Here is a 57,671-nt window from a genome sequence, read left to right as displayed (position 1 = left end):
GCCCTCGGCACCAGCGCCGGTTATGGCCTGAGTCTTTACGAATGGGCCACCGCTGCCGGGCGCATGCCGCACCTGTATTTCGAAGCGTCGGCAGTGGTTATCGCTTTGGTGCTGCTTGGCAAATACCTGGAGAGCCGCGCCAAACGCCAGACTGCCAGCGCCATCCGCGCGCTGGAAGCGTTGCGTCCGGAGCGGGCGATTCAAGTGATCGACGGCCGCGAGCAGGATGTCGCCATCAGCGCGTTGCGCCTGAACGACCTGGTTCTGGTCAAACCCGGCGAACGTTTCCCGGTCGATGGCGAAGTCATCGAAGGCCAGAGTCATGCCGATGAAGCGCTGATCAGTGGCGAAAGTCTGCCGGTGCCGAAACAGCCGGGCGACAAAGTCACCGGCGGCGCGATCAACGGTGAAGGGCGCTTGCTGGTGCGCACTCAGGCGCTCGGTGCGGAAACCGTACTCGCGCGTATCATTCGTCTGGTCGAGGACGCTCAGGCCGCCAAGGCGCCGATCCAGAAACTGGTGGATAAAGTCAGCCAGATCTTCGTGCCGACGGTGTTGCTGATTGCCTTGGTGACACTGATCGGCTGGTGGCTCTACGGCGCGCCAATCGAAACTGCGCTGATCAATGCGGTCGCTGTTCTGGTCATCGCTTGCCCGTGTGCACTGGGTCTTGCGACGCCGACGGCGATAATGGCCGGCACCGGAGTCGCTGCGCGCCACGGCATTTTGATCAAGGACGCCGAAGCACTGGAGCGCGCCCATGAAGTCAGCAGTGTGGTGTTCGACAAGACCGGCACGCTGACCTCTGGCACACCGCGTATTGCCCATTTCAGTGCGGTCGATGGTGATGAAAACCACCTGCTGAGATTGGCCGGCGCACTGCAACGCGGCAGTGAACATCCGCTGGCCAAAGCAGTGCTGGATGCAGCCGCCGAGCGCGGCCTGACGGTGCCCGATGTCAGCGACAGCCAGTCGCTGACCGGTCGTGGCATCGCCGGCAGTCTCGATGGTCGACGTCTGGCGCTGGGCAATCGGCGGATGCTCGAAGAAAGTGCTTTGAGCGCGGGTAACCTCCGCGAATCTGCCCTGGCATGGGAGGCCGAGGGCCGCACCCTGTCGTGGTTAATCGAACAAAGTCCTGAACCGAAAGTACTCGCCTTGTTCGCCTTCGGTGACACCTTGAAACCCGGTGCACTGGAAGCCGTGCAACAACTCGCCGCCCGGGATATCCACAGCCATTTGCTGACCGGCGACAATCGCGGCAGTGCCAAAGTCGTCGCCGAAGCCTTGGGCATCAGCAATGTCCACGCCGAAGTGCTGCCAGCCGACAAAGCCGCGACCGTCACCGAGCTGAAAAAAACCGGTGTAGTCGCCATGGTCGGCGATGGCATCAACGACGCTCCGGCCCTCGCCGCTGCCGACATCGGCATCGCCATGGGCGGCGGCACCGACGTGGCCATGCACGCGGCGGGCATCACCTTGATGCGCGGCGATCCACGGCTGGTGCCAGCGGCGCTGGAAATCAGCCGCAAGACTTATGCAAAGATCCGTCAGAACCTGTTCTGGGCCTTCGTCTACAACCTGATCGGCATTCCGCTGGCAGCCTTCGGCTTCCTCAATCCGGTGCTGGCCGGTGCGGCCATGGCGCTGTCGAGCGTCAGTGTGGTGAGCAATGCGCTACTGTTGAAAACCTGGAAACCCAAAGACCTGGAGGAGCACCGATGAACATCGGTCAAGCTGCCAAACACAGTGGCCTGAGCGCGAAAATGATCCGCTATTACGAGTCGATCGGCCTGCTCAAGGCAGCGCATCGCACCGATAGCGGTTACCGGGTCTATGGCGACGATGACCTGCATACGCTGGCATTTATCAAGCGCTCGCGGGACCTGGGCTTTTCGCTGGAAGAGGTCGGCAAACTGCTGACCCTCTGGCAGGATCGCCAACGGGCCAGCGCCGATGTGAAGGCCTTGGCGCGCCAGCACATCGACGAGTTGAATCAGAAGATCCGCGAGCTCGGCGAGTTGCGCGACACCCTGCAAGACCTCGTCGAGCACTGCAACGGCGACCACCGCCCCGACTGCCCGATCCTCAAGGAACTGGCCTCGGGCTGCTGCGCGCAACCCGCCCGCGCTTGAGCGCCAACAGCCTCACCGTGAGCAACGTGCCGAGGGGAATGCCGTGGAACAGCATGACCACGGCCCCCGGCGTCCACCACGCGTAGAACGGCGCGGCGATCAGCATGCCGATGCCGAACCCGGTCATTTGCAGCAAGGTCAGCACGCTGAAAATCGGCAGACGCAACTGCTCGGGTTCGCGTTGCAGTCGCGACATCAGCCCGACTTCGGAAAAACCGTCTCCCAACCCCGCCGGCAAGGAAAACAGCAGCAGACCGTAGAGGCTGTGTTGCTGGAACATCAGGATAAAGCCGCAGGACATCAGCGCCACGCCGAAGAAAAACCGTCGCTCCAGATGAATGTTGTCCGAGCCCTTGAGACGGCTGGCGATTCGCGCACCCAGCAGTTTGCCGCTGGCCCACACCGCGAGCATCAGACCCAACGTGGTGCTTGCTGACTCCGGCGTGAGCAGTTTCGAGACGATCGGAAAGCCAACGTTGTGTGCGGCACTGCCCAAGGTGTCGGCCATCGTCACCGCAAGCATCGCGGCAATCACAGGCGTAGCACGCAAACCTTGCTGGAGCGCTGACCATTCGCCGCGTTCGGTTTCCTCGTTGGCTGTTGCAGGTTCAAAACGCAGCGGCACTATCAACAATGCTGCCAGCAGGTAGGTCAGCGCATTCAGGGCGAACACCGTTTCAAAACCAAACCCCGCGACCAGCAAACCTGAAACCAGACTGCCACCGACCATTGCGGCGGATGACGCCGAGGTGATCCAGGCGTTGGCCTTGAGCAATTGATCAGCGGGGATCAGACGCGGCAACTGGCTGTTGAGGCCGATGGCAAACATCGAGTTGCCCAGGCCCAGACCGAAGGCAATCACCGGCAACAGCATGGCTTGCTGGCTGACGGGCACGATCAACAGCAAACCGAGCACGCTAGCGCGCAGCAGATCAAACGCGATCAGCGGTGCGCGTCCGCTGCATCGACGGTAAAACGCGGTGCCAATCAGACTGGCAAAGATCCCCCCGCCCACACGACTGGCGAGGAAAATCCCGACGCTCATGGCGCTGTTGCTCAGCAGGTAGACGTAGGTGGCCAGCGCGACCATGTTGAGGAAGGCGCCGAAATCGGAGATCAATCGGGCCGTGACGATCAGGTGGGTGTTGCGCGGGGTGGTCACATTCAGTCCTTGAGTGTGGTTGGAGCGGTGGACAGTAGACGCGAAATTGCGTTGATCCGAAAGTGCCCCTCACCCTAACCCTCTCCCAGAGGGAGAGGGGACTGATTGGGGGATGCTGCGGAGGTGCGCCGACCTGATAGTGCTTTACCGAATCCTTAATCGACGGTGTTTCACTCAGATGTTTTGCCCATTCCATAATCGACGAGGTATTTCAGGTCGATGTATAACGCCAGACACCTCGGTCGGCTCCCTCTCCCTGAGGGAGAGGGCTGGGGTGAGGGGCTTCTAGGGATTCTGATTCAAACAAAAAACCCGGCCGAAGCCGGGTTTCTCGTCAAGCAATCACTGCATCCACGGTGGCGGCGGTGGTTCGTCGGACTTGCCTTTCGGCTCGTCGTCCGCCGCACGGATCGCCTGCTTGCGTTCCTCGTCGAGGCGCGCTGCTTCGATCTCGCGCAACACCCCGCCAACATCGGCCAGGTCTTCCGGATCATCGAACTCACCGGTCAGCACACTGTTCGGGTGCAAGGTGCCGGCTTCGTACAACGCCCACATTTCCTTGGCGTACTTGGTCAGTTTCAATTCCGGTGCAAAGCGACCGAAGTACGAAGCCATGTTGCCGACATCGCGCTCCAGCATGCTGAACGCGTGGTTGTTGCCGGCAGCATCGACGGCCTGCGGCAGGTCGATGATGACCGGGCCGGTCGGCGTCAGCAGCACGTTGAACTCCGAGAGGTCACCGTGCACCAGACCGGTACACAACATCAGCACGATCTGCGAAATCAGGAACGCGTGATACTCGCGCGCCTGATCCGGCTCCAGCACCACGTCGTTCAGACGAGGCGCGGCATCGCCGAATTCGTCGGCGACCAGTTCCATCAACAGCACGCCGTCGAGGAAATCGTACGGCTTGGGCACCCGCACGCCAGCACCGGCCAGACGGAACAGCGCCGCCACTTCGGCGTTCTGCCAGGCATCTTCGGTCTCTTTGCGACCGAACTTGGAGCCCTTCGCCATCGCCCGTGCCTGTCGGCTATTACGAACCTTGCGGCCTTCCTGATACTCGGCCGCCTGGCGGAAACTGCGTTTGTTCGCCTCCTTGTAGACCTTTGCGCAACGTAACTGATTGCCGCAGCGCACCACATAAACAGCTGCTTCTTTACCACTCATCAGTGGGCGCAGCACTTCGTCGACCAGACCGTCCTCGATCAGGGGTTCAATGCGTTTTGGAGTCTTCATCAGCTTTTATTGTGGGTCCTTTATTACCAAACACGCGAATGTCACTCGTTATACGGCAATCCTCGCATCACGGGGAGGGGTTGCCGACCTGTGAACGTTGAGAATGCACACACTGTGCCGGATTAAACAGGGCCAACTCTGCGCTCGCGCATCGACCGTGGGGAATCATAGCCGAGGCCGTTGTACTTGTTGGTACATGTCTTCAAGGGCATTTGCGACAGAATCTGACATCCGGCTGTTAACCCTTCGGAAGATTTTTGCAAAGTCGCCTCAATTTCCCTGTTTTGCAGCCGAAGCCCTCAATGACAGAGGGATTTGTCCGACAATCGTTCAAAAACAATCAGCGATGCCGCACTCAGGGAAGCGGGTGATTCACAACGTTTTCGGCTGCCAATAAACCACAAGTCATCTGCACTGCGTGGGCCTACAAGAAAATCTGGAGCGCGGATGAACATCAAACAGAAATTGACGTGGGCGTTTGCAATCATCGCCTGCTTGCCGGTGGTTCTGGTCGCGACCCTGGTGGTGATGAACTTGCGCAGTGATGCCCGGGACAGCTTTGTCGACAGCAGCGGTCGCGAGATCCGTCAGGTCAGCAATGCCATGCAGCTGTTTTTTGACGGCATCAGCCAGAACGTCGACTACCTGGCGTCGCAACCGCTGATCAAAAACACCGACGACAGCCTCAAGACTTACATGAGCGGCAACGCCGAATCCATCCCGCAGGGCGAGATGGACAAAAAGGTCTTCGCGTTCCTCCAGGATCTGGGCAACGCCCACCCGGCTTACGCCTACGCCATCGTCGGCACCGCTGCCGGCGGATATGTGTCGTGGCCGGACGACCCCAAACTCAACAACTACGACCCGCGTCAGCGACCGTGGTACAAGGCCGCACAGGCCAAACCGGGCAAGCCGTTCCGTACCGCCGCTTATTACTGGGCGCAGGACGATGCAACCTACGTCAGCACCGTGCGCACCATCGACAACAAACTCGGCAGCAATGGCGGCGTGGTCAGCATTGACGTGACGCTCAAGCAGCTCACCGAGATCGTCAAGCAGATCAAACTGGGCGAAACCGGCTACCTGATGCTTCTGGAAAACAGCGGCACGGTGCTGGTCGATCCGAAGCAGCCGGAACACAACTTCAAGCCGCTGGACAGCCTCGGCGAAGGCTATGCACAACTGGCCAAGGCCGGCAAAGGTCTGGTGGAGGTCGAGCTTAACGGTGAGCGCTATATGGCCAACGTCTGGCCGTCGGAGCAATTGGGCTGGACCTTCGTCGGCCTGATCAAGCAGAGCGATGTAATGAGCGCCGCCACGCAACTGACCTGGCTGATCGCGATCATCGCCGCCGTGCTGGCCGTGCTGTTCGCCGTAGTCGGCGCCAGTTTTGCCAGCTTGATCGTACGCCCGATCCGCAGCGTTGCCAGTGGTCTGGAAGGCATCGCTCAGGGTGAAGGCGACCTGACCAAAAACCTCGACATCCGTGGCAACGATGAAACCGCGCAACTGGCCAACTGGTTCAATCAGTTCCTCACCGCGATCCGTAGCCTGATCCAGCACATCGGCGGCGCCGCCGGGAAAATCCTCGCGACCTCGCAGAGCTCGACCCGAGTCTCGAGCGACATGGCCGAAGCGGCCGGGCGTCAGCGCGAAGCCGTCGACATGGTCTCGACCGCCTTCCACGAAATGGTCGCCACTGCCAATGAAGTCGCACGCTCGTGCAGCCAGGCGGCAGACTCCGCCGACAGCGGTCAGCGTCAGGCCCGCCAAGGTCAGCAGCAGATTGATGCGGCGGTAAACAGCGTCGACCAATTGAGCCAGGAGCTGGAGCAATCGGCGCAGTCGATGCAGCAACTGGAGCGCGACAGCAACGATATCCAGTCGATCCTCGGCACCATTCGTTCCATCGCCGAGCAGACCAACCTGCTGGCGCTCAACGCCGCCATCGAAGCAGCGCGCGCCGGTGAGCAGGGCCGCGGTTTTGCTGTGGTCGCCGATGAGGTGCGCGCACTGGCCAAACGCACGGCGGATTCGACGGCAGAGATCGATGGTCTGCTCGGCAATCTGGCCAAGCGCACCAGCCAGGTCACGCAACAGATGCATGCCAGCCTGCAGGTGTCGCAGCAGTCGGTAACGCGCATCGGCGAGGCGCGCGAGAGTTTCGGGCAGATCCGCGAGTCGGTGGATGTGATCCGTGACATGAACACGCAGATCGCCACCGCCGCTGAAGAACAGCATCAAGTGGCTGAGGACATCAATCGCCACATCAGCCAGATTCACGGGGATGCGCAGTTGGTGGCGGAACTGGCCAACTCGGCGCGTCTGGATTCGCAGAGTCTGGCGGGATTGTCGAATGAGCTGGATGGGTTGGTCAGACGGTTTCGTACCTGAACCTCAACAGCCACCCTCATCGGAACGCCGCCCGCCCAGCCCTCTCCCACAGGGAGAGGGGGTTGACCGAGGTGTCTGGCGTTATGCATCGACCTGAAATACCGCGTCGATTATGGATTGGGGCTCAACATCTGACTGAAACCCCGTCGATTTTGGATTCTGTAAAGCAAGATCAGGTCGGTGTAACTCTGAAGCATCCCCCAATCAGTCCCCTCTCCCTTTGGGCGGTCCGACGTTTCGGGAGGGTTAGGGTGAGGGGCTCTTTTAGCGTTCAATGATGGCGGTGACGCCTTGGCCCCCAGCGGCGCAAATCGAGATCAGCCCCCTGCCCTTCCCCGCCGCGTCCAGCAACTTCGCCAGGTTCGCGACGATGCGCCCACCGGTCGCCGCAAACGGATGCCCGGCCGCGAGCGAACTGCCCTTCACATTGAGTCGACTGCGATCGATAGAGCCCAACGGCGCGTCAAGGCCCAAACGGGTTTTGCAGTATTCGGGATCCTCCCAGGCCTTCAATGTGCATAGCACCTGCGCCGCAAACGCTTCATGAATTTCGTAGTAGTCAAAATCCTGCAGGGTCAGGCCATTACGCGCCAGCAGCCGTGGCACGGCATACACCGGCGCCATCAACAGGCCTTCCGCACCGTTGACGAAATCTACCGCCGCCGCCTCACCATCGCGCAGATAAGCCAGGATCGGCAAGCCGCGCTCTTTCGCCCACTCTTCACTGCCGAGCAGCACCACAGACGCACCATCGGTGAGCGGTGTGGAGTTGCCCGCCGTCAGCGTGCCTTTGGCGCTTTTTTCAAACGCCGGTTTCAGCGTCGCGAGTTTTTCCAGGGTCAGGTCCGGGCGCAGGTTGTTGTCACGGGTCAGGCCAAGGAACGGCGTCATCAAATCGTTGTGCCAGCCTTCGCTGTAGGACGCAGCCAGCTTGTGGTGACTTTCGAGAGCCAGCTGATCCTGCTCTTCACGCGGGATGTGCCAAGTCTGCGCCATCAGCTCACAGTGCTGGCCCATCGACAGGCCCGTGCGCGGTTCGCCATTGCGCGGAAATTCCGGGATCAGGTGTTGCGGCCGCAGTTGCAGAAAGGTTTTCAGCTTGTCGCCGGTGGTCTTGGCGCGGTTGGCTTGCAGGAGAATTTTACGCAGGCCCTCGCTGACACTGATCGGCGCATCCGAGGTGGTGTCGACGCCGCCAGCAATGCCGCTCTCGATCTGACCGAGGGCGATCTTGTTCGCCACCAGGATCGCCGCTTCCAGGCCGGTGCCGCAGGCTTGCTGAATATCGTAGGCGGGCGTCGCCGGTGACAGGCGCGAGCCGAGCACGCATTCACGGGTCAGGTTCATATCTCGTGACAATTTCAGCACCGCGCCCGCCACCACTTCGCCAATGCGCTGGCCGTGCAGGTTGTAGCGTTCGATCAGGCCTTCAAGGGCGGCCGTGAGCATCGCCTGATTACTGGCCGTGGCGTACGGCCCGTTGGAACGGGCGAAGGGAATGCGGTTACCGCCAATGATCGCGACGCGGCGCAGCTGACTCATGAATGACTCCTTAGAAAATTTCGGATTGAAACAATCCCTGTGGGAGCGAGCTTGCTCGCGAAGAGCGCGGCACATTCACCAATTTTTCTGACTGATACGACGCCTTCGCGAGCAAGCTCGCTCCCACAGGGTCCGCGCATATCTGCAAGACCTGCTAAACCTCAGTGTCTAGCGTAGGCCTTATTGCGTGGATCGAACGATTGATTGCCATCGACAGTCCACACTTTGAACCCCAATTTCTGGAGAGCGTTCCATGTCTGACCGCTATATCGACTTCGCTAACTCGTCCATCGGCCATCGTCTGGTCGGGGCGCTGGGTCTGCCGTCGCCGGTGCGACTGGAGCGTTGGCAGGCCGGGCGCCTGCGACCGGTCGAAGGTGCACTCCTGATCGGCGGCGGGCCGCTGGCCGAACGCGTCAACGCTTTCGCCAACCGTTTGACCGAGAGTATCTACCGCTACGGCGAGCAACCGGCGAGCGCCACCGAATGGATTCCCGGCCACGGCCCGAAACTCAAAGCTGTGGTATTCGACGCCAGTGAATTACTGCACACCGACCAGCTCAAACAGCTGCGCGAATTCTTCCAGCCGTTGATGAAGAATCTTGAGCACAGCGCCCATCTGGTAATTCTTGGTCGTGCGCCGGAAACCCTGACTGACCCGTTTGCCGCGAGTGCGCAACGAGCGCTGGAAGGGTTTTCCCGTTCGCTGGCCAAAGAGCTGCGCAGCGGCGGCACGCTGCAACTGATCTACGTCGGCGAAGGTGCTGAAGATCAACTGGAAGGTCCGCTGCGGTTTTTCCTCTCGCCGAAAAGCGCGTTCGTGTCCGGACAAGTCATTCGCCTCACAGCTTGTGCGACGCCAGTGACTGACTGGACGCGGCCACTGGCCGGGCGCAAGGCGCTGGTCACCGGTGCTGCACGCGGCATCGGTGCGTCCATTGCCGAAACGCTGGCCCGTGATGGCGCCGACGTGATCCTGCTCGATGTTCCCCCAGCGAAAACCGATCTGGAAGCCCTCGCCGCGCGCCTCGGCGGTCGTGCGATTACCCTCGATATCTGCGCCGAAGACGCCGCCGCGCAACTGGTTGAACAGTTGCCTGACGGCCTCGATATTCTGGTGCACAACGCCGGCATCACCCGCGACAAAACCCTGGCCAATATGACCCCGGAATTCTGGGACGCTGTGCTGGCGGTCAACCTCAATGCCCCGCAAGTGCTGACCAAAGCCCTGCTCGACAGCGGCACGCTGCACGATGACGCGCGGGTGATTCTTTTGGCCTCGATCAGCGGCATCGCCGGCAACCGTGGGCAGACCAACTACGCCGCGAGCAAGGCCGGGCTGATCGGTCTGGCGCAGGCCTGGGCACCCACACTGCTGGCACGCGGCATCAGCATCAACGCCGTCGCCCCCGGTTTTATCGAAACGCAGATGACAGCACACATTCCGTTCGGCCTGCGCGAGGCCGGGCGGCGCATGAGTTCGCTCGGTCAGGGCGGCTTGCCGCAAGACGTCGCCGAAGCGGTCGCGTGGCTGGCGCAACCGGGCACCGGCGCATTTACCGGGCAAGCGCTGCGGGTCTGTGGACAAAGTGTTCTGGGGGCTTAGGCATGAGCATCGAATGGCACACGCTGGATCGTGAACCGAGTCTGCCCGGGCTGTACGCACGGGCGGCGACTCGTCGCAAAATCACCGGCACACACTTGCCTGACGGCGGCTTGCGCTGCTGGGTCGATGTCGATGGCAAGCGTCTGGCGGCCTATCGCAAGGTGTGCGGATTCGTCGATGACGCTCTGCTGCCGCCGACGTATCCGCACATCCTCGCCTTCGCCTTGCAGATGCAATTGCTCACCGCCAGGGAGTTTCCGTTTCCTCTGTTGGGGTTGATCCATCTGAGCAATCGCATTCGCGTGTTGCGACCGATGGGCGGGATCGGTCGAGCGCAAGTGAGCGTGCGTGTGACAAATCTGCAAGCGCATCCCAAAGGTGCAACGTTCGATCTGCTGACCACGCTGGATGACCAGCTCGGGCCGTTGTGGGAAGCCGAAAGCCAGATGCTCTGTCGGGGTGTGAAGCTTGAGGGCGAGGCTGTCGAGCAAACCTGGGAGCCATCGCAATCATTGGTGGAGGTGGCGCGCTGGAAAGCCCCGGCCGATATCGGTCGGCAATACGCCAAAGTCTCCGGAGACTACAACCCGATCCACTTGAGCGCGGCGAGTGCAAGGCTGTTTGGCTTTCCAACAGCCATCGCCCATGGTCTGTGGAACAAGGCACGCACACTCGCGGCGCTGAGCGATCATTTGCCCAAGGCCAACCTCGAGATCGCCGTGCACTTTCGCAAACCGGTGCGCCTGCCCAGTGAAGTGACGCTGCTGGCGAGCGCGGCGGGGTCCAGTGGTGAGTTGCGCCTGGTCGGTGCACAAGAGCTGGAACACATGGTCGGGCAGTGGCAACCCATTGCCTGAGCACGCGCGACACCGTTAATTGTGTGTATATAACTTAAGTTTTTGCCGCCCTTCCCCCCTTCGCCGAAAAATCCCGGGCCTTGATTATCAAGGCCTTTTTTTGCGCGGCTATCACCTGGGTATTAGTCCTTAGGCACTGAGTTTCGCCTTGTATATAAAGGCGTTAATACCAACTTGAGAATGGTCTGGAACCTGCCCATGGACTGAGATTGAGCACAACGGGCGAAGGCATCACCGGCAATAGACCGGCGAGCCATCGAAGACAACGTACGTTGTGACAGGTGCAAGGAATCTCGATCATGAAAACTCAAGACGTGTGGTGCAAATCAGCAATCGCTCTGGCATTGATTTTCTCCCTTGGCCTCGCCGGCTGCAGCAGCGGCGGTGGCGGCCATCACAGTAGCTCCGGCAGTTCGTCGGCGGACGGCACCGCTGGCACTGGCGGTACATCGGGTACTGGCGGCACGGGTGGCACCGGTGATACCGCAGGCACTGGCGGAACCGGAGGCACGGGCGGTACTGGCGGTACGGGCGGAACCGGTGGCACCGATCCGACCAACCCGACAAATCCAACGGATCCTACCAACCCGACCAATCCAAACCCTACGCCGTTGGTGACCACCACGCTGGTGCAGGATGTCGGCACCACCGTGGCCGGTGTTGGCGATGGCGTCGGCCAGATCGGCGACTCCCTGAGCAGCGTTCCGGTGGTCGGTGGCGTGGTACAGAGTGCGGCCAGAACCGCCGGCAATGTTGTCACTACCCTGGGTGATGGCATTGGCAACGGCGTCGGCAAACTGGCCACAGATCCTAATGGCCTGACCACCACCGTGGCCTCGGTCGGCGGCGTGGTCACGGATGTCGGCAACGGCGTCTCCGACCTCAGCGGCAAACTGGCAACCGCCACGAGCAGCGTGCCGGTAGTCGGCGGAGTCGTCACCAAAGTCGCGCCGCTGCTCGATGGTGTCGGTGAGAAAGTCACCATGCTCGGTAATACCCTCGACACCACGCTGACCAGCGGCCCGACCAGTCAATTGACCAATAAACTCGGCGGTAGCCTGGTGCCCGTAATCGCCATGGTCGAAAGCACAACAGACAAAATCGGCGATGCAACCGGCCTTGGCGACCCGCTCAAAGGCGTGGTGGCGAAAGTCGGTGGCGCCGTCGATGGCCTGGGTGACAAGGTCACCGATGCCGGTAACGGCAATGCCGTGACCAATACGCTCGGTGGCGCCTTGAGCAATACCGGCACAGCGGTCGGCAAGGCTGGCGGTCTGGTGTCCAACGGCACAGGTTCAGGCACTGGCGGCGTGGGCGGCGGCCTCGGTGGAACTGGCCTGCTGCAAACGGTGGGTGGCGCAGTGGTCAACGTCGGCGCAGGCTTGAATGCCGGTAATACCAATGGCGTGGTCAGTGCCGGCGGTGTCACTGCTGTTGGCTTGGGCAACACCGTCGCTTCGCTCAACACCGTACTCGGCGGCTCGGGTTCACCGATCACCGCAACGACTTCACCCTTGGCTACCGTTGGCAGCGCCCTGGGCAACGGCCTGAATCCGGTCACCAGTGCCGTCACCAACCTGACCCAGCAAGTCGGTGGGGCCACCGGTCTCGGCTCGCCTGTCGCCGGTCTCACCGGTCAGGTCGGCGGCGCTGTCAGCAATATTGGTGGCGCGATTGCCGCCACCAACAACCCGGTCACCACAGCAGTCGGTGGTCTGGTCAGCAACGTCGGCGGCACTGTCGCCGCCGTCGGTGGACTGGTCAACGGCGGTGCCAGCGGGGGCACTACCGGAGGCGGTCTGGGCGGTGTACTCGGTGGTCTGACTGGCACCCTGGGAGGCAACAAACGCTAAATTGCACCTGGCCGATTCGACGGCCTCACCTACAGCGCCTACGCTTGGTTGAGGGCGGAAGATTCCCACGAATCTTCCGCCTTTTTTCTTAGGAGAAATCAGCCCTGCGCTGTGATCTGACCATGGAGTGTCCTATGCGCGTAATGGCATCCCTGCTGTTCCTCAGTCTCAGTTCCGCCGCCCTCGCCGACACCCTGCCGAGCTTTCTCAACAGCAATGAAACCATCCGCAACCTGCCGGTGCCGAACTTGCCGGCGGACGCCTATCGACCGAGTGCCACACCGGTGCAAGTGCCGGACGCCGGTGCAGCCGCCGCGCAGCCCCTGTTGATGGACACCAAAATCAATCTGCAAACCGTGCAGATCGAAGGCGGCACCCTCTATCCACTCAACGAACTCGCCGAAATCTACAAGCCCCTGATCGGCCGCCAAAGCAACCTCGCCGAGCTGATCGAAGCCACGCGCAGCATCACCCGGCGCTATCAGCAGGACGGTTATCTGCTGTCCTACGCGTTCTTGCCGCAGCAAAATTTCAATGACGGCGTAGCGCGCGTGGTGCTGGTGGAAGGCTACGTACGCGATGTCCAGATCCAGGGCGATGTCGGTCGGGTCAAAACCCTGCTCGACAAACTGGCGGCGAAAATCCAGGCCGAACGGCCGCTGACCCGCAAGACCTTCGAGCGCTACACCACGCTGATGACGCGTATTCCCGGCGTGACGATCCAGGCCCAGGTACCACCGCCCGGTACCACCGACGGCGCGACAACGCTGGTCGCCCAAGCCAGTCGCAAACCCTTTACCAGCACGCTAAGCACCACCGAAGACAACCGCAACGGCACCCAGGCCTTGCTCGGCGTCAGCAGCAACTCGCAAACATCGATGGGTGAGCAACTGACGCTCAGTGGCCTGTTTCCACCCGGTGACGATCACGAACATTACTACCGCCTCGACTACAACCAGTTCGTCAATGACGAGGGGGCGCAACTGGCCTTGTCGGCTTCACGCTACCGTGCCGACCCCGGCACCAATGTGCTGCTCGACAATGGCCTGCAGCTCAAACCGCACCGCGAAAACGATCGCTACTCCATCGGCATCACACTGCCGCTGATTGCCGCCTCCAACGAACTGCTGACCGCCGGCTCGAGGCTTTACGCGGTCAACGACAAGACCCGCTACAACGTGATCGGCTTCCCGCTGAGTGTCGAAGAACGCACCGACATCCGCGCCCTCGCCTTCGAAAGCGACTGGCGCAAGGCCGACGCCCGGCAACTCCGAATCCTCAGCGGCGGCGTGTACCAAGGCCTCGACAGCATGGGCGCGAAAACCAACAACGACGCCATCGACCTGGACTTTTTTCGGGTGCGGCTGTCTGGCGTACAGAGCGACAAGTTCTTCGACAACTGGCAAGGCGTGTTGTCCGCCGCGCTGTACTGGAGTGACGACACCCTGCCCGACAGCGAACGCGCGGTGTTCGGCGGGCAGAATTTCGGTCGCGGCTATCCCGACGATCAAGCGTCCGGCGACAAGGGCTGGGGTGTGGCGTACGAGGTCAACTACAGCTTCAACCGCGACGGCAACTGGGTGCGCATCCTGCAACCGTATGTCGTGCTCGATCGCTCGCGCAGTTGGTTCAACGAATTGCCGGTGCGGGCCAACAATCTGTCATCGGCGGCAATCGGGCTGCGCTTTGGCGATGCCAAGTACTACAACATTGCGCTGGAGGCGGCGAAGGCCATGTCGGATGAAGCCCTGGACACGTTCAATCGCAAGCCGCGGTACAGCATCAGTTTCAGTTATCAGTTGTAGCGCCCAGATAGCACGCCAGCTCTGAGTCAAAACAACTTTGGGAGCGAGCCTGCTCGCGAAAGCGCTGGATCAGCCAACCGTTCTGTTGACTGACACACCGTCTTCGCGAGCAGGCTCGCTCCCACAGGTTTTGCGTGATGCGGATCAGAACGCGTAACGCACCTTCGCGGTAAAACCGTTGGAATCAAAACCGCTGGCCGTTACGTAGTTGTACGAACCGCCGACACTCCACGCGCCCATCCGATAGTTGGCGCCCAGGCCCAGTTCATAGCTGTCGCGCACCGGCGTGGTGCCACGGCTGGTGAACGAATCGCCGCCCAGTACGAACGATGACGAGGTCGCCACCTTGTCGCCAATCACGTCATGCCAGGCCATGAATTTCGCTTCAGGCACGAGACTGCCGGTGCCGACGGCAAACGCGGCGGCCAAACGCGCGCCGACGCCCATCTCACCCACTTCATAACGCTGGCTGCCGACATTCAGCGAGGCCGAACTGCCCTTCTCGCGGTAGGCATCCATGCCGACGTTGGCGTAACGCGCACCGACCTGCGGCTCCAGCACCACATCCGGGGTCAAGCGCAGGGTATAACCGGCCAGGGCGCTGACGCCGAACACATCGCCGTCGTAATCGCCTTTGGCACGGGTGCCGGCGACGTAGCGTTTGGATTCGTTGTCATTCCAGCCGTACATCAGCGAGGAGTCGACGAACCAGTTTTCATGCGTCCAGTTGCTGTAGACCGTCAGCGCGTGGCCGGTGACTTTGGTTTTGCTGCCCAGGTCGGATTTCACGTCGGTGTCGAGGTAGCTGTAAGCCAGACCAATCGATGTGTCCGCGTTCAACTGACCGTCGGCACCGACGGCAATCCCGTGGCTGTCGGCGTCATAACCGGCGACGCCGCGCCGGCCGTCCTGATCGGCATCGCTGCTGAGGGCTTGCAGCCAGACGCCTTTTTCCGGAGTGCCGGTGGTCGTACGTGCGCGATTGGCGCGGTCGTTGAGCACGCCCGACACCAGCGTCTGACTGTTGGTCGCCGCGTGCAGAACACCCTGACTGACGTCCGGGCTGAGCGTTTCGGCCAGCCGCGCCAGTTGCGTGTCGGTGCTGGCATTGGCAAACGCCTGGAACACCGGATCATGCTCGTCGATACGCGACATCACCGCAGACAGGCGACCCACCGACGTCGCCGCATTGCGACTGCCGCCGACCGCCAACGTGTTGTCGGACAGCGCCTGATCGGACTTGGCCGTTACCACGCTGATGATGTCGTTGCCTTGTACGCCGAAGCTCTTCACATCCAGCAATGCAGAAGAGGAGGTTACGGTCAGGTTGCTGCCACCGAGCAGAGTGCCCGAGCTGATCAAGGTGTAGCGCGTGCCGCCGGGCGTGACGCGGAAATCACTGGAGCGCGCCAGCAACCGCAGTTGCGCGCCGGGGGCAATATCGGTGGTGCCGGTGACCTTCAACACCGGCAACGCTGGATCGGTGTCGTTGCCCAGGTACATCTCCAATACCGAGTTGGCTTCCTCCATGTCGAAGTCGCCGATGATCGTGGTGTGCGGGCGTACCAGGGTCAACGTGCCCTCCTGGATCGTGACATAACCGGACTTGATAACCGAACCGTCAAAGATCGCGTCGCCGTCGATTTTCACACCGGACAGCCCCAGCAGATCGCCCCTTACGGTGCCGCCCAGGAAGTCAAAATAACTTTCGCCATCATCTACCTGAATGGCCGCTTTGCCACCTTCGATCAGACCGTTTAACTGGTAGATGCCAAACGGATTGCCACCCACCACCTGGCCACTCACGTGCACACCGATGGACTCACCGGAAATCGTGCCGTTGTTGTACAACATGGAAAGACTCTGGCTCGGCGAACGATTGAAGGTGACCCCCTCCAGCGTGAGCGCCTCGGCATTGCTGCCGGTGGCGCGAATGGTGCCGTCGTTGCTGATCGTGCTCTGGACAGTGGCACCGTCGAGAAACACCCCCACTGCATCCGTACCGCTGGCGCTGACGGTGCCGCGGTTGCTGAATCCGTTGGTATTGGTATGGACCAGCATCACCCCGCTGGCATTGGCGCCACTGACTTCGATACTGCCATCATTCATGACGGAGCTACCGAGTGTGCTCCCAACATCGGAAATTCCCGTGGAACTACCAGTCGCCGTCAACCCGTGAACCGCAATAGAGCCGCTGTTGATCAAGCCCAACGTAATATTGGTCGCCACTGCACCGGAGGCGCCAATGTTGATCCCCACGCCATGGGTGGCGCCGTCAATACGGATGCTGTCGTTGTTGCGCAACTGCCGCGCCCTCAGCCCCATGAACTGTGCGCCGAACGTCAGCCCGGGCGCCGCCACCGGCGTGGCGTTCAAATTGCCATGCAAGTCGACCAGATTGGTCGTGTTCAGCAAGTTGCTATCAAGCGGTGCGCTGCTGATGTCGAAATTGTAATCGGCAGTGGCGGAACCGGCATGCAGGGTGGCGGCGGCAATAGACAACGCCAGTAAAGAATGGCGCAAGCGAGAGGTCATCAAAGGAAAATCCCTTCCAAAACATGAAAAACAGTTTCAGCAGGGTTCACATATTCGTTCAGGCATCCCTACCGGCCCCCCAGATGGCCTGGCTCGGGCGCGGGAAATCTACAGGAGCCATCATTTTGATACCACCAAAAAGTCAAAGAGATGGCGTCAAATTCTCAAGAACCCGACCACCAGTCGAACCCCCATCGCGAGCAAGCTCACTCCTACAGAAGAGCAAGAGCAAGAGCAAGAGCAAGAGCAAGAGCAAGAGCAAGAGCAAGAGCAAGAGCAAGAGCAAGAGCAGTGAAGCAGAGAAGCAGAGAAGCAGAGAAGCAGAGAAGCAGAGAAGCAGAGAAGCAGTGAAGCAGTGAAGCAGTGAAGCAGTGAAGCAGTGAAGCAGTGAAGCAGTGAAGCAGTGCACCAAAACCCACATCACCTCTGCTCCCCACCACTCAACAGGATGAGCGTTAGCTCGGCTGCAGCTCTTGATCCTGATCTTGATCCACGGGCGACGTCGGAAGGCTTCGTTCCGGGATTGATCCGGGCGTGGGAGCGCAGCGACCGTTTGGCGAAGCCAAACACAGCGAGAGGAGGTGCAGCGAAGCAAACCGTAGGCGCTGCGCCCGGATCGATCCCGGAGCGAAGGAACCCCGAGCTTTAGCGAGCGGGCCGCACGTAGGAGCAAGCCTTTTTGGGTACTTTTTCGGCGTCTGGAAAAAGTGCCTCGCCGTAAGGGCGAAACCGCCAGCCGCAACACCCAAAAAACGGATATTCACCAAAACCACCCAAAGCACGGTCGGCCCAAAGGCCGCCGAGTTCAACCTCAGCCAACCTGAACCTTAGGCTTGGGAAACAAATTATCCAGAGTCTCCAACAATCTGACGTGATAAATCGGCTTGCGAAACAGATCCAGCACCTGCAACCGCAACAGATCACTGACATCTTCCATATCCGCATGCCCCGACATCACAATCACAGGCAAATGCTGGCGCGAAGTATGCTCACGCAAGCGCTTGATCAACGACATCCCGGACTCCTCCGGCATACGCAAATCAGTAATCACCAAAGCAATATCCGGATACCGCGTCAGATGATGCAACGCCAGCTTCACCGACGTCGCCGTATGACAAGTAAACCCCTCACCCTCCAGCAACTCTGCCAATTCCAGCAACGCGTCCTCTTCATCGTCAACCAGAAGCAACTGTTGGCGCGGCAGCGAGGAAGCAGTCATGGGCAATCCCTGAAAACTGAAAGTGAAACCGAGTGTAGCCCGACATTCGCCGGGCATTGAGCTTCGTTCAGCTCAGGGCGACGGTGCAGGCGTAGTCGACACGGCTGTTCCGCCCAGCGCCACCAGCAGGTTGTTGAACATGACCAGCACCCGGCCACCCACTGGCGTGACGAACGCGACAACCACCACCGCCACCATCGCCACCACAATCGCATATTCAATGGCCGAGGCAGCTTCGGTATTGGCCAGGAAACTGCGGGTACGAATCATCAGGTATTCAAAGAGCATCGCAGTTCTCCTCAGTCGTCAGGGTCTGGCTATTGCCGTGCCGCCAAGCGAGGTCAGAATATTATTAAAGTAGAAAAGCACCCGATTACCGAGCGGGGACACAAATGCCACAACCACCACAGCAACCATCGCCACCACGATCGCGTACTCGATAGCCGACGCTGCCTCCTCGTTTCGGCACAACAGACGGACTCGGGCCATCAAGTAATCAATAATCATCTGGAACATACATCCACTCCTTCGCGCCTCTGGCGCCGATGTCGCACTACAGCGGCAAGGTTCCACCGTGCCATTTGAGCATTGTCAACAAAGCCCCAGCCAACAACTGTAAGAACGGATTAATCACAAAGGATTAATCACATCGCGAAGTTGCCGATTGCTGCTGTTAATTGGCCAAGACTCATACTTTAGTGGGTTATTTTCCTGTCACTAATGGCGTTTTGGCTCGGATCAGCTAGCGTGGAAATAGCGAAATAGTTGCATGTTCATAGCTGCCGGATTGGGAACTTCTCTCGTAAGCAAGTGCGGTGGGTAGTGCAGCAGGAAAGGGAGAGCCGTCATGAACAGTCGCGTCACCATGGGCCTTGCAGCCATCCTTATGCTCGGAGCGATCTTTGTCGGTTACTGGGGGCTGGTGCTCAGTCGTCAACCGGCGCCTGTCGCCGAAGCGCCCGTTGCCCCAGCCGTCACCGTTGAAAAAACTGTCGCGATCGCCGAAGACCAGACCCGCCAACCGGTGGTGGTGTTGCTGCACGACGTGCCGCCCTTCACCGCGCTGACCGCTGCCGATGTCGCGGTGGAAAAACTGCGCAGTGCACCGGCGGGCAGCTTGAGCAATGTCGATCAGGCCGTCGGCCGCACACCCTGGCGGCACCTCAGCGCCGGCACTTGGCTGAATGATGAAAGCTTCACCGCCGGCGGTTCGCTGGCACGCATGATTCACCGCGATGAGCGCGCACTGACCGTGGCCGTCGACGAAGTGATCGGTGCGGCCGGGCAATTGATTCCCGGCGATTACGTCGATGTGTTGCTCTACCTGCGCCAGGATTCCAGCAACCTCGAACAATCAGCGCAGATCGTTTTACCGGCCATGCGCGTGCTCGGGGTCGGTGAACAGTACGGCCTGACCAACGACGGCCAACCAACCTCGCCGGCCCTCAGTGCAGACGAAAAACTCAAACAGGATCAACGCCGCATCGCCGCGCGCACGGTGGTGCTGGCAGTGCCGGAGCAACTGCTCAGTCGCCTGATGCTCGCCACGCAGGCCGGCACCTTGCGCCTGGCCGTGCGCAGCAGCGAAGAACAGCGCCTGGCCAAATACTGGGCCGGTGAAGACCAGTCCACGGCCCATCTCGACACCGCCAACCGACAACTTGTCCAGTTCACCCAACTGGCCTTGAGCGGCGCTCCAAAAACGCCTGCCAACGCCGGTCCAGGAAGCACGCCACGGCCAGCGGTGGAAATCATTCGCGGCAACCAGATCACCCAACAAAACCCATGACTGCGCAAGGATCCAAGGGCATGCAGAGTCGTTTCAGGCCGACATTCAAATCCATGCTGCGCGCCCTGCTACTGATGGGCCTGTCGATGGACGCCGCATTGGCAGCAGTCGGCAATTGTTCGGCACTGGGGCGCATGCCGCCGGTGATCGAAATCGGCGAAGGCTTTCAACAAGACGTGCAGTCGCCGGTGGCGATCACCCGTCTGGCGATTGGCGATCCGAAAATTGCCGACGTGCACGCCAACGGCAGCTCGTCCTTTTTGCTCACCGGTGTGGCGCCCGGCGCCACCAGCCTGATGGTCTGGACGTCGTGTTCAAGCGAGCCGCGCCAAAGCATGGTATTTGTTCAGGGCGCCGCCACTGCCGCCATGACCGGCACCCTACCCTCGGATGAGCCGAACCTGCCGTCCCAGGTGCAGACCGATATTCGCTTCGTCGAAGTCAGCCGGACCAAACTCAAGGAAGCCACCGCCTCACTGATCGGCACGCGCGGCAACTTTCTGTTTGGTTCGCCCGGCACCCTGCCACCGATTGATGGTGTGCCGCAGCCCCGCCTGCCGGTGGACAACTCGTTGTTCAACTTTTCGTGGATCGGCGGCAAGACCATGGCGATCATCAATGCGCTGGAAACCAGCGGCTTCGCCTACACCCTCGCACGGCCGAGTCTGGTGGCTCTGAACGGGCAGAGCGCAAGCTTTCTGGCCGGCGGTGAAATTCCGATTCCGGTGCCCAGTTCCGGCAGCGACAGCGTCTCGATCGAGTACAAGGAATTCGGTATTCGCCTGACCCTGACGCCGACCATCATCGGCCGCGATCGCATCGCCTTGAAGGTCGCCCCGGAAGTCAGTGAGCTGGACTTCAGCAACGCGGTGCAGATCGCCGGCACCACCGTGCCCGCCTTGACCATCCGCCGCACCGACACCAGCGTGTCACTCGGCGATGGCGAAAGCTTCGTCATCAGCGGCTTGATCAGCACCACCAACAGTTCGCAAGTGAACAAGTTTCCCGGCCTCGGCGACATCCCGGTGCTCGGCGCCTTTTTCAAAGGCTCGCAGATCAAGCGCGAAGAACGCGAACTACTGATGATCGTCACCCCGCATCTGGTCCAGCCACTGGCCGCCGATGCGCAATTGCCGTCGTTACCGGGCGAAAAACTGCGTAATTACGATCCGAATTTCTACCGCATGTTCTTCCTTGAAAACGGCAACTTCGACAAGCGCAGCGGGTTATCGCAATGAGCCAGAGCCTGAGCCAGACCTTTCTCGCCATCACCCGCAACAGCACCGATCTGGAGTGGCTGCAAGGCGCGCTCGCACCGTTGGGCCAAGTGGTCAGCGCCGGTGGCGGCAGCCTCGACGAACTGCTCGCGCTGGTGGACGTGACCTTTGCCAATCTGGTGTTCGTCGGTCTTGATCGCGAGCACGTGGTCGCCCAGAGCGCGTTGATCGAAGGCGCGCTGGAGGCCAAACCGATGCTCGCGATCGTGGCCCTCGGCGACGGCATGGACAATCAGTTGGTGCTCAACGCGATGCGCGCCGGCGCCCGGGATTTTGTCGCCTACGGTTCGCGCTCCAGTGAAGTCGCCGGGCTGGTGCGACGCTTGAGCAAACGCCTGCCGCCCGTGGCACCGAATACGCAACTGGGCGGGCTCACGGTCATGTATGGCGTGCAGAGCAGTTCCGACGGCGCACTGCTGGCCAATCACATGGCGTTGGTGGTGCAAAAAAGCGGTCAGCAAACCTTGTTGCTTGATCTCGGTTTGCCGCGCGGTGACAGCCTCGCCCTGCTCGGGCTGGAAAGTTCGTTCCACTTCGGCGATGCCTTGCGCCACTTGCGAAGGCTCGACGCCACGCTGATCGACAGCGCCTTCACCAGCGCCGAAGCCGGCCTGCGGATTCTCGCCTACGCCAGCAATGACGAGCCGCTGGAAAGCACCAGCGCCGCCGAGCTGTACATGTTGCTCAGTGCCTTGCGCCAGCACTTTCAGCACATCGTTGTGAACCTCACCGGACAGACCGACAGCGAAGCGTTGCGCACCTTTGTCAGCCACTGCGACAAGTTGCTCTGGTACACCGATCAGAATGTGCTCAACTGCCGACGCAACCTTGCCGTGCTCAATCTGTGGCGCGAAAAAGGCATGAAGCTCGACCACGGACGCCTGCTGATCGACCGCTACCTGAGCAACGTCGCGCCCAATTCGGAAACCCTCGGCAAGACCTTCAACCTGGAAGTGATCGCCACGCTGGCCCTCACGCCAGAAGTGCGCCTCAACGCCAAAAATCAGGGCATCAGCCTGTTCGAACTGGCCCCGCGAGAAAAACTCACGCAGAGCCTGCGCGCCCTCGGCGAACGTCTGGCCAAACGCTCCGAAGGCCTGGCCAAGCCAAAAGTGACCTGGTTCGACCGTTTGCGAGGCACCTCATGAGCGCAGAAAAACTCTTCGGCGCAACACCCCGCAGTGGCGTCGGCAACAGCGATCACGAAGGCCTGAAACTGGTCCTGCATCGCTACATCATTGATGCCCTCGAAGAGTCCGGTAAAAACCTGCTGGAAGGTTCACGTCAGCAACTCGCGCAATTTGTCACCGACAAAGTCGCCGAGTACATCGCACGTTTGCACTTGGCAATTTCTCGTTACGAAATGGAGCGGCTGGCCGAAGAGATCGTCGACGAACTCACCGGTTTCGGCCCGCTGGAAGTGTTGCTGCGCGATCAGTCGGTGACCGAAATTCTGGTCAACGGCCCGCACCGGGTGTTCATCGAACGCGACGGTGTGCTGCACCAGAGTGACCTGCGTTTTATCGATGCGCATCACGTCGAACGCGTGATGCAGCGCATCCTCGCGCCGCTCGGTCGGCGCCTCGACGAGTCTTCGCCGATGGTCGATGCACGCCTGCCGGATGGCAGCCGGGTCAATGCGATCATTCCGCCGATTGCCCTCGATGGCCCATGCCTGTCGATCCGTAAATTTCGCAAGGACATGCTCAAAAGCAGCGACCTGATGGCCATGCAAACCATCGACCTGTCGATCTTCGAGTTCTTTCAGGATGCGGTCGGCAAGCGCTGCAACATCCTGATCAGTGGCGGCACGGGCACCGGCAAAACCACTCTGCTGAATATTCTCAGCCAGTTGATCAATCCGCACGAACGTCTGGTGACCATCGAAGATGTCGCCGAATTGCAGCTCGGTCACCCGCACGTGGTGCGCTTGGAAACGCGGCCGCCGAATGCCGAAGGCCACGGTGAAGTGAAGGCCAGCGACCTGATTCGCAACGCCCTGCGGATGCGCCCCGACCGGATCATCCTCGGCGAGATTCGCGGCGTCGAAGTGGTCGATGTACTCACGGCGATGAACACCGGCCACGACGGTTCGATGAGCACCGTGCACGCCAACAATGCGCAGGATGCCCTGCTGCGCCTGGAAACACTGGTCGGCCTGACCGGCCGTTCCATCGCCGAACGCACCCTGCGCCAGATGATCTGCGCCGCCCTCGACGTGATCATCCAGTTGACGCGCATGCCCGACGGGCGCCGCTGCGTCAGTGAAGTCGTGGAGGTGGTTGGCATTCGCGAGGACGTCTACGTCACCAACACCCTGTTCCGCCTCGACCGCCGCAGCGGTTTCGGTTTCCTGCGCGAAGCCGTCAATCCGGCCGGCGACAAGCTGCGTCACGAGGCGCATTTGGGCTGACGGCAAGGAGCACCGGGCATGCTGGGACCAATCATTCTCATTGTTATCTGCCTGACGTTGCTGGGGCTGTCGATCCGTCTGTTCCTGCAAGGCCTGCGCAAGACCGCCACGGAAAAAGTCCTCAACCGACTGGCCGCCGGGCAACCACAACTGACGCCTGAAAAACCTGTGTGGGTCGGACTGGAACGGATGTTTCTACGCGCCGGGCTGGGCCGTCCGACCGAGCGTTTTGGCCTGTGGCTGAGTCTGTGGGCGCTGGCGATGGCGCTGGGGTATTTTCTTGCCGACTGGATTGGCCTGCTGCTGATGATCGTCATACCGCCACTGCTGTTGCGGCTGTACATCGCCTTTCTTTACCAGCGCCGGATCAAGCGCATGATCGAGCAACTGCCGCAGTTGCTCGATCACACCGTACGCAGCCTGAAGTCCGGGCGCACCCTGAGTGACGCGGTCATGGGCGGCATTGAAGCCAGCGAAGATCCGCTGAAAAAAGCCATGGGCCGGGTCCAGCGCAACGTGCAACTGGGGGTCAACCTGCCCGACGCGGTCAGCGATTTCGCCGAGCTGTATGAACAGGACGAACTGCGCATGTTCGCCCTCGGCCTCAAGGTCAATCATCGCTACGGCGGCAACGCCAGCGAGCTGCTGGAAAACCTGATCAAACTGATCCGCGAACGCGACCAGGGCGCCCGGCAACTGCGCGCCCTCACCGGCGAAACGCGCATGACCGCTTGGGTACTCGGTTCGTTGCCGTTGCTGCTGGTGAGCTACTTCATGCTGACCAACCCCGGCTACATGCTCGGGATGTGGAACGATGCGAGCGGGCAGCACATGCTGATCAGCGCTGCCGTGTTGCAAGTGTTCGGAAGCCTCGCGCTGTGGCGCATGTTACGGAGCGTCTGACATGGTCTACCTCGCCGCTCTCATGTTGCTGCTCGGCGCCCTGCTACTCGTGGTCAATCACTTGCTGACCGAACGGCGCCGGGTGCGTCAGGTCAATCAGCGCTTGCAAGGGCATCTGGTGCGTGAAAACCGCTTCGGCAGTTGGCTGCGCGCACTGGGCGGCAGTAAGTTCGGGCAACGCTCGGTGAGCATCGACAGCGAAACCCAGACCCTGCTCAACCGCATCGGCTGGCGCCGCTCTAGCGAACGGGCGCTGTACGCCGCCTGCCAGATCGGCACGCCGTTGCTGACGTTGGGTTTGGCGATTTTTCTGCAGGAGGTGTTTTTCCCGCAAGCTGACAACCGCTGGATCGTGCCGATGCTCGCCACCGGCGGCGGTTATCTGCTGCCCAAGCGTCTGCTGGCTTACGCAGCGACGCGGCGGCAGAAAACCATCGCCGTGGAGGTGTCGACGTTCATTCCGCTGCTGCGCATCCTTTTCGAATCCGGCATGGCCGTCGAACAAGCCCTGCGCGTCCTCAGCACTGAAGCGCAAAAATTGTTGCCGCAACTGACCAGCGAATTGCGCCTGATCCTGACCCGTGTCGACAGCGGCCTGGAACTCGGCCAAGAGTTGAACAAAGCCGCGGTGATGCTCGCCGTCGACGAGTTCAGCGACACCTGCGTGATCCTCCAGCAACTGATTCAACAGGGCGGCGGCGCGATGAAATCGCTGCTGGCGCTCAAGCAACTGCTGGACGACCGGCGTCTGACCCGCTTGCAGGAATACATCTCGAAAATGTCCGCGAAGATGTCGGTGGTGATGATGCTGTTTCTGTTTCCGGCACTGCTGATCGTCCTCGCCGGCCCGGGCTTCACCGCGATAGCCCGGGCATTCGCAAACTGACCTTGCTCATGGAGAGCGTTTGATGAAAGTACTGATAGTCATGGCAAGTCTGTTGATGCTCGGCGGTTGCGCCACCGACGGCCAGGCACCGTGGACGGCGCTGCTGTCACCGACCAGTTGCAGCAAAATGACCCAGGAGCAGGAACTGGCCCTGAACCTCGCGGACGATCTGGCCAACGACGGCAAACTGCACGCCAGCCTGGCCAACCTGCAAAGCCTGCCGGACAACATCAGCGAAGTGCGCTTGCGTAAAGCCAAGGTCTACCGCCTGCTCGGCCGCAGCGAAGCCGAACCGTTGTACCGCGGTCTGCTCGGTGGCTGCCTGACCGCCGAAGCCGAACACGGCCTCGGCCAACTCTACGCCGCCCGCGGCGACAACGGCCAGGCCCAGGCTCACCTGCAACGTGCCGCCCGCCTGGCCCCCACCGACGAAAAAATCCGCAACGACCTCGGCGTGGTCTACCTCAACCAACTGCGCCTGAACGACGCGCGGTTCGAGTTTCTCACCGCCATCGAACTCAAGCAGAACAACCAACTGGCGACCCTGAACATGGTCACCCTGCTGCTGTACCAGAACGACTGGCCACAAGCCGCCGAAATCGTCAGCCGCGCGAAACTGACTCCGGAACAATTCACCGAAGCCCAAGAGCGCGCAGAAAAACTCAAAGCCCCGGTCAAGTCCAAACCGGCCACCAGCAATCAAGTGGCCGCCGTCGCTGACCCGTTGCCGTCATCGCTCAAATAAGGAGACAGCCATGCATCCCTTCAAAGGCCTGTGCTACCTGACCCTGCTCAGCCTGCCCCTCAGCGCCGCCGCCATCGACGCCGGCCCCGCCTCGGCGCAACAACAGGAAACCGAAGGCTGGCTGGTCCTGCAAAGCCGCAACAAAGCCGCCTCGCCCAAACCACAGACGGCGACCGCGACCGAACGGGATCTGGCGATGCAGCGCTGGTTGAAGAAGTACAAATATGAGATTCCGGATTTTTATGATCCGGATGCGGGTGGGAAGATCGAGAGCAAGAATTAGTGATGGGGTGACCTTGCGAGCGCTTTCGCGAGCAGGCTCGCTCCCACCTTTTGAAATGCACTCCACCTGTGGGAGCGAGCCTGCTCGCGAAGAACGATGACACGGTGTGCCTGCCGGATCAGGTCTGCGGATCTACCCGATCCAATGCCCGGTTTACCGCCAACTCGGCCAGCATGATGATCTGCTGAATCGCCAGCGCGGTATTGCGCTCAGGCCGGGCCAACTGATCAGCAAAGTTACCCGCCAGCGTATTGGCCGAAGCCAGGGATTCGCAGGCGTGGGCGAGCAGGCTTTCGGTATCGATTTTCGGATGGATGAGAAACATCGTGCTCGCTTGGCGGGGTTTTTCAGGTTCGGGGCAGAGGTAGAAATCGAGAGCGCGTTTGATGGCTTCGCGGTTCTTGACGAGGTCGTCGGCGCGGATGGCTTCTTCGAGCGGGGTGGTGGGTTCGGTGGGTGGGTCGGGGATCAGTTTGTCCATTGAAACAACTCCAAAGTCTTTGCCACTACCCACTACCATTCTCACGGGGCAAAAGGTGGCAGCTGTATGCGGGGTGAGAATACCGGTTATGGACACCCGGCCAGACCGAAGTCTGCCCGCACACAGCCGCCATGACACATTGCAGACAGCAGACAGCAGACAAGCTGGCGGCGATTATGCGTGCACAAGGACTTGATGACCATAAATTGCCGGGTTCTCACACCCGATCGCTGAGTGTTCAGCGACAGGTCAGAGACTAGAGAGCGCACGTCTGACGGACAACCTGAAAACAGTGTGGGAAGGTTCCGGTTATCTGACACAAATTTAAACAGCAAAAGCCAACCCTCACCCTAGCCCTCTCCCAGAGGGAGAGGGGACTGACCGCGGTGTCTGGGAGAGCTACGTCGACGTGAAATATCGAGGCGAATTCAGATTCTGAAACAAATCAAAAGCCCCTCACCCTAGCCCTCTCCCGGAGGGAGAGGGGACTGACCGTGGTGTCTGGGAGAGCTACGCCGACATGAAATACCAAGTCGAATTCAGACTCTGAAAAAGATCAAAAGCCCCTCACCCTCCCCTAACCACTCAACAGGATGAGCGTTAGCTCGGCTGCAGCTTTTGATCTGCTGGCCCCTTCGGCAGGCTGAGCGCAGGGATTGATCCGGGGGTAGGCGCGCAGCGCCGTTCGACGAAGTCGAACACATCGAAAGGAGGTGCAGCGAAGCAAACCGGAAGCGATGCCCCCGGATCGATCCCGGAGCGAAGGAACCTCGAGCCCCAGCGAGGGGCCGAACGCCGGGGCCCAGCCTTTTGGTTACTTTTTGGCGTCTGAAAAAGTGACCCGCTGTAAGAGCGGAACCGCCAGCCGCAACACCCGCAACAACGGATATTCACCCAACCCCCCAAGAACCTGGTCGGCCCACAGGCCGCCAAGTCAATGCGCCGTAACCCGCTGCCGAGAAGCCGAAGCACTAGGCGACAAAGCCAAAGCCAACTGCGTCCGATTATGCATATGCGTCAACCGCAACACCTGCGAAACATAAAGCTTCACCGTGTTCTCGGTAATCCCCAACTCACAGGCAATCTGATAATTGGTCTGCCCCTTGCCCACCAACCGCGCCACATCCAGCTGCCGTGGCGACAACTGATTGAAAATCGCCGGCATCTCCTGCGCCTCAGCCTCGCCAGGCTCACCACCCGACACATCGCGAGCCACCGCCGAAGGACTGCGCCGTACCTTGTCCAGATCCTGATAAAGGTCATCAATCGACTCAGACAAATACTGCAACTTCTGATTCAAATGCCCCAAATGCAGATTCTTCTGCCGATCCTGCAACGCCACCTCCTGACGCCGCACACCTTCGAGCAACTCATCCAGATCAATCGGCTTCTGATAATAATCGGCAATCCCGGCACGCAACGCCTTGATCACATCCTGCTTGTCGGCACGGCCGGTGAGCATGATTGCCTCGAACGCCCGATGCTTGCCCGCCAGCCGCTGCAATTCCTGAATCAACTGAATGCCATCCATGTCCGGCATGTGCAGATCACTCAGCACCAGACCGATCTCTGCGTCCTCACTGAAACGCTCGATCGCCTGCAGACTGGACTCACACGGCACACAGCGATACCCGTTACTTTCAAGAAACTCGCACAGCTCCTCCACAATCAATGGCTGATCGTCGACCACGAGGACTTTTACCGCAGACGTAAGCTTGTTCACGTGCTACTCCATGTCCCAGGCCAAAGCTGACCATTCCTGTACTGCCAGCCTTTGGCTGTATAACCAGTTCCTTTGAAAGTAGACGCACTTTCCGACTATGTACATAGAACTAGTGGCGCTTGGCGACTAATGGATCCAAAGCAGAGCGAACACCGAACCGATCAGCACGAACGGTGCAAATGGCAGCTTTTTTGACAAATCTGGTGCCAGATATCGCAGACGTTCTCTAAGCCCTTGACTCATATGGAGCCAGACTCTTGGCGCCAGCAGCATCCAGAGCACGCTGGCGAACCCCGCGCCGATAAACACGCCGAGAATAAACAGACCGTCCGTCGCGAGGGCAAGAGCTGTCATTAATTTCACATCGCCGGCGCCCATTCGGCCCATGAAAAACCCCGGCAGGGTCAGCGCCAGTGCGATCAGGCAGGCCCAACCGCCCTGCCCCGCCTCAGCACCCAACCAAGTGCTGCCGGTCCACAGCAGATAAACCAGCGCCAGCGCCGCCGCACCAAGGGTCAGGCCATTGGCAATGCGCCGTTGGCGGGCGTCTTGCGCCGCGCACAGCCCCAGCCAGATCAAGAGGACAAAACTGTACATCGGGTAAAAACCGTCCATTTTTGCGGAATGATTCTATGCTGATACTACGCAGTGACAGTCAGGGTAGACGCACTCATGAAAACCGGCTTTCGGAAGTCGCAAAAAGGTGCGGTGGCGATCGAGTTCGCCTTGGTGTTCATCATCTTTTTCGCCGTGTTTTACGGCCTGGTCAGTTACAGCCTGCCATTGGTGATGATGCAATCGTTCAACCAGGCCACGTCCGAGGCGGTACGCCGCAGTGTCGCGGTCGACCCCAACACACCCAACTATTCAACCGTGGTGATTAACACCGCAAACGCCACGCTGACCCAGCAATTGTCCTGGATCCGACCGATCTTCAACCTGGTGGTCGGCGTTGACACCAGCGTCCAGTACAGCGCCTCCGGCCTGCTGACGGTGCAAGTGAATTACCCTGTCAGCAAGCTCAATCAGGTCATGCCGTTTCTGGTGCTGCCGGGCATCGGCCCGGTGCCCAGCCTGCCTCCTTATCTGACTGCCACGTCGAGTCTGCAATTTTGACGTCGGGAGACAAGCTCTTCGGGCGCTTGCTCAAACGCACGCCGTCCGCCGCCCACGAGTTGCCCGACCCGCTCGGCTCACCCGCAACAGGCTTGCATCTGCAACTGAACGATGACGGTGGCGTGCTGCAAATCGCCGGACCTTTGCGGCATCTGCTGGAGCAGTTCAAACCTCAAGATCAACCCCTGCCACTCAGCACTTATCTGCTGCCCCACAGCATGTTGACCATCGAAGGTCGTCCGAGGGAGTGGCAAGGGCTCTTGCTGGATCTCGACTTCTTCGGCCTGGGCGAGCAAACCGTGCACCTGCGTGGCTGGGTACAACCGCTGGGCGACGGCTGGCTGATGCAGTTGATCGACATCGCTGACTTGCTGCTCGAACGCCAACAATCGCGTCAGCGTGATGCCTGCCAGTTGCTGGCCGGGCAGATCAGCGAACAGCTGCGCGCGTGCAGCCAAGCGCGTTTGCCGGTGATCGTCAGCGAACAATTGCAAATGATCGCCCAGCGTTGGCACATCCCTTGTCTGGCGCTGGCCTTGCTCGATGATGAGCAACAGGGCTGGCAAATCCATCGCCAGTATCGCGCCCACGATGCACCGATCCTGTGGCATGACGGCCAGCGCCTGGGCACGCCGCTGGACAGCCTCAACGGCGCCGCGCCGCAACGCGTCGGCGCACACCATGGCCTCGATGAACATTCGCGGGTGCAGGCTTTGTTCGGCAGTGCCGAAGGTTTCGCGGTGCCGTACAGCGATGAACGCGGTGTGGTGGCCTGGCTGCTCTGCGGGTTTTATCCGGTGGACAGCGCCGCGCCGTACCTGACCGAGCGCGACTGGATGACGCTGGTCGGCGCGCTGGCCGGGCCGTTGCTCGGGCGCCTGCGCGAACAGCAACATCACCTGCAACTGGAACGTATCGAGTCGCTGCAAACCCTGCTGGGCACCGGTTGGTGGGAGATCCTTGCCGGTGACAAGCACATTCAACTGGCGCCTGCGTTGGCGGCGGCCCTGCACTTGAACGCTGACGGATTACCGCTGGAAGACTGGCTGGCACAGATCCATCCCGCTAACCGCGAAGAGTTGCGCAGCCGTCTGCAGGCTTTGCAACAACACGGTGAAGCCCTGACGCTTTCAGTGCGCCTGCGCGACGGCGATCCCGCGCAGGCGCCCACGTGGTATCGCGTGCAGGGCCAAGTGATTGGCAACGCTGAGCAGCGGCGGCTGGTCGGTTTCATGCTCGATATCAGCGACATTCAGAATCAGCAACAACGGGCCGCCGCCGCACATGCGCGGCTCGACAACCTGATCGCCAGTTCGCCCGCAGTGATTTACGTCCAGCAGTACCACGAAGGTGCGCTGATCCCGGCATTCTTCAGTGCCAGCCTGCAACCCTTGCTGGGCTGGAGCCTCGAGGACTGTGGCGACGGCGCACTGGTGGAGATGATCCATCCCGAGGATCGTGACCTGTATTTCGCCCGCAGCCGTCAGCTGTTACGCGAAGGTTCGGTGCGCGCGCGTTATCGCCTGCGCGACCGTCACGGTGAATATCACTGGCTGCTTGATGAAGCCAAACTGCTGCGCAATGACCTCGGTCTGCCGGTGGAAGCCGTCGGTTTGTGGCTGGACGTCACCGAAGCGACCCTGGCGGCCGAGCAGGTGAAAAAGAGTGAAGAGCGCTACCGGATTCTGGTGGAGGACTCACCGGCGATGATCTGTCGTTATCGTCCAGACCTGATTCTGACCTTCGGCAACCGGCCGCTGGCGACGTATCTGGAATGCACGCCGGAGGAACTGCCGGGGGTCGATCTGGGCAGTTGGATGTCTGAGGAACAACGCGCCGCATTCGTCCAGCGCCTTGGATCAATGACGGCGGAGCACCCGGTAAGTACCGCAGAAATCAGCCTGCAACTGCCCGGCCGCGAACACGCCTGGTGGGTGTGGTCCGATCGCGGCGTGTTTGATGAACACGGCCAATTGATCGAAGTGCAAGCGGTGGGCCGCGACAACACCGAAGTGCGCCGCTCGCAGCAACAACTCACGCAAAGCGCGAAAATGGCCACCCTTGGCGAAATGGCCACCGGCCTCGCCCATGAAATCAATCAGCCGCTGAACGTGATGCGCATGGCCATCGTCAACGTGCTCAAGCGTCTGGGCAACGGCGATGTGCAGGTCGACTACCTGACCGACAAGCTCAACCGCATCGATGCGCAGGTGCAGCGGGCGGCGAAAGTGGTCGATCACATGCGCGTGTTTGGCCGGCGTTCGGAGATCGAGCAGCAATTGTTCAACCCGGCCTCCGCCATCGAAGGCACCCTGTCGCTGCTGGCCGAAGGCATGCGCGGCAAAGGCGTGGACTTGCGCATCAGCGAGACCGGGTTTGAGGTTCAGGTGCGTGGCTACGTTGATCAGCTTGAGCAGGTGTTGATCAACCTGATGGTCAATGCGCGCGATGCGTTGCTGAGCAAACGCGAGAAGGATTCATCCTTCAAACCGTGGATTTCGATCTATGCCGAACGTGATGAACAGTACGTGCGGCTGTGGGTCGAGGACAACGGTGGCGGTATCGACCCACGTTTGCTGGAGCGGATCTTCGAGCCGTTCTTCACCACCAAACCGATCGGCGTCGGCACCGGGCTGGGGTTGTCGGTGAGCTACGGCATCATCGACAACATGGGCGGCCGGTTGAGCGTGCGCAACTCGGTGGAGGGTGCGCGGTTCTGCATCGAATTGCCGATTGCCGCTGGTGCCTAGATCACCAGATAGGCTTTACCGGTCTGGCCGCAGGTCATGTTGGCGCCGACGTCGACATCCATCAGGTTGATACCCAGTCCTTTGAGCAGGTTGTTCAGCAGCGGGTCGAGCAACGGGCTGATCAGGTTGGTCACCACCGGCAGCAATTTGCTGGTGACATCGCTGATCAAAGAGGCAACGCCAGTGACGACGGCACCCAATGGATTGCTGCCCTGCGGTTTGTAGACGATCAGATTAATGCCAGCCAATGTGCCGGCGAGACTGCCGACGATGTTGTTGGTCGGCACTGCCGATTGCACGCTTGGCAGAAGTTTGAGGTTGGCCGGTGTATTGAACGGTGGAACGCTGGCGTTAACGCTGGAAAACACTAGGTCCTGGGTGTTTTTCGCGACGCTGGTGTCGAGCATGATGCCAATGCCTCCCGCACCATATTGAACATGACTGCTCGCATCGCAGCCGAACAATCCGTAGCAAGTCTCGATACCCAAATCAATCAACGGCAACGGCGTGACCGTTGGTTCGGCAGACGAGGAAAAGGCTTTGGTGGGGTCGATCTTGCCGAGTTTGAGATCAGCAATGGAGGTGATGGTGCGTGCGGTCAGACTTTTGGTCCCGATTGTGCCCGTCGGACAACTGTAATCCGTGACATAGCTTTGAGCACCGCCCGCATCCAGGCTGATATCGATTTCCGGCGAGGGTAACAGTCGCGGGGCCAGTTGCTCGCAGCTTGCCCCCAACAGACAGAGGACCGAATTCAATGTGGCTGCCAGATCCAGGTGCAGCAACGCATTGAGTGTCGGGGTCAAGGCACCGACCAGTCCGAACACGGCATTGGTCAGCCCGGCGATCCCGTTCAATATTGGCAGATTCACCGACAGCATCGTGCGAACCTGCGCCGTACGCACATAAATCCGGTCCGGTGATTGAGGGTCGGGGTTGGCCTTGGCCCGCGCCGGATCGCCAATCGCGGAAAACTGCGGTGGCTCGATCACTTTCACCCGCACCGTGACATTCGCCAGCCCCAGCACGCTGATCGGCAACGTCGCCGCCACCGCACTCTTGCTGTTGGCCAGTTGCACCACGCCCTGAATCAGCTGCAGCAGTTGCAGATTGGCGTCTAATCCTGCCGATGTAGTGCCGGTCTGCAATTGCAGGATGTCACCCAGTTTGACCGGCGCCGCGTTGATCGCGGCCACCTGCAATTGGCCCAGCGCAGTGATCACCTGGGCGGTCGCGCCGTTGAGTTGCACCACCGTCGCCGCCGCCTGAATCAGTTGCGTCACCGTGGCCTGAGTGTTGAGTAATTGCGTGTAGTTGCCCGCCGCGACGTTGAGATTGATTGCCAGTTGATCAAGGTATTTGAGCAAGTTGATGTCGGTGTTCAGCAGGCCATCCCAACCCAGTGCCGTGAGGTTGACGTTGCCGCCGAGCAGCCCGGAAAACAGCGGGTTGAGGATGTTCGACTGGGCCGTATCGATGTTGGCCAGGGTGCTGCGAATATTCAGTTGGGCCACCGTCGGCTGCGGTTTAGCGGCCACCGCCGAGGCATTGAGCGTGGTATTGAGACTGACCGGAGTGCCGCTGAACAAGGCCTGCACGCCGCCGGCAATACTGGTGGTCACTGTGCGACTGGCGACGACTTTGACCGCCGCCGCTTGCGTGGCATCCACCGCGAATGTGCGCAGGCCGGTGGCGGCCGTCACCAAGGTGCCGCAGGTGGTGGCGAGGGTGTTGCTGGCATCGACGATGTAGCCATTGCGCACGGCGCTTTGCCCGGCATAACTGGCGGCGCTCAGCCCCGGCAGGCAATTACCGCCACGGCTGACGGCTTCGAGGGCGGCGTTGTCGACCACGCGCTGCAATTTGCGCTGTTCCATGTACAGGCGGCCGGTGTCGACCACCAACAGCAGCATCACCACCGCCAGACTGAGGGTGGCCGCCGCTATCAAGCCAATCGCCCCGCGCTGGCGGGCCGGGCCGTTGAATCGCGAACGAGGCGACATGGCGCACTCCTTTGCCGCTAGCTCCATTGGTGCAACTGAGTGTAGACGCGCAATCCCCGGTAGGAGCTGCCGCAGGCTGCGATCTTTTGATCTTGGCCTCTAAAAAGCAAAATCATAAGATCGCAGCCTTCGGCAGCTCCTACCGGTGGTCGTCGCAGGGCAAAAAAACGGGAGCTCAGGGGCTCCCGTTTTTCCTGAACAGACTCAACGCGGTGGATAGTTGGCCAGAATCCGACCGACCGTCTCACGAATGGCATTGCTGCGATCCTCCGGATTCGGCCTGCTGGCGAGCATCTGCTCATCGCTGCCGCGCCACACCAGTTTGCCGTCCTTGCCGTCGAGCAGGTCGATCTGGATGGTCGCGACCTTGTAGGTGATGTTGCGCGTTTCGTTGTACATCGGCGCGCCCCAATAACCATTCCACGGGCCACCCCAACCGCCGCCGTAGTTGGTCGTCACTTGCTGCTGACGATCCTCGACGATCAGGTAAGTCTGCACACTCAAGTCACCCTTGGCGCCCGCCGCAGCTGGACGCAAACCGCGCTGGTCGAGTTGATCGGCGACGGCCTGGCGGATGCGTTGCTCGGTCAGGTCGCTTTTGATCCGCGGATCATCGGGGCGATATTGCAGGGCGGGGTCTTTCCAGCTCCAGCTACGATAGGCGGCAAAGTCGCGGCTGGCATCGAAGTCATGATTGACCTGGTTGGCGGCGCAAGCGCTGAGCAACGCGGCCATGGCCAGTAGAGCGAGACGGCGGAACATGATTTTTCTCCGGTTGAAGACATGAACCTGCGGCAGCTTCTGATTGGCAGCAAGCTAACTGGGAGGATACGCCGACATGGCCTTTTCCACAGCCTCGCGGATCGAATCGGTGCGATCGATTTCGCTGCCCTTGTTCGCGGTTTCGGCACTGGCGCTCCACACAGGTTGCCCAGTGCCGGCATCAAACAGGTTGACCTGCACCACCACGACCTGCTCGGAATACGTGCGCACGATCGGCACCGTGTTGTACATGCCGTAACCGCGGCCATAACGATCATAGCCGCCGTATCCGCCGCCGTAATAACCGTAGTCGTCCTGGACCTGACGCAAGCGGGTTTCCAGACGCAGACTGGCGCTGACCAGCAGGTCGGCCGGGCGTTGGTCATGTAACGGGCGCAGGCCGCGCTGATCCAGCGCATTGCTCACCGCTTCGGCCACCTGCGCCGAGTCTGCCCACGCCGTGCCTGGCGGCAGTTGCCCGTTGAGCCAGGCCCAACTGCGATAGCGTCCATAATCACGCGGCGGCGCCGGGTATGCGCTGCGGTCGAAGGTGGTGGCGGCCTGTGGCGGTGCCGGCGGCAAGGGCCGCGATTGCGCCACGTAGGGGTTGCTGCTCTGGCAAGCAGCCAACCCCAGACACATCAGCAGTAACCCGGATTGAGCTTTCATATCGCGCTCCGATCAGATCGGCCGGCAGATCCAGTGCAAGTAACGCCCAAGCCCGGCAAAGCTTGGGTGACGACGGTGTGCGAGCTCCATCTCGAGCAAATCCACAAGTTCGGCGCGGGCCTGAAATTCCACCGGCATGTAGTCGTGGAAAACGCGGATCCCGCTCTGGGTTTCGACCTGCCACAAGCCGTCGAGTTGCGTCGCCAATTCCCGGGGATCGAGGGGTTGCTGCGGCGTCAGGCTCTGCTTTTCGCCGGCCATGACGTTCTTGCGCATTTTCTTGAAATGACCTTTGAGCAGGTTGCGATAAATCAGCGCATCGCGGTTGTAGAACGCCAGCGACAACCAGCCACCGGGTTTGGTCAGTTGATGTAGCACTGGCAGGATCGCGTGGGGTTCGGCGAGCCATTCGAGCACCGCATGGCAGATCACCAGATCGTACGGTTCGGTGAGCTGGCCGAGCAGTTCCTGCCACGGCGCCTGAATGAACGTCGCGGTTTGCCCGGCTTCAGCGAAACGCTGGCGCGCGCCTTCGAGCATCGGTGCGGCCGGCTCGGTGAAGGTCACGTCGTGGCCGCGCTCGGCCAGCCACAGCGACATATGGCCGAGGCCGCCGCCAATGTCGAGCACCCGCAACGGGCGATCCGGCAGCGCTTCGGCCAGGTCGGCCTGCAACACCGCCAGGCGGATCGCGCCTTTGGCGCCACCGTAGATTTTTTCGGCGAAACGCGTCGCCAACTGATCGAAATGCCGGTCGCTCATCAGCTGAACCGCCGTTCGCTGTCGGCGAGCTTGGCGCGCACCACTTCATTCATGTCCAGCCCCAACTCGCTGCACAGCAGCAACAGGTACAGCACGACATCGCCGACTTCCTGCCCGGCGTGGGCGAGTTTGTCAGCGGGCAACTGGCGCGACTGGTCTTCAGTCAGCCACTGGAAGATTTCCACCAGCTCGGACATCTCGACACTGGCGGCCATGGCCAGATTTTTCGGGCTGTGAAATTGCCGCCAGTCATTGCGGTCGCGAATGGCGTGCAGGCGTTCGGTCAGTTCAACAAGGTTCATCGGGCTCTCCTGAAGGCGTATAGCTTCGGGGGGATACGACCTGAAGGCAAGCGTAAACCCTGTAGGAGTGAGCCTGCTCGCGATGACGCCATTACATTCAACATCATCGTTGACTGACACACCGCTATCGCGAGCAGGCTCACTCCTACAAGGGCGGTGTAAACCTTCTATCATGCAGGGAACTCGGCCACCCGCATTGTGGCCCAAGGCTCAGCTCTTTGATCAGGATGAACACATGCAGGTAGAAAGCTTTTTCGAATGGCTCGGCCAGGCGCTCGGCTCGGTCATCCGGTTTATCGTCGACGGCCTCAGCGGCCTGTTCAACATTCTGAGCAATGCCGGCGGCAACTTTGTCGACGGGCTGGCGAAGACGCTGGGCATGGACACCTCGATCATCAGCATCATCGCGCTGATCGTCGGGCTGATGCTGTTGTGGTCGGCGATCCGGGCGTTCATGAATGCGTCGATCATTGCCGGGATCATCTGGTTGCTGCTGGGGCTGTGGTTGCTTAGCTGGATTATTCATTAGGCCTTCAAGAGCCCCTCACCCTAACCCTCTCCCGGAGGGAGAGGGGACTGACCGGGTTGTTCTGCAGAAATACGCCGACTTGCGATACCGAGTCGAACTCAGGTTTTGAAAACGCCAGAGATCGGCTCCCTCTCCCTCCGGGAGAGGGCTGGGGTGAGGGTGGCTTCTACCGCTACAATGCCGCTTCCCAAGGAGCTCGCATGTCCACTCTGATCGCCGACTGGCGCGACCGCCCGACGCACCGCAAGGTCTGGGCGCTCGCCGCGCCGATGATTCTGTCCAATATTTCCGTACCGCTGGTGGCGCTGGTCGACAGTACCGTGATCGGCCACTTGCCCCACGCCCATCAATTAGGCGCGGTGGCGGTCGGTGCCAGCCTTTACACCTTTCTCGCCTGGGCCATGGGTTTTCTGCGCATGGGCACCACCGGTTTTGCCGCGCAGGCCGCCGGGCGCAGCGACGGTGCAGCGTTGCGGCAGATTCTGTTACAGGGTTTGCTGTTGGCGATGGGGCTGGCGCTGGTGCTTGGCACTTTGGGTGTGCCGCTAAGCGGAGTTGCACTGCACTTCATACAACCGTCGGCGGAGCTGGATCAGCTCACCCGGGATTTTTTCCACACGCGGTTGTTCGGGCTGCCAGCGGCGCTGGCCAGTTATGCACTGGTCGGCTGGTTCCTCGGTACACAAAACGCCCGGGCGCCGCTGGCGATTCTGCTGACCACCAACCTGATCAACATCGGCCTCAATCTGTGGTTCGTCATCGGCCTGGACTGGGGCGTGGTCGGTTCAGCGCGGGCCTCGGTGATCGCCGAATGGAGCGGCGCCCTGCTCGGCCTGCTGCTGACACGCAAGGCATTGCGGGCGTATCCGGGGCACATCGTCTGGGCAGCGTTGAAGATCTGGCAGAGCTGGCGCCCGTTGCTGGCGGTCAACCGCGATATCTTCATTCGCAGCCTGGCATTGCAATCGGTGTTTTTCCTGATCACCGTGCAAGGCGCGCGGCTGGGCGATTCGACGGTGGCCGCCAACGCGCTGCTGCTCAATGGCTTGCTGCTGACCGCACATGCGCTGGACGGTCTGGCCCATGCCGTCGAAGCCTTGTGCGGACACGCTATCGGTGCCCGCGATCGTCTGGCTCTGCGGCAATCGCTGGTAGTGGCCGGCGGCTGGTCGCTGATCGCCAGCCTCGGATTTGCGGCGCTGTTTCTGCTCGCCGGGCACCTGTTCATCGAGATGCAGACCGACATCCAGAGCGTGCGCGACACGGCGTTCGCCTACCTGCCCTACCTCGCCGTGCTGCCGCTGATTGCGGTCTGGAGCTACCTGCTCGACGGCCTGTTCATCGGCGCCACCCGCGCGCGAGAAATGCGCAACGGCATGCTGATCACCGTGGTTCTGCTACTGCCGTTCGCTTGGGCGCTGCAAGATTTCGGCAATCACGGCCTGTGGATAACTTTTCTGCTGTTCATGGTGTTGCGCAGCCTGACCCTTGGTGCGCAAGCCTGGTGGCTCAAGCGCAACGATGGCTGGTTCAGTGGCGGCGTTCACTGAGCCGGCGTGTGTGCGATAAACCCGACCACCTGATCGAGCACCGGCGCCAGTTGCCGCAACGGTCGTGACAAGGTTGCCACTAACGTAATGTGATTGAGCCGCGAATAATACAAGTCCTGCACCGGCACCCCGGCCTCGCGCAGCTTGCTGGCAAGGCCGCCGGTGTTGCGGGTCGGGTTGACCAGATCATCTTTGCTTGCAGCAATCAGCAGCGCGGGCGGTGCGCCGCGACTGACATGATTGATCGGTTGCGATTGCAGCGGCGAGTCCGGCCAGAAGAACACCGGGCGCACCTCGGGATTCTCGATCGGCAGAAAGTCATACGGCCCGGCCAGGCCGATCCAGCCCCGCAAATCCTTGGGTGACATGCCCACCGCCGCGAGCCATTCGCCATCCAGCGCAAGCATCGCCGCGTTGTATCCGCCAGAGCTGTGACCCATCACATACAAGCGCTGCGGGTTGCCGGAAAACTCGCGGATATGCGCTTTGGTCCACGCTACCGCCCGCGCGCCGTCCTGCAAAAACAGTGGATAACGCACCTGCGGATACAAGCGGTAATCCGCCACGACCGTGACTATCCCCCGCGACGCCAGCGCTTCACCGACAAAGCTGTAGTCGAGGCGCGAACCGCTGTTCCAGCTGCCGCCATAGAAAAACACCACCACTGGCGCACCCGGCATCGGTTGATGCGGCACATACACATCGAGCTTCTGCCGCGGGTCGTCGCCATACGCAATGCCCGCGGTTTTGTCGTACGTGCTGTCCGGGGTCAGCGCATTGAGCAACTGCACCGGCGAACAACCGCTCAGCACCAGCAGCAATACACTGCCGAACATTGCGCCGAACCCTTGCCGGAATAAACCTGCCATACGCGCCGAACCTCGCCTCAGGACTGATCGCCGTGCCACTGGCGTCGTACATGGTCAAGCCGCTGTTGTTGGGTCAGACCCACCGGCGGTGGCACCAGCACGGCACGCGGATGCAGCAAGCGTAGCCATAACCAGCCGTCGAGCACGGTACGATCGCTGAATCCCAACGCCAGGCCTTGTTGAACATGGGAGGACATCGCCGCGTAATCGGTTCCCAGCGATTGGCACCAGCGCCAGATGTGTTGTTCCAGCAGGCAGGTCTGCAGGCGTTCGCGCTGGCGCCGGGTCAGGCTTTCTTCGATGCTCAGCGGTTCGACGGCAAGCCCGGGGTTGCGCAATTGTTGCCAGCCCTGACTGCCAATCGCGCGGTCGGCCCAGGTGCCGCCGAACCAGCGCAACTGACGGATCGGCCCGAGCCAGCGGCTCAGTTCAGAGGCATCACAGGCGTCGAAGAAATAGCTCGCGGTCTGCCGGTTGTAATAGCTGAGCAAAGCCCGATGACTCAAGCCGAACGACACCGTGAGCATGCGCTGCAAGTGCCTCAGCAGTTGTTGTGCTGTGGCCTCACTGCCCAGCAACAGCCCGCGCCATGTGTTCGGATCGCTGTGACACAGCGCGCCTAGCGCCGGGCAATCGCGCAACTCGATCAACCGCGGACCATGCTCGCTGACCGGCTCAAACTCGGTGCCATCAAACAGTTTGAAGCACCGCACGTCGGCAAAGGCCTGGCGCAGTACCCGCAAGGCTTGCGGTGCATCCGGGCCATCAAGCAATAGCCACTGCGCCATGGGCTCAAGCGCCGCGCCACTCATGTTGCGCCGCTCTGTTCAAGGGCGGTGACCAGTCGACAACTGCACACTGGCTCCAGACAGTGGCTGAAACTGCCGCCGCCGGGGATCAGGCATAACAGCAGCAACGGCTCACCGGACGCCAGTAGTTGCTGCAGGCCTTCACTCACCAGGCTGTCGGGCAGTGGCGGAGCATCGTCAGTGTCGGTGACGGCAAATGGCGGGTGTAGCACCCCGCTGATCATCGGCTGATCCGGATCGCCTTCGAAGAAACTCACCACCACCTCGACGCCATCGCTCAGTGCCACCATTGGCGTCTGCGCCAGGGACGGCGCGAGCGGTAGCCAGCAGTGACTCGGCGCGGCGCCTTCGCCTTGATAGAGCCAATCGAATTGCACCGCCACCGGGCGCAGGCAATCAGGCTGCGGTTCGTCCACTGCCACCACCCAAGCCCGTTGCAGGCTGTGCATGCGCGATGGCGCTGTGGTTGATGCACACGGCACCTGCAGCGCCCCGTACAAGCGATTGGCATAGGGACGTTCGAGGGAGGGATCGGCGCGATGTTCTATGCGTGTGAGCAACCATGGGCGATTGCATTCGGCGAAAGGATGACCGGCCAATCGCAGCCAATGACCGCTGCGCAACGCCGCCAGCTCACTTTGACCTTCGGCCTGGTACAGGCCCGATGAGCTGGCCTGCACGGTCTCTTGCAACTGCCATTGGTGCACGGTGCACGAAGCGTTATGCCCATCGTCCTCACGCTGATACCGCGCGGCACCGGCCAAGGGCAACTGCGCCGGATCATCGGCAAAAACCAGACAATGCCGGTCACGGTCGTGCTCAAAGTAATAGTGAATCCGCGCCTGCGCGCACAAGCGCTGGAGCAGTTGCAGATCGGACTCGCGGTATTGGGTGCAGAACGTCCGGGGCGCGTACTCCCCGCGTAACTCGAAGCGGCGCTGGGCACCGACGATCCCGTGCTCTCTGAGCACCTGTTCGATGATCTGCGGCACCGAACGGCCACTGAAGATTCGCTGGCTGAAGCGCAGCGCCAGGCAATCGAGTTTCGGCCCCAGACGGATCCGGCTCAACCGCAAACCTTGTCCATGCTCATGCTCATGCTGGACAAGGCTCTGCAATTGCCCGTGCACACCCTCCCCCGACGGCCCGAAACACAGGAATGCCGAACGGTACAGCAGGCCGGCGAGATCCAGGTGCGGATCGTCGATCAACACATCGATCTCGAACGCAAAGGCTTCGCTGAGGGCTTCGCTACCGGTAAAGGCCAGGACTTCGAAGGGGTCGGACAGGCCCGCTACATCGAGACGAAACGACGACTCGTTGACTGGTTCGAACATGGGCGGATCTCTACAGGAGGGGCGGCCGGGGATTCTCGCCGAGAGCCATGGCCGAGTAGAGAGCTGAAGTACAACTTAGGAAATGACCTACGCGAAAAGCAGACCGGATGACTTTTCTGGCCGGGAATGCCAAGCCTTTCGCAAAGATATTGGGAGATATCCCACCGAGTCATGCGAATTTTCCGCCACCTACAGGAAAAATTCACACAACCCGGCGAGATTGCGACCTGACCTCAGGAAGACAGGTAGGAGGAGCGGGTCAGACCCAGACGCAAGGCATCGAGAAATTGCGTGCGCTCGCTGGCACTGATGCGGGCACTGGCGCACTTGTCGCGGTAGTGAGTCATCAGTTCTTCCGGCGACAAGTGCACGTAACGCAGCATGTCTTCGATGGTGTCGTGGGTCTCGATGCCAGCGTGGTACACGCTGCCATCGGCGTTCTGGTAGATGTTCACCGAGTCGGTGTCACCGAACAGGTTGTGCATGTCACCGAGGATTTCCTGATAGGCGCCAACGAGGAACACGCCCAGCAGGTAGTCTTCGCCTTCATTCAAACCGTGTACCGGCAGGCTGGTTTCGATGCTCTGCTCGTCGACATACTGGTTGATCTTGCCGTCCGAGTCGCAGGTCAGATCCTGCAGCACCGCACGACGCAGTGGCTCTTCGTCGAGACGGTGCAATGGGATGATCGGCAGCACCTGGTCGATCGCCCAGGTATCCGGCAGGCTCTGGAACACCGAGAAGTTGCAGATGTACTTGTCGGCCAGTTTGTCGTTGAGCTCGTCGAGCACCTGACGGTGCGAACGCTGACGCGCTTTCAGCGAGTTGTGCAGGCGACGGCACACGGCGAAGTAGCACTGCTCGGCCAGGGCTTTTTCAGCCAGGGTCAGTTTGCCGTCGGCGTACTGCGCAGCCACATCGCTCATGTAGTGGGTGGCGCGCCAGTAGGTTTCGGTGACCATTTCGATGTCGGTCGGGCCGAGCAGGTCAACCAGCCACTGCACGGTTTCCGGCAACGACTCCTTGTTTTCGATCTGCGGGATTTCGTCGTTGTGCTTTTCGACGTCAGTCACCTGCACTACCAGCATCGCGTGGTGCGCGGTCAGCGAGCGGCCGCTTTCAGAGAAGATGTGCGGATGCGGCAGGGCCTGCGCATCGCAGAACTCCTTGAGCATGCCGACCACGACACCGGCGTAATCGTCCATGTCGTAGTTGATCGAGCTGGCGTTGCGCGAGTGCGTGCCGTCGTAGTCGACACCCAGACCGCCACCGACGTCGATGTGATCGACCGGCAGACCGAGGTTGCGCAGCTCGCCGTAGTAACGGATCGCTTCCTTGAAGCCGTGCTGATAGTCAGCGAGGTTGGCGATCTGCGAACCCATGTGGAAGTGCAACAGGCGAATGCCCTGATCCAGACCGGCCGCGCGGAAACGCTCGACCACCGACAGCAGTTGCGCAGCCGACAGACCGAACTTGGATTTCTCGCCACCGGTGTCGGCCCACTTCGACGACGCCAGCGACGACAGACGTACGCGCAGACCGACCTGTGGCTTGACCTTCAGCGAGGCGGCTTCTTCGATCACCAGGCCGACTTCGGATTCTTTCTCGATCACGATGAACACATTGTGGCCGAGCTTCTGGCCCATCAGCGCCAGACGGATGAACTCACGGTCCTTATAACCATTGCAGACGATGGTGCCGCCCTTCGGCGCCAGTGCCAGCACGGCCAGCAGTTCAGGCTTGGAGCCGGCTTCCAGACCGATGGAAACGTCCTGGGTGGCGATGATGTTCTCGATCACCGCTTCTTGCTGGTTAACCTTGATCGGGTACAGCGCGGTGTACTTGCTCTGGTATTCCAGACGTTCGATGTTGGCATCGAAGGCGCCGGTCAACTGGCGTACACGGTCTTGCAGGATATCGGGGAAACGAACCAGCAACGGCAAGGACAAACCGCTTTTGCGCAGTTGGTCGACTTGCTCGAACAGATCGATAGGCGAGCTGCTTGGGCCGTTCGGACGAACTTCGACGCGACCGGCGTCATTGATCGCGAAATACCCGGCCCCCCAATGGCGAATCCCGTAAACACTGCGGCTGTCCGCAACTGTCCATTGGCTGCCATCGTCTTTGCGTGTGCGTCGTACGGACATCGAAGTCCCCTATAAAGAAGTCATAGTGCGTCGCCTGATCGCAGGCCGGCGCAGTCTAAAGTATGAAAATGACGGTTCGTCAGCGCGGCGGTAGACCGCACTGACTGCGTGGAGTTTAGAAACCGGTCATGAACAGGCTCTGTGAAAACCATGGAGACGACGCCGGATCTGCAATGTTTCAGCGCCGGATCAAGCCGTAGATGGATTTCACAGAGGCTGCTAGCCGCCGGATTTCTTCGCTTTGAAACCGTGTTTGATCAGCTCAGCCAAGAGTAGCTCGACATGATCGCCCTGGATTTCGATGATGCCGTCTTTCAACGCCCCGCCGGTGCCGCAACGTTTCTTCAACGTTGTCGCCAACTCTTTGAGCGCGTCTTCGGCCAGTGGCACGCCAGTGATGGTGGTCACCGTCTTGCCGCCACGGCCCTTGCTCTCGCGACGCACGCGGGCAATGCCATCCCCGGCCGGGATCACGGTTTGTTTGCAGATACAGGCGTCTACCGGCTTGCTGCATTCCGGACAATGACGACCTGCGTCGGTGGAAAATACCAGGCCACCCAAGGCGGCGAAGGATGCGGCTTTTTTGGCCACCGGCAATCCTCTTCGGAGGACAAAGACTGATCGCAACCTTGGGCAAGGTCAGCGACCGCGAAGCCCCACTCAGGCAGGGGCAGCGCTACTGCACCGGAATTTGGCGACGAGACTGCTGACCTGTAGGAGCTGCCGAAGGCTGCGATCTTGTGATCCTGCTCTTGAAAAACAAGATCAAAAGATCGCAGCCTTCGGCAGCTCCTACAGTGGGTCAGCAGGCCAACCTCAAACTATTCGGTGCAGCTTGAAAAGGTCGCGCAGTGTAACGGCAAAAATGCGACTTGCTAAGTGCCAATCGGCGCCAATTCATGTGTTCTTTGCGACGTCGCTTTGCTGCGCCTTCAGATAGCGCTTCAACGCGGCCAGAGAGTCCGGGCAATAAGGCTTCTGCCGGATTTCCTGCATGACCTGCTCGACCGGAATAAAGCGTGCTTCGAGGACTTCTTCAGGCTGCAGTCTGAGCGGACCGTCCCATACAGCGGAAAACGCCGAACACCAAAGACGATTGCCGGTGTCCTCGAAGTAGAAATGGTCATGGGCCGTCAGCTCTACGCCGCTGACACCCAACTCCTCTTCCAGCTCTCGGGCCGCCGACTCGGCGTAGGTCTCGCCCGCCTGCACCATGCCGCCTGCCGCGACATCCCAGTAACCGGGATAAATCGCCTTGCTCAAGGTGCGCCGATGCACACAAAGGTCGCCGGCGGAATTGAACAACATGATGTACGTGCCACGACCGATCAGCCCGCGCTCGCGTAGATCGGCGCGCACCAGAGCGCCGAGCAGGTTGTCCTGCTCGTCGACCCAGGCGATCTGTTCGGCATCGGAGGCGGCGCGATGGGCCGCCTCTTTGGCGTTCTGGCTCATGAATCAGCCCTGATTGAGCAGTTGACGCAAATCGATCACAGCAGCGTTGGCACGGGAAATATAGTTGGCCATGACCAGCGAGTGGTTGGCCAGCACGCCGAAGCCGCTCCCGTTAAGAATCATAGGACTCCAGACCGGTTCCTGCGAGGCTTCCAGTTCACGGATGATCTGACGCACGCTGACCGTGGCGTTCTTCTTCGCCAGCACATCGGCGAAATCGACTTCAATGGCGCGCAGCAGGTGCGACAGCGCCCAAGCCTGACCGCGTGCTTCGTAGAACACGTTGTCGATCTGCATCCACGGGGTCTCGACGACCTCTTCGTCAACCTGCGGCACTTCGCCGATGGCCGGCACTTCGGTTTTCAGCGCGGTGTTGAGTTTGACCCGACCGACACTGGCCGACAGACGTTGCGACAGCGAGCCGAGACGGGTGCCGACATCGCCCAGCCAGTTATTCAGGTTGTCGGCGCGGGCATAGAACAGCGCGTTTTTCTGGGTCGGATCAGACAGACGCGCCTGATAGCGGCTCAGCGAGTTGATGCCTTCCTGGTACTCCGACTCACTCGACGGCAGGATCCAGCTCTTGTTGTCGAAGTTGAAGCGCGGTTCGGCCTTGGCCAGATCGGCGTCTTCCGCCGACTGCGATTGCGAACGGGCAAAGTCTTTGCGCAGAGCGCGGGTCAGGTCACGCACCTGTACCAGCACGCCGTATTCCCAGCTCGGCGTGTTGTCCATCCACAGGCCTGGCGGGAAGCGGTCGTTGGAAATATAGCCGCCCGGCTTGTTGAGCAAGGTGCCGGCGACGGTCTTCAGGGTTTCGACAGTGGTGTAGCCGATCACCATCTGCTTGCCTTCTTTCTCGGCAGCCACCTGGGCATTTTGTGCGACCGGAAACAGCGCCGGCTCTTGGCTCCAGTACCAGCCCAGGCCAATGGTCACCAACAGATAAATGCCAATCAGCGTGGCCAGCGCACGGCTGAACAGCAGCCCGCCCACATAGCTGCGGGCGGCCGACTTGGGCTCGGCGGCACGTTCAGGCGCGCTGCCCGCGCGGTTTTTCCAGTCCAGCATGGCGATATCCTTTCAAATCTTGGGTTCAACGGTTCGACCACAACCATACAACAACGTGCCAGAGCCGGGCACCCGCGCGTAACGATAAGCCGCAAATCATGTGGGCGAATGACGCTTCGACGATCGCTAGGGGAATCCCCGATACGCGCATCTCAGCCAAACGGAAGCCAGAGCGGTAAAAACCCTCCGCCAGTGCATCCAATGCGCAGATCGAAGCGCAACACCCTTTCATCTCGCGCAGCATGTTTTCCGGCGAAACGCCCGACTTACGGGGACTTGAGCGACGCCAAGGTCAAAAACAAAACCGCCCGGTCAGAAACTGAATGGTGACGCACTGCAGATTATTGACGTACGACACTCGTGTAAGGGAAAAGAGGTGCTAGCATAGAGCCACCAGTCGATCTCAGCATGCAGCCTAACTAGTAGTCAGGATATGACCGAGCCAGAAGACCCCAGCCGTGAGCGTCTCAAGCACCACTTTGCCCAGCGGGTAATTCATCAGGCACGTCAGATTCTTGAGATATGGCAACGCCTGCAACGCAGTGAGTGGTCCACTGTCGATCTCGCCGAACTGAGCGAGGCCAACCTGCGCCTGCTGCGTTTTGCCGAGCGCTTCGAACAGCCGGAACACACTCAGCTCGCGCGCCACATCAGCCAATCGCTGGAAGCGGTGGACGCCAATCGCGGCCGCCTCAGCAGCGGTCTGATCACCGACCTCAATCGCTTGATGCAGCGCTTGTCGCGCACCGGCCTGCGCCATGGCGACCAACTCGACCAGACCTTCCTGCCGCCGCTGCGCAAACCGATCTACGTGATGCTGCAGGATCACGACCGCGCCGAGCGACTGGCCAAGCAACTGGAGTTTTTCGGCTTGAGCGCGCAGGCGCTGGACAGTGTTTCGGCGTTTCGCTCCTCGATGGTCGAGCGCTTACCGGCCGCCATCGTCATGGACGTGGATTTCAGTGGTGCCGGCATCGGCCTGAAACTCGCCGCCGAAGCCCAGGTCGGCCTGGAAGAACCGCTGCCGCTGCTGTTTTTCAGCCTGCACGAAACCGACACGCCTACTCGTCTCGCCGCCGTGCGTGCCGGTGGCCAGGAATTCCTCACCGGCACTCTCGAAGCGTCGAGCCTGCTGGAAAAGATCGAAGTCCTCACCTGCGTCGCGCAGTACGAGCCTTATAAAGTGTTGATCATCGACGACTCACGCGCACAGGCCTTGCACACCGAGCGCCTGCTCAACAGCGCCGGGATCGTCACGCGCACGCTGATCGAACCGATTCAGGCGATGGCCGAGCTGGCGGATTTCCAGCCCGACCTGATCATCCTCGACATGTACATGCCAGCCTGCACCGGTACCGAACTGGCCAAAGTGATTCGCCACAACGACCGCTATGTCAGCGTGCCGATCATCTATCTGTCGGCCGAAGACGATCTGGACAAGCAGCTCGACGCCATGAGCGAAGGCGGCGATGACTTCCTGACCAAACCGATCAAGCCGCGCCACCTGATCACTACCGTGCGCAACCGCGCCGCCCGTGCGCGCAATCTGAAAGCGCGGATGGTCCGCGACAGCCTCACTGGCCTCTACAACCACACCCATATTCTGCAACTGCTCGAAGACTGCTCGTTCCGCGCCCGCCGCGAGAACAAGCCGCTGAGTTTTGCCATGCTCGACATCGACCACTTCAAACGGGTCAACGACAGCCACGGCCACCCGATGGGCGACCGCGTGATCAAAAGCCTCGCGCTGTTTCTCAAGCAGCGTTTGCGCAAGACCGACTTCATCGGCCGTTACGGCGGCGAAGAGTTCGCCATCGTCATGCCTGACACGGATATAGAAGCCGCGCACAAAGTGCTCGACGAAATCCGCCAGCGCTTCGCCGAGATCCACTACCCCGCACAACCGCAGGATTTGTGGTGCACTTTCAGCGCCGGCGTGGTGGAAATGCACGACGACTGCGACAGCCTGATGATGGCCAGTCAGGCCGACGAAGCGCTGTACCGCGCCAAGGGTGCCGGACGCAATCGCGTGCAGACTGCGCGCGACTCAAAGCAAAGTGCCACTTTTTCATCGGATTCCACTGATTCGGTCATAACCCTGTAACAGAACCGCAATAAATTCAGGCGCTTACCATTTCTGCCGTTGGTAGCCGTCATGCGCCTGAAGTTGCTCACCAATCTCAATACGCTGCTGCTGGTCGCCGTGTGCCTCGCACTCGGCGCGACGCTGTGGTGGTCGCAAAAAGCCCTCGAACGCCCGTATCTGTTGATGGAGCGTTATCTGGGACTGTCGCAGCAGTTTCAGAACGAGGTCGCACGCAATGTCGAGGACTATCTCGGCAGTGGCGACGCCTTGCGTCTGAGTAGTGCGAGTCAGGCCATCGACGCTTTGCAGAAAGAGCTCGATGAACTGCCGCCAGCCCTGGCTGAGAGTTTGCGCCCAAGCCTGTCGGGCCTTGATGAGTTCAGCAAAACCGACCTGCTCGCGGCCGGCAAACTGGCGGGCGATCCGCAGGCCTTGCTGTTGCAGGCCGAGCGCGAACTGAGCGCTAGTCTCGATCAGCTCACTACTTACGCAAGCGGCAATGCGGCTTATATGACGCCACTGCTGGTTGCCTCGCAGCACTTGGGCAAACTGTCGCTGGCACGGGACAAACTGGTCAGCAGTGGTCGCAGCGAACTGGCGGCCGATGTTGAGCGCGAAGTCAGCAACATCCGTACTCAGGCGCAGGCGATTGATGCCCTGCCCTTGCTCGGCGTCGTCTCCAGCAACGAGTCGGGCAGCGACGATTTCGCCGCGATGATGGGTATCGAAAACACTGAGAAAGCTGTTGCCGAAGACGCCGGTGTCGGCCTCAAACGTGAACTCAACAGCCTGCTCGGGCGCTATCCGGCAGAGTTGGCGCGCACTAGTGAGCAGATCCAGAAACGCGCCGACCTCAGCACGGCGACGCACCAGAAAATCGCCGCCGTACAGCAGGCCATCGCCGGACTTGAGCCGGTCGTACGCGCCCAGCACGGGCAAATTCAAGGCGAAGTGCGCCTGATGCAAGGCGTGATGATCGGCCTGATTCTGCTGATTGCTTTGCTAATCGACACCTTGCAACGGCGGCTGGCCCGTACGCTGACCAATCTCGCTCCGGCATTGTCGACCTGGGCCGAAGGCGATTTCAGCCGCGATATTCAACTGGGCAAGACCAACCGTGAACTGCACGACATTGAAGCCTCGCTCAATCGCTTGCGCGCGTATCTGGTCGATCTGGTCGGGACGATTCGCGGCAATGCCGAGCAAGTCGCGGGCAGTAGTCGTACCCTTGCCGAACTCAGTAACGACCTGCACAGCGGCGCCGAACATCAGGCCGGCGATACTGCGCTGATCCGCGACTCCCTCGGTGAACTGGAAGCGACCATTCAGCAAGTGGCAAGCGATGCTCAGCAGGCCGCCGATGCCAGCCGTCATGCCGGACTGGCCGTCGAGCATGGTCAAACCGTTATCGGCCAGAGCCTGACCGGACTGCACGCGCTGGTTGGTGAGGTTCAGGGCAACGCGCAAATGATCGAGCATCTGGCTGAAGAGTCGGCGACCATCGGCGGCGTTTTGACGGTGATTCGCTCGATTGCCGACCAGACCAATCTGCTCGCGCTGAACGCGGCGATTGAAGCGGCGCGTGCCGGGGAAATGGGCCGTGGTTTTGCCGTGGTGGCCGAGGAAGTTCGCTCGCTGGCACAACGCACGGCTGGCGCGACGGCGGAAATTCAAACCTTGATTGCGGGTCTGCAAACCGCCGCCCGGCAATCGGTCGAAGGCATGCGCGCGCAGGTCGAACACGCTGAAGCCACGGCCAATCAGGCGCAAGCGGCGGATGGCGCGCTGGATAAAATCGTCGGCGCGATCCAGACCATTTCGGACACAGCGATCCGCATTGCTGATGTCACTGCGCAGCAGAGTGGCGCGGTCAGCGAGATTCGTGACCACAGCGAGCGTATTCATCAATTGGGTGGGGATAATCTGGTGCGTATCGGTCGTGGGCGCGAACAAGGCGAGAACTTGCTGGTATTGGGCGGGCAATTGCATACAGCCGTGCAGGCCTTTCGCGTCTGATAAACCGTTTTCGCGAGCAGGCTCACTCCCACATTGGAATGCATACCCCTGTGGGAGCGAGCTTGCTCGCGAAGGCGTCAGTCCAGACACCACAAGTGACCGGATCAAATCACTTGGTCACATATTTCGCGCAAACATCGGCCATCGTGCTGGCTATTGCATAGAACTGGACAGTCACAAAGTCTTTGCGGCATAGTCGCCGGGTTCTGAACTTTGCTCACCCATAACAAGGACAACGCAGATGGCAACCCTACTGGTGCTGCACGGCCCCAACCTGAACCTGCTCGGCACCCGCGAACCCGGTACTTACGGTTCAACGACCCTGGCGCAGATCAATCAGGATCTGGAGCGCCGCGCCCGTGAAGCCGGCCATCATCTGCTGTATCTGCAAAGCAATGCCGAGTACGAATTGATCGACCGCATCCACGCCGCGCGCGGCGAAGGCGTCGATTTCATTCTGATCAATCCAGCAGCTTTTACGCACACAAGTGTCGCATTACGTGACGCGTTGCTGGGAGTGAGCATCCCATTCATCGAAGTGCATTTGTCCAACGTGCACAAACGCGAACCTTTCCGCCATCACTCTTACTTCTCCGACGTAGCGGTGGGAGTGATCTGCGGCCTTGGCGCCAGCGGTTACCGACTGGCCCTGGAGGCTGCACTAGAACAGCTTGAAACACAGGCAACGACTTGAACTACAAGCGTTAAGCGCCCCTGACCGACCCTTGGGAGTTGATGATTCATGGATATCCGTAAAGTTAAGAAACTGATCGAATTGCTGGAAGAGTCCGGCATCGACGAGCTCGAGATCAAGGAAGGCGAAGAGTCCGTACGCATCAGCCGTCACAGCAAGACCCCGGCTCAGCAGTACTACGCACCGGCTCCGATGCAAGCACCGGCCGCTGCGCCTGTTGCTGCTCCGGTTGCTGCTGCAGCCCCGGCAGCCGCTGCTGCTCCAGCGCTGAACGGCACTGTTGCCCGTTCGCCGATGGTCGGCACCTTCTACCGTAAATCTTCGCCAGCCTCGCCAGCCTTCGTTGAAGTCGGCCAGACCGTGAAGAAAGGCGACACTCTGTGCATCGTCGAAGCCATGAAGATGATGAACCACATCGAAGCTGAAACCAGCGGTGTGATCGAGTCCATCCTCGTCGAAGACGGCCAGCCGGTTGAGTACGACCAACCGCTGTTCACCATCGTTTGAACTGCGGAGAGCCTTTGATGACTGCGAAGTTGGAAAAAGTTCTGATCGCTAACCGCGGTGAGATCGCCCTGCGGATTCTGCGTGCCTGCAAAGAGATGGGCATCAAGACCGTCGCCGTTTACTCCAAGGCCGACAAAGAGCTGATGCACCTGGGTCTGGCAGACGAATCCGTCTGCATCGGCCCGGCGTCTGCCGCTCAGTCCTACCTGCACATCCCGGCCATCATCGCTGCCGCCGAAGTGACTGGCGCCACCGCCATTCACCCAGGCTACGGTTTCCTCGCGGAAAACGCCGATTTTGCCGAGCAGGTCGAGAACTCCGGCTTCGCTTTCATCGGCCCGAAAGCCGACACCATTCGCCTGATGGGCGACAAGGTTTCGGCCAAGCACGCGATGATCGAAGCAGGCGTACCGACCGTTCCAGGTTCTGACGGCCCGTTGCCGGAAGACGAAGAAACGGCGCTGCGCATCGGTCGCGAAGTCGGCTACCCGGTGATCATCAAAGCCGCTGGCGGCGGTGGTGGTCGCGGCATGCGCGTCGTGCACAAGGAAGAAGACCTGATCGCCTTCGCCAAACTGACCCGCACCGAAGCTGGCGCGGCGTTCGGCAACCCGATGGTCTATCTGGAAAAATTCCTGACCAACCCGCGTCACGTGGAAGTGCAGGTTCTTTCCGACGGTCAGGGTCACGCGATCCATCTGGGCGACCGCGATTGCTCGCTGCAACGTCGTCACCAGAAAGTCCTCGAAGAAGCGCCGGCACCGGGCATCGACGAGAAGGCTCGCGAGGAAGTACTGGCTCGCTGCGTCAAGGCGTGCATCGACATCGGCTACCGTGGCGCGGGTACTTTCGAGTTTCTCTACGAGAACGGTCGTTTCTACTTCATCGAAATGAACACCCGTGTTCAGGTGGAGCACCCGGTCTCGGAAATGGTCACCGGTATCGACATCGTCAAGGAGATGCTCAGCATCGCCGCCGGCAACAAGCTGTCGTTCACCCAGGATGATGTGGTTATCCGCGGTCACTCGCTGGAATGCCGGATCAACGCTGAAGACCCGAAAACCTTCATGCCGAGCCCGGGCACGGTCAAGCATTTCCACGCACCAGGCGGCAACGGCGTTCGCGTCGACTCGCACCTGTACAGCGGTTATGCGGTTCCACCGAACTACGACTCGCTGATCGGCAAGCTGATCACTTACGGCGCCACCCGCGACGAAGCCATGGCACGCATGCGCAATGCCCTGGACGAAATCGTGGTGGACGGGATCAAGACCAACATCCCGCTGCACCGTGATCTGGTTCGCGACGAAGGCTTCTGCAAGGGTGGTGTGAACATTCACTACCTCGAGCACAAGCTGGCTGGCGAGAAGCACTAAGCTTCGGCCCGCACCAGACAAAGCCGCCTTCGGGCGGCTTTGTTGTTTCTGCGGGTTTCAAAAGCCCGCCATGGAAGTCACCGTGCAAGTCACCATGGAAGTCGCTGCACTCCCCCTGTAGGAGCTGCCGAAGGCTGCGATCTTTTGATCTTCAACCATGTTCGTGTTCTGCCGCGCGCTCGCGTAAACTTGCGCGCTTCTCGCCGGCCGCTAGGCTGCAATCAATATTTTTCAAAGGTGCCCGCCATGCCTTGGCTGCAAGTACGTCTCGCCATCAGCCCGGAACAAGCCGAAACCTACGAAGACGCTTTCCTTGAAGTGGGCGCCGTTTCGGTGACCTTCATGGACGCCGAAGATCAGCCGATCTTCGAGCCGGAACTCAATACCACACCGCTGTGGGCACACACCCACCTGTTGGCGCTGTTCGAAGGCGGCACCGAACCGGCACCGGTTCTGGCCCATCTGGAACTGCTGACCGGCAGCCCGCTGCCTGAGCATCACAGCGAAGTCATCGAAGATCAGGATTGGGAACGCAGCTGGATGGACGGTTTTGAGCCGATGCGTTTCGGTCAGCGCCTGTGGATCGTGCCGAGCTGGCACGCCGCGCCGGAACCTGATGCGGTCAACTTGCTGCTGGATCCGGGCCTCGCCTTCGGCACCGGCACACACCCGACCACCGCGCTGTGCCTGGAATGGCTCGACGGTCAGGACTTGAAAGACTGCAACGTGCTCGATTTCGGTTGCGGCTCGGGGATTCTGGCAATTGCCGCCCTGCTGCTCGGCGCCAAGGAAGCCGTCGGCACCGACATCGACGTGCAGGCGCTGGAAGCTTCGCGCGACAACGCCGGGCGCAACAACATTGCCGATGAGCTGTTCCCGCTGTACTTGCCGGAAGATCTGCCGCAAGTTCAAGCCGACGTGCTGGTCGCCAACATTCTCGCCGGCCCGCTGGTTTCGCTGGCGCCGCAACTCTCCGGGCTGGTCAAGTCCGGTGGACGTCTGGCGCTGTCGGGCATCCTCGCCGAACAAGGTGATGAAGTCGCTGCCGCTTATGCGCAGGACTTTGATCTCGACCCGATCGCCAATCGCGATGGCTGGGTGCGCATCACCGGCCGTCGGCGTTAATATGACCGCCTGCATAATCCGGATCGCCGCATGACCGACAGTTTCGTCACCCAGTGCCCGCATTGCCAAACCAGTTTCCGTGTCAGCCATGCTCAATTGAGCGTGGCCCGCGGGGTGGTTCGCTGCGGCTCTTGCCTGCAAGTGTTCAACGCCGCCAAGCAGCTGCTGGAACAACATGCCGGCAAGGACGCGGTGACACCGGTTGCGCGGCCCCTTGTTGCATTGCCGGACGAAGCGCCGTCGGCTGTCGAGCCGCCGCCCATCATCGAGCAGCCCGAGCCGCGCGCCATCAGCCAAAAGCAATGGAACGCCTCGGCGCTTGACCTCGACAGCCTCGACCTTGACGAAGAACTGGCCCGCCTCGAACAACGGGAAATCCAGCCCGCCACCGAACTGGGACGCACGCGCGAAGACTCCCTGAGTGCCCGTCGCGACAGCCCGGAGCCGGATGACGCGGCATGGCCAGGCAGTCTGTTCAGCGAACCTGCTGACGAGCGGCTGCCTGAACCGCAAGACGAGCCGCAGATCGACGACATTGAGCCGGTCAAATCCGAGCGCACCGAGCCTTCGCTGTCACTGGAACCGGTGGACCTGGATGACGAACCGGCGATCCCGCATCTACGCCTGCACGACCCGATCGACCCCAATGCCCGCCGCGAACGCTTGTCGGCCAGCAACAAACCCGATGACGACGATTTGCCATCGATTGAGCCGCTGCGCAAAAAACGCGAGCGCGCAGAACCCGGCGTACGCGCCGAAGTCCTGCAGGACCTGACCGACGACCCGCTGCAACTGGACTGGCAGAAACGCCGCTCGCCGTGGGGACGCCGCTTGCTTTGGCTGGCGCTGGTCTTACTGGCGGCAGGCGGACTGGCTGCCCAGTACATCTCTTATCACTTCGATGAGCTGGCCCGACAGGATCAATACCGCCCGTGGTTCCAGCAAATCTGCCCGCAGATCGGCTGCACGGTGCCGTCCAAAGTCGATATCGCCCGAATCAAGAGCAGCAATCTGGTGGTGCGCAGCCATCCGGAGTTCAATGGCGCGCTGGTGGTCGATGCGATCATTTACAACCGTGCGACGTTCTCTCAGCCGTTTCCATTACTGGAACTGCGCTTCGCCGACCTAAACGGCCACCTGATCGCCAGTCGTCGCTTCAAACCCGGCGAATACCTGAGAGGGGACCTCGAAGGTCTGGCGGAAATGCCGCCGCAGACGCCGATCCACATCGCGCTGGATATTCTCGATCCAGGCCCCAAAGCGGTGAATTACAGCCTGAGTTTCCACTCGCCCGAGTGAATCCCTGTGTCGCTTTCGAATTGACGGCGGTTTTCTGACTTTGCTACCCACAACCAAACCGGTGGCGATAACAGAATAACTGTTCAGATTTTGTTCAATTCAGCCTTTATCCAGTCATCGAGAGCGGGTATCATGCCAACCCTTTTTCGAACTCTCATGATCCGGCCCCACCTCAGGGAAGTCCTATGTCGGCGGTACGCATCGGCCCATACACATTGCAGAACGGCTTGATTCTCGCCCCGATGGCGGGCGTCACCGATCAGCCCTTTCGTCAGCTGTGCAAGCGTCTGGGCGCAGGGCTTGTAGTCTCGGAAATGGTCACCAGTGACATGAGCCTGTGGAACACCCGCAAGTCGCGCATGCGCATGATCCACGAAGGCGATCCCGAGCCACGCTCGGTACAGATTGCCGGTGGTGATGCACAAATGCTGGCGGATGCAGCCCGGGCCAACGTCGAACTGGGCGCACAGATTATTGATATCAACATGGGTTGCCCGGCAAAGAAGGTCTGCAACAAGGCCGCCGGTTCCGCGTTGTTGAAGGACGAAGCACTGGTGACCGAGATCCTGCAGGCCGTAGTGGCTGCGGTTGATGTGCCGGTCACCCTGAAGATCCGCACCGGTTGGGATCGCGACAACAAGAACGGTCTGACCGTGGCGAAGATCGCCGAGCAGGCCGGGATCACCGCGCTGGCAGTGCATGGCCGCACTCGCGCCGATCTGTACAAGGGTGAAGCCGAGTACGACACGATTGCTGCAATCAAGCAGGCCGTGTCGATCCCGGTATTTGCCAATGGCGATATCGATTCGCCGGAAAAGGCCCGTTACGTCCTTGACGCAACCGGTGCCGATGGCCTGTTGGTAGGCCGCGCCGCCCAAGGGCGGCCATGGATTTTTCGCGAGATCGAACACTTCCTGCGTACCGGCGAGAAATTGCCGGCACCGGAGCTGATCGAGGTGGAACACATACTGCTAGAGCATCTGGCCGCACTTCACGCTTTCTATGGGGATGTGATGGGCGTGCGCATTGCGCGCAAGCATGTGGGCTGGTATCTCGCAACCTTGCCGGGCGCCAGGGAATTTCGCGCCCACTTCAATCGTTTGGATGGTACGGAAACACAATGCGCCAACGTTCGGGAGTTCTTCGCTGAACGTTACAAGAGCCTGACAGGGGACGAAGAAGGGGTGGCCGCATGACGATGATGACCGAGACTTTAGTGAGTGGAACAACACCCGTGAGCGACAACGTGAATTTGAAACAGCACCTCAATACCCCGAGCGAAGAAGGTCAGACCCTTCGCGGGAGTGTCGAGAAGGCGCTGCACAATTATTTCGCCCACCTTGAGGGCGCGTCCGTCACGGATGTGTACAACCTGGTGCTCTCCGAAGTCGAGGCTCCCCTGCTCGAAAGCGTGATGAACTACGTCAAGGGCAACCAGACCAAGGCCAGTGAGCTGCTGGGACTTAACCGCGGCACGCTGCGCAAGAAACTCAAGCAGTACGATCTGCTGTAAGCATTCAATCAAACCAGAAAGGCGCCCGCGTAAAAAACGGTCGCCTTTTTTGCTGACTTCCTTTGCTTTTGATGGAA

50 protein-coding genes and 1 pseudogene (1 of these 51 only partly in view) are annotated in these 57,671 nt (G+C 60.6%); 29 read left to right on the top strand and 22 right to left on the bottom strand.

All coding sequences use genetic code 11. The features are described from left to right. Together cueA and cueR are read left to right on the top strand one after the other, a co-directional pair. Positions 1–1,725 carry the 3' portion of a copper resistance metal-translocating P1-type ATPase CueA gene (cueA, locus tag FGA82_RS01800; protein ID WP_141125830.1) on the top strand. It extends 669 nt beyond the left edge of the window, so the window shows 1,725 of its 2,394 coding nt (coding positions 670–2,394); the start codon falls outside the window, past its left edge; its stop codon occupies positions 1,723–1,725. After that, positions 1,722–2,135, top strand: a complete 414-nt coding sequence (cueR, locus tag FGA82_RS01795; protein WP_095122009.1) for a Cu(I)-responsive transcriptional regulator — start codon at positions 1,722–1,724, stop codon at positions 2,133–2,135. The genes cueA and cueR overlap by 4 nt, the downstream gene beginning before the upstream one ends. Here the strand turns inward: cueR and FGA82_RS01790 are convergent. Beyond that, on the bottom strand, positions 2,089–3,297 hold the full coding sequence (locus FGA82_RS01790) for an MFS transporter (protein WP_141125829.1): 1,209 nt from the start codon (positions 3,295–3,297) through the stop codon (positions 2,089–2,091). The two genes, cueR and FGA82_RS01790, sit on opposite strands and share 47 nt — an antisense overlap. 342 nt (positions 3,298–3,639) lie before the next feature. Beyond that, a complete protein-coding gene (locus tag FGA82_RS01785) occupies positions 3,640–4,536 on the bottom strand; it encodes a PA4780 family RIO1-like protein kinase (protein ID WP_007914672.1) in 897 nt (298 codons plus the stop codon). 447 nt (positions 4,537–4,983) lie between these two features. On the opposite strand from FGA82_RS01785, the pseudogene FGA82_RS32795 reads away from it, so the two are divergent. Further along, positions 4,984–6,072, top strand: a pseudogene (locus FGA82_RS32795) (cache domain-containing protein); the annotation flags it as partial. A gap of 90 nt (positions 6,073–6,162) precedes the next feature. Then, positions 6,163–6,930 (top strand): methyl-accepting chemotaxis protein, encoded by a 768-nt coding sequence (locus FGA82_RS32790; protein WP_416221716.1) that lies wholly within the window; start codon positions 6,163–6,165, stop codon positions 6,928–6,930. 264 nt (positions 6,931–7,194) lie between these two features. Here FGA82_RS32790 and FGA82_RS01775 read toward each other — a convergent pair whose 3' ends face one another. Continuing rightward, positions 7,195–8,472 carry an acetyl-CoA C-acetyltransferase gene (locus FGA82_RS01775; RefSeq protein WP_141125827.1) on the bottom strand — a complete coding sequence of 426 codons (1,278 nt, stop codon included), beginning with the start codon at positions 8,470–8,472 and terminating at the stop codon, positions 7,195–7,197. A 253-nt stretch (positions 8,473–8,725) separates the two neighbouring features. Here FGA82_RS01775 and FGA82_RS01770 point away from each other — a divergent pair, with 253 nt between their 5' ends. The 4 genes from FGA82_RS01770 to FGA82_RS01755 all read left to right on the top strand — a co-directional run bounded on the left by FGA82_RS01770 (position 8,726) and on the right by FGA82_RS01755 (position 14,593). Beyond that, positions 8,726–10,078: a 3-oxoacyl-ACP reductase gene (locus FGA82_RS01770; RefSeq protein ID WP_141125826.1), complete on the top strand. Its 1,353-nt coding sequence runs from the start codon at positions 8,726–8,728 to the stop codon at positions 10,076–10,078. Between the two features lie 2 nt (positions 10,079–10,080). Then, positions 10,081–10,935 (top strand): MaoC family dehydratase, encoded by an 855-nt coding sequence (locus FGA82_RS01765; protein ID WP_141125825.1) that lies wholly within the window; start codon positions 10,081–10,083, stop codon positions 10,933–10,935. Between the two features lie 299 nt (positions 10,936–11,234). Then, the gene (locus tag FGA82_RS01760; protein WP_141125824.1) at positions 11,235–12,788 is read left to right on the top strand and encodes a collagen-like triple helix repeat-containing protein; all 1,554 of its coding nucleotides are present in this window, start codon (positions 11,235–11,237) and stop codon (positions 12,786–12,788) included. A gap of 134 nt (positions 12,789–12,922) precedes the next feature. Further along, on the top strand, positions 12,923–14,593 hold the full coding sequence (locus FGA82_RS01755) for a ShlB/FhaC/HecB family hemolysin secretion/activation protein (RefSeq protein ID WP_141125823.1): 1,671 nt from the start codon (positions 12,923–12,925) through the stop codon (positions 14,591–14,593). 144 nt (positions 14,594–14,737) lie between these two features. On the opposite strand, the gene FGA82_RS01750 is transcribed toward FGA82_RS01755, so the two are convergent. The 4 genes from FGA82_RS01750 to FGA82_RS01730 form a co-directional block, all read right to left on the bottom strand. Beyond that, the gene (locus tag FGA82_RS01750; protein WP_249384207.1) at positions 14,738–17,128 is read right to left on the bottom strand and encodes an autotransporter outer membrane beta-barrel domain-containing protein; all 2,391 of its coding nucleotides are present in this window, start codon (positions 17,126–17,128) and stop codon (positions 14,738–14,740) included. Between the two features lie 811 nt (positions 17,129–17,939). After that, on the bottom strand, positions 17,940–18,347 hold the full coding sequence (locus tag FGA82_RS01740; RefSeq protein ID WP_141125820.1) for a response regulator: 408 nt from the start codon (positions 18,345–18,347) through the stop codon (positions 17,940–17,942). A 72-nt stretch (positions 18,348–18,419) separates the two neighbouring features. Then, positions 18,420–18,635 carry a Flp family type IVb pilin gene (locus FGA82_RS01735; protein WP_141125819.1) on the bottom strand — a complete coding sequence of 72 codons (216 nt, stop codon included), beginning with the start codon at positions 18,633–18,635 and terminating at the stop codon, positions 18,420–18,422. A gap of 18 nt (positions 18,636–18,653) precedes the next feature. Then, positions 18,654–18,863 carry a Flp family type IVb pilin gene (locus FGA82_RS01730; RefSeq protein WP_141125818.1) on the bottom strand — a complete coding sequence of 70 codons (210 nt, stop codon included), beginning with the start codon at positions 18,861–18,863 and terminating at the stop codon, positions 18,654–18,656. 331 nt (positions 18,864–19,194) lie between these two features. Here FGA82_RS01730 and cpaB point away from each other — a divergent pair, with 331 nt between their 5' ends. From cpaB to FGA82_RS01690, 8 genes are read left to right on the top strand one after another with little or no spacing between them, the layout of a single operon-like run. After that, the gene (gene cpaB / locus FGA82_RS01725) at positions 19,195–20,136 is read left to right on the top strand and encodes a Flp pilus assembly protein CpaB (protein WP_141125817.1); all 942 of its coding nucleotides are present in this window, start codon (positions 19,195–19,197) and stop codon (positions 20,134–20,136) included. A 20-nt stretch (positions 20,137–20,156) separates the two neighbouring features. Next, positions 20,157–21,374 carry a type II and III secretion system protein family protein gene (locus FGA82_RS01720; protein ID WP_141125816.1) on the top strand — a complete coding sequence of 406 codons (1,218 nt, stop codon included), beginning with the start codon at positions 20,157–20,159 and terminating at the stop codon, positions 21,372–21,374. Continuing rightward, positions 21,371–22,561 carry a pilus assembly protein gene (locus tag FGA82_RS01715; RefSeq protein ID WP_141125815.1) on the top strand — a complete coding sequence of 397 codons (1,191 nt, stop codon included), beginning with the start codon at positions 21,371–21,373 and terminating at the stop codon, positions 22,559–22,561. Before FGA82_RS01720 ends, FGA82_RS01715 begins: the two co-directional genes overlap by 4 nt. After that, the gene (locus FGA82_RS01710) at positions 22,558–23,826 is read left to right on the top strand and encodes a CpaF family protein (protein ID WP_141125814.1); all 1,269 of its coding nucleotides are present in this window, start codon (positions 22,558–22,560) and stop codon (positions 23,824–23,826) included. Before FGA82_RS01715 ends, FGA82_RS01710 begins: the two co-directional genes overlap by 4 nt. A gap of 18 nt (positions 23,827–23,844) precedes the next feature. Then, on the top strand, positions 23,845–24,729 hold the full coding sequence (locus tag FGA82_RS01705) for a type II secretion system F family protein (RefSeq protein WP_141125813.1): 885 nt from the start codon (positions 23,845–23,847) through the stop codon (positions 24,727–24,729). 1 nt (position 24,730) lies between these two features. Further along, complete coding sequence (locus FGA82_RS01700) at positions 24,731–25,615, top strand: type II secretion system F family protein (RefSeq protein ID WP_141125812.1); 885 nt, start codon at positions 24,731–24,733, stop codon at positions 25,613–25,615. Positions 25,616–25,637: 22 nt separating this feature from the next. Continuing rightward, positions 25,638–26,360 carry a tetratricopeptide repeat protein gene (locus tag FGA82_RS01695; RefSeq protein ID WP_141125811.1) on the top strand — a complete coding sequence of 241 codons (723 nt, stop codon included), beginning with the start codon at positions 25,638–25,640 and terminating at the stop codon, positions 26,358–26,360. A 10-nt stretch (positions 26,361–26,370) separates the two neighbouring features. Continuing rightward, complete coding sequence (locus FGA82_RS01690; RefSeq protein ID WP_034154790.1) at positions 26,371–26,643, top strand: DUF3613 domain-containing protein; 273 nt, start codon at positions 26,371–26,373, stop codon at positions 26,641–26,643. 118 nt (positions 26,644–26,761) lie between these two features. Here the strand turns inward: FGA82_RS01690 and FGA82_RS01685 are convergent, their stop codons facing one another. From FGA82_RS01685 to FGA82_RS01675, 3 genes are all read right to left on the bottom strand, one after another. Further along, positions 26,762–27,124 carry a DUF6124 family protein gene (locus FGA82_RS01685; RefSeq protein WP_141125810.1) on the bottom strand — a complete coding sequence of 121 codons (363 nt, stop codon included), beginning with the start codon at positions 27,122–27,124 and terminating at the stop codon, positions 26,762–26,764. Positions 27,125–28,058: 934 nt separating this feature from the next. Continuing rightward, complete coding sequence (locus FGA82_RS01680; RefSeq protein ID WP_141125809.1) at positions 28,059–28,847, bottom strand: response regulator transcription factor; 789 nt, start codon at positions 28,845–28,847, stop codon at positions 28,059–28,061. 126 nt (positions 28,848–28,973) lie between these two features. Continuing rightward, positions 28,974–29,444 carry a prepilin peptidase gene (locus tag FGA82_RS01675; protein WP_171057227.1) on the bottom strand — a complete coding sequence of 157 codons (471 nt, stop codon included), beginning with the start codon at positions 29,442–29,444 and terminating at the stop codon, positions 28,974–28,976. 75 nt (positions 29,445–29,519) lie between these two features. Here FGA82_RS01675 and FGA82_RS01670 point away from each other — a divergent pair, with 75 nt between their 5' ends. Continuing rightward, positions 29,520–29,963: a TadE/TadG family type IV pilus assembly protein gene (locus FGA82_RS01670; protein WP_141125807.1), complete on the top strand. Its 444-nt coding sequence runs from the start codon at positions 29,520–29,522 to the stop codon at positions 29,961–29,963. After that, the gene (locus FGA82_RS01665; protein ID WP_141125806.1) at positions 29,960–32,713 is read left to right on the top strand and encodes a PAS domain-containing sensor histidine kinase; all 2,754 of its coding nucleotides are present in this window, start codon (positions 29,960–29,962) and stop codon (positions 32,711–32,713) included. Before FGA82_RS01670 ends, FGA82_RS01665 begins: the two co-directional genes overlap by 4 nt. Here FGA82_RS01665 and FGA82_RS01660 read toward each other — a convergent pair. The 5 genes from FGA82_RS01660 to FGA82_RS01640 form a co-directional block, all read right to left on the bottom strand. Further along, on the bottom strand, positions 32,710–34,716 hold the full coding sequence (locus FGA82_RS01660; protein WP_141125805.1) for a pilus assembly protein TadG-related protein: 2,007 nt from the start codon (positions 34,714–34,716) through the stop codon (positions 32,710–32,712). The two genes, FGA82_RS01665 and FGA82_RS01660, sit on opposite strands and share 4 nt — an antisense overlap. 204 nt (positions 34,717–34,920) lie before the next feature. Beyond that, positions 34,921–35,478, bottom strand: coding sequence for a DUF4136 domain-containing protein (locus FGA82_RS01655; protein ID WP_141125804.1), 558 nt, complete (start codon positions 35,476–35,478; stop codon positions 34,921–34,923). 54 nt (positions 35,479–35,532) lie between these two features. Continuing rightward, positions 35,533–36,147 carry a DUF4136 domain-containing protein gene (locus FGA82_RS01650; protein WP_141125803.1) on the bottom strand — a complete coding sequence of 205 codons (615 nt, stop codon included), beginning with the start codon at positions 36,145–36,147 and terminating at the stop codon, positions 35,533–35,535. Between the two features lie 12 nt (positions 36,148–36,159). Beyond that, positions 36,160–36,909, bottom strand: a complete 750-nt coding sequence (locus FGA82_RS01645; protein ID WP_064117277.1) for a methyltransferase — start codon at positions 36,907–36,909, stop codon at positions 36,160–36,162. Further along, positions 36,909–37,211, bottom strand: coding sequence for a MazG-like family protein (locus tag FGA82_RS01640; protein WP_141125802.1), 303 nt, complete (start codon positions 37,209–37,211; stop codon positions 36,909–36,911). Before FGA82_RS01640 ends, FGA82_RS01645 begins: the two co-directional genes overlap by 1 nt. Before the next feature lie 235 nt (positions 37,212–37,446). Here FGA82_RS01640 and FGA82_RS01635 point away from each other — a divergent pair, with 235 nt between their 5' ends. Both FGA82_RS01635 and FGA82_RS01630 read left to right on the top strand, forming a co-directional pair. After that, positions 37,447–37,740 (top strand): hypothetical protein, encoded by a 294-nt coding sequence (locus FGA82_RS01635; RefSeq protein ID WP_007914623.1) that lies wholly within the window; start codon positions 37,447–37,449, stop codon positions 37,738–37,740. A gap of 200 nt (positions 37,741–37,940) precedes the next feature. Further along, the gene (locus tag FGA82_RS01630) at positions 37,941–39,290 is read left to right on the top strand and encodes an MATE family efflux transporter (RefSeq protein WP_141125801.1); all 1,350 of its coding nucleotides are present in this window, start codon (positions 37,941–37,943) and stop codon (positions 39,288–39,290) included. Here the strand turns inward: FGA82_RS01630 and FGA82_RS01625 are convergent. From FGA82_RS01625 to FGA82_RS01590, 7 genes are all read right to left on the bottom strand, one after another. Continuing rightward, entirely contained in the window at positions 39,284–40,159 is an 876-nt protein-coding gene (locus FGA82_RS01625; protein ID WP_141125800.1) for an alpha/beta hydrolase, read from the bottom strand. The two genes, FGA82_RS01630 and FGA82_RS01625, sit on opposite strands and share 7 nt — an antisense overlap. 17 nt (positions 40,160–40,176) lie before the next feature. Further along, complete coding sequence (locus FGA82_RS01620; protein WP_141125799.1) at positions 40,177–40,971, bottom strand: DUF4123 domain-containing protein; 795 nt, start codon at positions 40,969–40,971, stop codon at positions 40,177–40,179. Further along, positions 40,968–42,305: a type VI secretion system Vgr family protein gene (locus FGA82_RS01615; RefSeq protein ID WP_141125798.1), complete on the bottom strand. Its 1,338-nt coding sequence runs from the start codon at positions 42,303–42,305 to the stop codon at positions 40,968–40,970. The genes FGA82_RS01620 and FGA82_RS01615 overlap by 4 nt, the downstream gene beginning before the upstream one ends. A 233-nt stretch (positions 42,306–42,538) precedes the next feature. Next, entirely contained in the window at positions 42,539–44,452 is a 1,914-nt protein-coding gene (gene speA, locus FGA82_RS01610) for an arginine decarboxylase (RefSeq protein ID WP_034151560.1), read from the bottom strand. Between the two features lie 219 nt (positions 44,453–44,671). Next, on the bottom strand, positions 44,672–45,043 hold the full coding sequence (locus FGA82_RS01605) for a translation initiation factor Sui1 (RefSeq protein ID WP_007914613.1): 372 nt from the start codon (positions 45,041–45,043) through the stop codon (positions 44,672–44,674). Between the two features lie 306 nt (positions 45,044–45,349). Beyond that, complete coding sequence (locus FGA82_RS01595; RefSeq protein ID WP_141125797.1) at positions 45,350–45,907, bottom strand: NUDIX hydrolase; 558 nt, start codon at positions 45,905–45,907, stop codon at positions 45,350–45,352. A gap of 3 nt (positions 45,908–45,910) precedes the next feature. After that, entirely contained in the window at positions 45,911–46,978 is a 1,068-nt protein-coding gene (locus FGA82_RS01590; protein WP_141125796.1) for a DUF2333 family protein, read from the bottom strand. Between the two features lie 433 nt (positions 46,979–47,411). On the opposite strand from FGA82_RS01590, the gene gcbA reads away from it, so the two are divergent. The 9 genes from gcbA to fis all read left to right on the top strand — a co-directional run bounded on the left by gcbA (position 47,412) and on the right by fis (position 57,594). Further along, the gene (gcbA, locus tag FGA82_RS01585; protein ID WP_034151562.1) at positions 47,412–49,082 is read left to right on the top strand and encodes a diguanylate cyclase GcbA; all 1,671 of its coding nucleotides are present in this window, start codon (positions 47,412–47,414) and stop codon (positions 49,080–49,082) included. 51 nt (positions 49,083–49,133) lie between these two features. After that, the gene (locus FGA82_RS01580) at positions 49,134–51,080 is read left to right on the top strand and encodes a methyl-accepting chemotaxis protein (protein WP_141125795.1); all 1,947 of its coding nucleotides are present in this window, start codon (positions 49,134–49,136) and stop codon (positions 51,078–51,080) included. 241 nt (positions 51,081–51,321) lie between these two features. Beyond that, the gene (gene aroQ / locus FGA82_RS01575) at positions 51,322–51,774 is read left to right on the top strand and encodes a type II 3-dehydroquinate dehydratase (protein ID WP_007914604.1); all 453 of its coding nucleotides are present in this window, start codon (positions 51,322–51,324) and stop codon (positions 51,772–51,774) included. Positions 51,775–51,822: 48 nt separating this feature from the next. Further along, positions 51,823–52,281 carry an acetyl-CoA carboxylase biotin carboxyl carrier protein gene (accB, locus tag FGA82_RS01570; protein WP_141125794.1) on the top strand — a complete coding sequence of 153 codons (459 nt, stop codon included), beginning with the start codon at positions 51,823–51,825 and terminating at the stop codon, positions 52,279–52,281. Positions 52,282–52,298: 17 nt separating this feature from the next. Further along, complete coding sequence (gene accC, locus FGA82_RS01565; protein WP_102899385.1) at positions 52,299–53,657, top strand: acetyl-CoA carboxylase biotin carboxylase subunit; 1,359 nt, start codon at positions 52,299–52,301, stop codon at positions 53,655–53,657. 246 nt (positions 53,658–53,903) lie between these two features. Further along, complete coding sequence (gene prmA, locus FGA82_RS01560; protein WP_007914600.1) at positions 53,904–54,782, top strand: 50S ribosomal protein L11 methyltransferase; 879 nt, start codon at positions 53,904–53,906, stop codon at positions 54,780–54,782. Positions 54,783–54,812: 30 nt separating this feature from the next. Further along, positions 54,813–56,081, top strand: a complete 1,269-nt coding sequence (locus tag FGA82_RS01555) for a DUF3426 domain-containing protein (RefSeq protein ID WP_141125793.1) — start codon at positions 54,813–54,815, stop codon at positions 56,079–56,081. 185 nt (positions 56,082–56,266) lie between these two features. Beyond that, positions 56,267–57,277: a tRNA dihydrouridine synthase DusB gene (gene dusB, locus FGA82_RS01550; RefSeq protein WP_116031736.1), complete on the top strand. Its 1,011-nt coding sequence runs from the start codon at positions 56,267–56,269 to the stop codon at positions 57,275–57,277. After that, positions 57,274–57,594: a DNA-binding transcriptional regulator Fis gene (gene fis / locus FGA82_RS01545; RefSeq protein WP_002555375.1), complete on the top strand. Its 321-nt coding sequence runs from the start codon at positions 57,274–57,276 to the stop codon at positions 57,592–57,594. Before dusB ends, fis begins: the two co-directional genes overlap by 4 nt. The last annotated feature ends 77 nt before the right edge of the window (positions 57,595–57,671 follow it).

Origin of the sequence: Pseudomonas fluorescens, assembly GCF_005938625.1 — a bacterium.
Lineage (GTDB): Bacteria > Pseudomonadota > Gammaproteobacteria > Pseudomonadales > Pseudomonadaceae > Aquipseudomonas > Aquipseudomonas fluorescens_BD.
This window is presented reverse-complemented; position numbering and strand designations above follow the sequence as displayed.

Excerpts from the sequence above, each read along its gene's own strand:
- FGA82_RS01740 (WP_141125820.1), bottom strand. The coding sequence starts at position 18,347 with ATGACTGCTTCCTCGCTGCCGCGCCAACAGTTGCTTCTGGTTGACGAT.
- gcbA (WP_034151562.1), top strand. The coding sequence starts at position 47,412 with ATGACCGAGCCAGAAGACCCCAGCCGTGAGCGTCTCAAGCACCACTTT.
- FGA82_RS01775 (WP_141125827.1), bottom strand. The coding sequence starts at position 8,472 with ATGAGTCAGCTGCGCCGCGTCGCGATCATTGGCGGTAACCGCATTCCC.
- FGA82_RS01580 (WP_141125795.1), top strand. The coding sequence starts at position 49,134 with ATGCGCCTGAAGTTGCTCACCAATCTCAATACGCTGCTGCTGGTCGCC.
- FGA82_RS01635 (WP_007914623.1), top strand. The coding sequence starts at position 37,447 with ATGCAGGTAGAAAGCTTTTTCGAATGGCTCGGCCAGGCGCTCGGCTCG.
- prmA (WP_007914600.1), top strand. The coding sequence starts at position 53,904 with ATGCCTTGGCTGCAAGTACGTCTCGCCATCAGCCCGGAACAAGCCGAA.
- FGA82_RS01630 (WP_141125801.1), top strand. The coding sequence starts at position 37,941 with ATGTCCACTCTGATCGCCGACTGGCGCGACCGCCCGACGCACCGCAAG.
- FGA82_RS01730 (WP_141125818.1), bottom strand. The coding sequence starts at position 18,863 with ATGTTCCAGATGATTATTGATTACTTGATGGCCCGAGTCCGTCTGTTG.
- cpaB (WP_141125817.1), top strand. The coding sequence starts at position 19,195 with ATGAACAGTCGCGTCACCATGGGCCTTGCAGCCATCCTTATGCTCGGA.
- FGA82_RS01785 (WP_007914672.1), bottom strand. The coding sequence starts at position 4,536 with ATGAAGACTCCAAAACGCATTGAACCCCTGATCGAGGACGGTCTGGTC.
- dusB (WP_116031736.1), top strand. The coding sequence starts at position 56,267 with ATGTCGGCGGTACGCATCGGCCCATACACATTGCAGAACGGCTTGATT.
- FGA82_RS01735 (WP_141125819.1), bottom strand. The coding sequence starts at position 18,635 with ATGCTCTTTGAATACCTGATGATTCGTACCCGCAGTTTCCTGGCCAAT.
- FGA82_RS01675 (WP_171057227.1), bottom strand. The coding sequence starts at position 29,444 with ATGTACAGTTTTGTCCTCTTGATCTGGCTGGGGCTGTGCGCGGCGCAA.
- FGA82_RS01660 (WP_141125805.1), bottom strand. The coding sequence starts at position 34,716 with ATGTCGCCTCGTTCGCGATTCAACGGCCCGGCCCGCCAGCGCGGGGCG.
- FGA82_RS01765 (WP_141125825.1), top strand. The coding sequence starts at position 10,081 with ATGAGCATCGAATGGCACACGCTGGATCGTGAACCGAGTCTGCCCGGG.
- FGA82_RS01715 (WP_141125815.1), top strand. The coding sequence starts at position 21,371 with ATGAGCCAGAGCCTGAGCCAGACCTTTCTCGCCATCACCCGCAACAGC.
- FGA82_RS01720 (WP_141125816.1), top strand. The coding sequence starts at position 20,157 with ATGCAGAGTCGTTTCAGGCCGACATTCAAATCCATGCTGCGCGCCCTG.
- FGA82_RS01685 (WP_141125810.1), bottom strand. The coding sequence starts at position 27,124 with ATGGACAAACTGATCCCCGACCCACCCACCGAACCCACCACCCCGCTC.
- FGA82_RS01705 (WP_141125813.1), top strand. The coding sequence starts at position 23,845 with ATGCTGGGACCAATCATTCTCATTGTTATCTGCCTGACGTTGCTGGGG.
- FGA82_RS01640 (WP_141125802.1), bottom strand. The coding sequence starts at position 37,211 with ATGAACCTTGTTGAACTGACCGAACGCCTGCACGCCATTCGCGACCGC.
- FGA82_RS01670 (WP_141125807.1), top strand. The coding sequence starts at position 29,520 with ATGAAAACCGGCTTTCGGAAGTCGCAAAAAGGTGCGGTGGCGATCGAG.
- speA (WP_034151560.1), bottom strand. The coding sequence starts at position 44,452 with ATGTCCGTACGACGCACACGCAAAGACGATGGCAGCCAATGGACAGTT.
- cueR (WP_095122009.1), top strand. The coding sequence starts at position 1,722 with ATGAACATCGGTCAAGCTGCCAAACACAGTGGCCTGAGCGCGAAAATG.
- FGA82_RS01700 (WP_141125812.1), top strand. The coding sequence starts at position 24,731 with ATGGTCTACCTCGCCGCTCTCATGTTGCTGCTCGGCGCCCTGCTACTC.
- FGA82_RS01755 (WP_141125823.1), top strand. The coding sequence starts at position 12,923 with ATGCGCGTAATGGCATCCCTGCTGTTCCTCAGTCTCAGTTCCGCCGCC.
- FGA82_RS01620 (WP_141125799.1), bottom strand. The coding sequence starts at position 40,971 with ATGAGTGGCGCGGCGCTTGAGCCCATGGCGCAGTGGCTATTGCTTGAT.
- FGA82_RS01615 (WP_141125798.1), bottom strand. The coding sequence starts at position 42,305 with ATGTTCGAACCAGTCAACGAGTCGTCGTTTCGTCTCGATGTAGCGGGC.
- FGA82_RS01690 (WP_034154790.1), top strand. The coding sequence starts at position 26,371 with ATGCATCCCTTCAAAGGCCTGTGCTACCTGACCCTGCTCAGCCTGCCC.
- fis (WP_002555375.1), top strand. The coding sequence starts at position 57,274 with ATGACGATGATGACCGAGACTTTAGTGAGTGGAACAACACCCGTGAGC.
- FGA82_RS32790 (WP_416221716.1), top strand. The coding sequence starts at position 6,163 with ATGGCCGAAGCGGCCGGGCGTCAGCGCGAAGCCGTCGACATGGTCTCG.
- aroQ (WP_007914604.1), top strand. The coding sequence starts at position 51,322 with ATGGCAACCCTACTGGTGCTGCACGGCCCCAACCTGAACCTGCTCGGC.
- accB (WP_141125794.1), top strand. The coding sequence starts at position 51,823 with ATGGATATCCGTAAAGTTAAGAAACTGATCGAATTGCTGGAAGAGTCC.
- FGA82_RS01750 (WP_249384207.1), bottom strand. The coding sequence starts at position 17,128 with ATGACCTCTCGCTTGCGCCATTCTTTACTGGCGTTGTCTATTGCCGCC.
- FGA82_RS01590 (WP_141125796.1), bottom strand. The coding sequence starts at position 46,978 with ATGCTGGACTGGAAAAACCGCGCGGGCAGCGCGCCTGAACGTGCCGCC.
- FGA82_RS01760 (WP_141125824.1), top strand. The coding sequence starts at position 11,235 with ATGAAAACTCAAGACGTGTGGTGCAAATCAGCAATCGCTCTGGCATTG.
- FGA82_RS01650 (WP_141125803.1), bottom strand. The coding sequence starts at position 36,147 with ATGAAAGCTCAATCCGGGTTACTGCTGATGTGTCTGGGGTTGGCTGCT.
- FGA82_RS01770 (WP_141125826.1), top strand. The coding sequence starts at position 8,726 with ATGTCTGACCGCTATATCGACTTCGCTAACTCGTCCATCGGCCATCGT.
- accC (WP_102899385.1), top strand. The coding sequence starts at position 52,299 with ATGACTGCGAAGTTGGAAAAAGTTCTGATCGCTAACCGCGGTGAGATC.
- FGA82_RS01655 (WP_141125804.1), bottom strand. The coding sequence starts at position 35,478 with ATGTTCCGCCGTCTCGCTCTACTGGCCATGGCCGCGTTGCTCAGCGCT.
- FGA82_RS01595 (WP_141125797.1), bottom strand. The coding sequence starts at position 45,907 with ATGAGCCAGAACGCCAAAGAGGCGGCCCATCGCGCCGCCTCCGATGCC.
- FGA82_RS01710 (WP_141125814.1), top strand. The coding sequence starts at position 22,558 with ATGAGCGCAGAAAAACTCTTCGGCGCAACACCCCGCAGTGGCGTCGGC.
- FGA82_RS01695 (WP_141125811.1), top strand. The coding sequence starts at position 25,638 with ATGAAAGTACTGATAGTCATGGCAAGTCTGTTGATGCTCGGCGGTTGC.
- FGA82_RS01645 (WP_064117277.1), bottom strand. The coding sequence starts at position 36,909 with ATGAGCGACCGGCATTTCGATCAGTTGGCGACGCGTTTCGCCGAAAAA.
- FGA82_RS01555 (WP_141125793.1), top strand. The coding sequence starts at position 54,813 with ATGACCGACAGTTTCGTCACCCAGTGCCCGCATTGCCAAACCAGTTTC.
- FGA82_RS01625 (WP_141125800.1), bottom strand. The coding sequence starts at position 40,159 with ATGGCAGGTTTATTCCGGCAAGGGTTCGGCGCAATGTTCGGCAGTGTA.